Raw genomic sequence first — 57,671 nt, 5'->3', positions numbered from 1 at the left:
TCAAAACAACGCAGCAAGAGTTCCATCTCTGCTGTCTGTACTTGGAAGTCCTCGCTCTCCCGATACAGTTCGGCTATCTCGTCATCGTCAAACCAATAGCGGAATCCTGACCTTAACAGGGCTTTGGCTTCTGTATAGACTTTATCCATCGAAATAGCCTTTGCTCTTTCTATGTCAATGGAGAGTACCTCAAAAGGCAAAAAACGTCTGCTGCCTGTCGGGTCGGTAAGAAAGTCGTTGCCGTTCACCGATGCCACGAAACTTGCCAAATGAGGATGTTCCTCCACATATTTGTCATAGGGCATGCGATATTTAACCATCGGACAGGTAATGAGGTTCTTCAGTTCGTTTTCGTCCCGTTTGTTGAGGGCTTTAAGCTGGTCGTCAATGTTTACGATAAGATTCTGCCCGATATAGGTAAGTGTGTCCTTCTCCTGCGGATATATCTTGCCCGTATAACTGTAACCGTGCAATGCCGGTGGACAGAGCAAGTCAAGGAAGGTCGTCTTGAACTTGCCCTGCTCGCCTGTCAGCACAAGACAGGTATGGTTACGGCACTCGCGGTCGTCCATTGCATTGTCAACCACTGCCACAAGCCATTTGGTGAGATACGGCAGCCACTTGTCAGAGTTGCGCACGGCAACACAGCTTGCCAAATCGGGAATAGCCTTCAATGAAAAGGAAGAAGGCACAACACTACCATTGCAACTACCACCACAGCTACTGCCGTCGCCTATATCTATCATCGGCAATCCCTTGAAATACTCCTGTATGGGATTGATGCGTGGAGAGAAACTGCTCTCAATGATAGAGTATAGATTATCGGAAGAAGTAACAATACCGACATCGTTGTCAAGTTCCCTGCGGAGCGTATTGATTTCATAACGACCGACCTTTGAGAAGTGAGCATCGTTCTTGCCACGATATTCGGTTCTTCCCAACACTGTATTGTATCTGAACTCATAACAGGAGGATAGATAGGCTTCTATCTCTGCATTCTTGGACGAGCTACCCCTGCGATTGTGATTTTGCTTGTCGTTTATATTGCCTGCATCTGCTTCTCTTTTCATTATTTCCTTGAATTGGTTTCCAAGAGTGAAGTTAGGGTGAGAATGCGTAACTCCCAAGCATTCAGAGACTTCTTGCATAATGTTGCATCAGTCTGCTGCTAAATTCTTAGGGAAGCAAGTCAAAAAGAAGAGCATTTATTGCCTCATTAAGCAAAAATCGGATGGTAAGAAGAAAAGGTTGGCTGAAATATCGATGTCGTTGTTTGCTTTCAGATGCAGTCGTTTGCTTTGATTATCTTGTTAGCCTCATTTGAATGGTGACGAGAATATCAAACTGTCTCTTTTATCCTAATCGTAGCGCCACAAGCTGCCACTTGAATGAAAAGTGATGGAATAAGAAATGTCCTATCTTAATTTTGCAATGAAAGGAAGAAAACGGGGTAGGAAAACGCAAATGCAAGCCGATGGAACGGATTGCTCTTTTCCCTATTATTCCCGATACTTCCCTACTGTTCTCTGCTACTTTGAGAGGCATACATACGCTATTATCTTTGCAGGTGGAAACAGGAAAAAGCCTGAAACAACAAACAATAAAACAAGATAAGATTATGAACTATTACGTCATTACAGAAACCAATTGGGCAAAGCTGCGAGATGAAATCTTGAGCCTTGCCGAGAGCTGCCACAAGGCATTCGGGGAACAGAGCAGGTACACCTATCCATCGGACTGTAGATAAGTAACAAACAATTATAAATTCAATGCTTATGAAAATAAAATTACAACTCAACATAGTTATGCCTCTACCTTGAAAGCTAAAATCTCCAGAATAGAAGAACATAATGAACAATAAACTTGGTCAGTTACGAGAACTGATAAGGGCAAAAACGTCTTAGTTCATTCTGAACAATGGAGACAAGAGGGATTGGTAAGATTAGCGAGTAACGAAAATGAATTGAATTGTCATATCTTATATTTGAGAAATCATACTAAATCCTGCAATGATATTATCCTTTATCTAACAGGACGATTTACCGAGATTTTACTAAAATATTTCTGGGACAAGATTGGTTCATTTGAAATTGTAGATTAAATCTCAAAAGCCTCTTAAATAAAAAGGGTTGTAGTCTGTAGTTGTATGGTAGTAATGATAGAATTTACCAACCAAATACGGCGCAAACCTTTTTCTTTCACCGCGTTATCCTTTATTGTAGTTATGTAGTAAGATAATATCGGTGAAAGAAAAAGAAATGTTTCAGCTATCCGTCTTGCCGATTAAGAATATCGGTGTTATGATGTTTGCCGGGCGGCATATTTCCCTGCAAATGTACTTTATGAACAGATGGACCTCCGTGCTGTCCAACTGAAAGGACAGGGCAATGATGGTTGAGAGCGGATAAAGCGGCGCATAGCCTCTTAGTTGTCCGTTTACGAAAACTTCTTCCTCACCTGCATCCCTTTCTTCAAGGTGCAGGTGAGAGGTTTTGATGAGCTGTTGCAAGTGATAATTGAGTTTTCTCCATGTTACACCGAAGAAATCTACGAGTTCGCCTTCCGTCATAGCTATATCGCCATTTCCCTTGCGAACGATTTGCATCTTATCGCTCCATTCAAAATAGCTGCGGTCTCTTTTTGCTTGATGATGATTGACGTTCATATCGCTTCCTCCTTTGCTTTCTCCTTTTGATATTTCCTAATCAGTCTGTCCATATCCTCCGAAATCTTATTATCGGTTACCTGCGCATAGATTTGTGTGCTGGCGATAGATGCGTGTCCCATCATCTTGGCAATGCTCTCTATGGGAATGCCGGCACTCAAACTCATCGTGCCGAACGTATGCCTTGCCATGTGGTAGGACAGCCGCTCTTTGATGCCGCAAGCTCTTCCTACGATGCTTAGCTTGGCTGCCATCACACTTCGGCTGCAATCACGGGGAAAGACAAGGCTGTCTGTCCTTGTTTCAGTTTCACCTTTTTCTTTCACCGATTGCATTCCTCCATTTCTTTCCTGTTCAGCCTTGCAATGTTCGATGATGACTTCGGCTATCGGATGCAAAGGCACGACAAACTCCACCTTTGTCTTCTGCCGTTCCTTGCGGATGTACTTTTGTCCGTCCGCTGCCGTTTGGATATGCCCATATTGCAGGTGCTCCATGTCGGCAACAGCCAAGCCTGTAAAGCAAGCGAAGATGAACATCAGCCTTGCCTGTTCTGCTTCCTTGTCGTTTACTTTCAAAGCTATGAGTTTGGCCACATCGTTCTTTTGCAGAAAGCGTATCTTCTGTTCCGTTTTCTCGTACTTGTCATTCTCAAAGGGATTGTACCTGATAATCCTCTGGCTGACCGCACGGTACATCAACCTGCTTAGCCAGTAAAGATAGCGGTTGATGGTTGCAGCTGCCAGTCTCTGCTTTTTAAGATAAAAGCGGTATTCTTCAAACAAATCTTCCGTAATGACAGTAATGGGTATATCCTCGTTTCCTCTGTCCTTGACAAACTTCGTGAGCATCTTGTCAGAGTAATACAGGTTCTGATAAGTTCCCTCCGTCTTTGACTTCCCCACGCATTCTTTGACGGATTGCAGTTCTACCCTGCTCATGGCAAGCAGCGTTGTCGGATGGGTGGCAATGCCCTGCAAGCAGTTCTTGATTAGCTCCACGCTGACCACTCCGTCCCTCGTCAGTAAATCCCGATAAGTCTTTTCTACAAGCTCTCTGAACTCTGTTAACTTTTTGTTTTTTCTTTTGTCGGTAGTCTGTCCTTGTTTGGGGTTCCACTCTGCCGGCAGGCATTCCTCTCCTGTGGTTATGGCGGAACTCTTCCCATCTATGGTAATACGGCAGAGAATGGTAGTCCTTCCGTCTGACTTTGTCTTCTGTCTGTTGATATAGAACAGTATCTTGAATGTACTTCTCATTGTCTTGATGGTTTTGTATGTATATCTTTTATTGAAAATGATGTTGAATGAAAGCAATTGGTCAAATCACCAACTGCAAATCTTCTGTGAAAGAAAGGAAGCGAGCGAACTCCTCAAAGAGTTTTTGCGGTGTCACCTTTGCATAGCGTTCGGTCATACTTACGTTCGTATGTCCGAGCATCTTGCTCACCGTTTCGATGGGTACGCCCTGTTCCAAGGTGATAAGGGTGGCAAAAGTGTGCCTTGCTGTGTGCGTGGTAAAGGGAAAAGCGATACCTGCCCGCAGTCGTAAGGCTTTCAGGCAAGACTGATAAGCGGGATATTTAATGAATGGGAGCAATGTTTCCCTTTCATCGCTGTGCATTTTCTCGATTAGCTGGATAGCTTCGGGCAATAATTTGATGCGACAAAGCACACCCGTTTTCTGCCGATTGAACTTCAACCACAAACTGCCTGCATCATCATGGACAAGATGCTTCTTGCTTAGTTCCATCAAATCACAATAGGCTGCACCAGTATAACAGGCGAAGAGAAACACATCACGAGCTGTTTCCATTTCCTCTTCCAAGTCATCAAAGCGGAGAGCCTTTAACTTCTCCAAGGCTTCCCTGTCGAGTGCTTTCGGCGTTTTCTTGTCTCCACGTTCTATATGCGCTTTGTCAAACAGAAATGTATCTGCTATTCCCTCACGATAAGCAAGCCTACAGACAGTCTTCAAATCTGCTGCCACTCTGAAGAATGTGCTTTGCTGATGACCGAGTTCGCCAAGACAAAATGCTTGTAATTCGTAGATAAAGCTTTCTGTAAGCTGCGAGAATGCCAAGTCCGAAACATAATACTTCTTCTGTATAAACTCCTGCAATCGTTTTCGAGTGGAATAATAGGTGGACATAGACTCTTTCTTGATGTCTATACCGATATGACTTTCTTTCTCCTTGATGAGCATATCCAATCTTTCGATAAGCATACATCTTGCCTGCACGCTGCCTTGAAACTGCTCCTTTACATCGGTTGCATCAAATGGGCAACCTTTTGAAAACAAGGATTGATAAGCTGATTGAATGGAAAGCAGTAGGTTCTCCAACTTGCCGTTAATCTCCACCACCTCGCGGCTCTTGCCATTCATACGACTCTCACGTGGATTCCACAAATCGGGAGTACAAGATAGTTTACAACTAAATTGGGCAATGGAACGCCCTATGGTTATTCGTCCCATAATCGGAGCCTTGCCCGACTTGTCCAAACCACTCTTTTTAAGGTAGAGCAACACCTTCATTTTCTCTGTTTTCATACGCTTTAATATTTGTGGGTAAAGTTACCCGAATTAAAGCGTTCCTCATTTACGCAGAAAACTGCCGACCACAGCAACAGCCACACGAGTGAAAATAATTCAGTTACCGAATACTGCACCATCGTTACCTGCATCAAAACAAGGTAATGCTCTGGTAACTGAACTTCTGCCTAAATCTGCACTTTCCTGCCTTTTACGAATAGAAACGTATTGTGCAAATTAGAGCATTTCCTCCTCATTATCAGTTAGTTTACATCAATATCGATATTTCTTCATTTTCGTTGATTAGTTACATGCTGAAAAGTTTCTTCATGGGATTTAAAATAATAAAAAATGATTCATAAGATTGCCCGATTATAAAAGACAAAATACTCGTACACATATCGAAAAGTATATAGAAAAAATAACAGAATAGCATATTTGTGGCTGTAATCCTAATTAAAACATCAATAAAATAATTTTGTTATTATATCATATAATATATAAAAAGAGGAAATCAATAACTAACTTCCTCTCGGTGACTCCGCTGGGATTCAAACCCGGAACCTTCTGATCCGTAGTCAGATACTCTATTCAGTTGAGCTACGGAGCCTTCCTTTCTTATTGCTGATCTTATTGAGTGACTCCGCTGGGATTCAAACCCGGAACCTTCTGATCCGTAGTCAGATGCTCTATTCAGTTGAGCTACGGAGCCATTCTTGATTAGCGTCGGCAAAGGTAGTTACATTTTTCGTAACTGCCAAATGTTTTACGATGTTTTTACTTGATTAAATCGATGCTGCGCTTCAAGAAAGCATCAAGCGATGCACCTTTCAACATTCCGTTTTGAAGTAAGGCCAGATCTATAAGTTGGTGAACAACCTGATTGTTTTTAGCATATTCAGACAAAATCTTCGTCTTTTTCTCACGTTGTTCATCAAGACTCTTCTCCGTATTTTGAATATCGTCACGCTCTTCCTGTGTTATTTCTTCTTGTTTTTTCTTGCTCTGTGCTTGCCGCAGAGCAGCAAGGCGGGCTTGAAGTCCTTTCAATTCACTTTCAATCGGTTTCAATGCTTCTGTCGTTGAGGCATCTGTATCGGCAAGAATATTCCTCACCAATTCGTGATCACTATTCAAAACAAGTGTATAAGAATCTGGCATTTGTTGATAGAAGCCCATGCCGCTTTGGAACCTGCTCATATCTTTCATACGGCGCATATATTCGTTCTGCGTGATCAGGACTGGCTGGTTGTCCACTCCAAGACTTTGTACTTCGACATTGAAGTTTGCCTTATTAAGTTTAGGTATCTGTGTACGGAATACCTGTGACAGTTTGTCACGTTCTTCTTCCGAAAGCGTACTTTCAGTTGCATCCTTTTTTACAATGATACGTTCAATAATATCGCTATCCACGCGTACAAAGCGACTTTTTTCGAACTTCTCTTCCAATAACGAAATTGCAGGAACGTCGAGTTGTCCATCGAGAACTAAAACACTATAGTCCTTTTGCTTTGCTGCTTCTATATATGTATATTGATCTTCTACATTGGTAGCATAAAGGTAAATCAACTGTCCGTCCTTGTCCGTTTGATTATCTTTGATGTGATTTCTATATTCATCAAATGTAAAATATTTGCCTTCAGTGTCTTTCAACAATGCAAAGTCTTTCGCACGATCATAAAAAGTAGTCGTTTCTGAAAGCATACCGTAATTGATGAAAAGTTTCAGATTATCCCACTTCTCCTCATAGTCCTTTCGGTTTTCCTTGAAAAGGCTTTGTAAGCGGTCGGCTACCTTTTTGGTAATGTAAGTGGAAATCTTCTTGACATTGTTATCGCTTTGGAGGTATGAACGACTTACATTCAAAGGTATGTCTGGTGAATCGATAACACCGTGCAACAGTGTGAGGAACTCCGGTACGATACCTTCAACTTGATCGGTAACAAAAACTTGATTACAATAAAGTTGTATTTTATTTCTCTGCAGATCTAAATTGTTGGTGATGCGTGGAAAATAGAGTATTCCTGTCAGATTAAATGGATAGTCAACGTTCAAATGAATCCAAAACAACGGTTCATCTTGCATGGGGTAGAGCGTACGATAGAAGCTCTTATAATCTTCATCTTTAACACTACTTGGCGCTTTTGTCCAAAGAGGCTCCACATTATTAATAATATTATCCTCCTCAGTATCTACCTGTTTGCCATCTTTCCATTCTGTTTTCTTACCAAAAGCAATTGGAACGGGTAGAAATTTACAGTATTTATTCAACAGTGACTCAATACGCGGACGTTCAAGAAATTCCTTGCAGTCGTCATCTATATAAAGAATAACATCTGAACCATGATCATCACGTTCTGCTTCTTCTATTGTAAAAGAAGGACTTCCGTCACAACTCCACTTTACAGCCTTTGCTCCATCCCGATAACTCTTAGTAATAATCTCAACTTTCTTGCTTACCATAAAGCTCGAATAGAAACCAAGACCGAAATGTCCGATAATAGAATTGGCATTCTCTTTATATTTGTCAAGGAAATCATTTACACCAGAGAATGCTATTTGATTGATATACTTATCAATCTCTTCTTCTGTCATACCTATGCCATGGTCGCTGATTGTAAGCGTACCATTTTCCTTGTCAAGAGTTATATGTATGGTAAGATTGCCCAATTCTCCTTTAAAATCTCCTTGAGTTGCAAGTGTTTTCAGTTTCTGTGTTGCATCAACAGCGTTAGAAACCATTTCACGAAGGAAAATCTCATGATCTGAATAGAGAAACTTTTTAATGATAGGGAAGATATTCTCCGTTGTAACCCCTATATTGCCTTTTTGCATAATTATGATGTATTTTAATAATTTCAACATCATCTTATACAAATAGCGTGCCAAAACTATCTGTTTATAGCTATATCTTGTAATATCTCGCCTAATGTGGGATGCGTATGAATAATATCGGCAAAATGGGATAGAGTTATTTCACAATTCATTAGTGCAGCAATCTCCTGTACCATATCTGCAGCATGCGCTCCATAAATATGGCACCCGATGATCTTATCGTTTCGATTATCCGTTATAATTTTCACCATACCTTCCGAAACATCACTTGCCAAAGCCTTACCGTTAGTACGATAATACCCCTTGTATTCCTTACTGTCAATACCTTGTACTGCACATTGGTCAGCCGTCAGCCCCACGCAAGCAGCTTCCGGAGCTGTGAAAACGGCAGCAGGCATGATATCGAACCGAATACTGTCGTTTTTTCTTAAAATATGATTGACGGCACGAAAACCCTGAAATATCGCTGCATGAGCAAGCATCTGTCTACCATTTACATCACCAATAGCATAGATATGGGGGATGTTTGTTTGCATATTATCATTTACCGGAATACCTTTTCCGCTATATTCCACGCCGGCATTTTCAAGATTTAGCTCTTTCACATTGGGTACTCTTCCCGTTGCGACAAGAACTGTATTCGCTATAATCGTAGCTTTTTTTCCTTTTCTTTCAAAAACAACACTATCATCAGTAATAGCTTTAACAGAAGACTGGAGATAGAATTTTATGTTTCTTTTCTCCAAACATTTGCGTAACCGTTTGGCAATATCGCTGTCCATTGTAGGCAAACATTCATTCATAAACTCTACAAGAGTAACATTACTGCCAAACTTTTGAAATGCAGAAGCAAATTCCATTCCTATTACACCGGCACCTATAATACAAAGATTTTTCGGGATATGTTCAAAATCGAGTAATTCTGTGGAAGTAACAACGCACTTAGAGCCAATCCCGTCGATAGGAGGGAGTTTTGCGTGTGCACCTGTCGCAATGATTATATTATCGGCTGTAAATTCATCTTCACCTACTTTGATAGTCTTTGCATCTTTAAAAAAGCCTTTTCCCTGCTGCACGAATGTAATACCGGGTTGCATCATTAGTGTTTCAATACCGTTGCGCAACTGTTCGACAACATGTTTTTTGCGTTCAAAGATACGCCGGAAATCACTACAATCTCCAATTTCAGCATCATGTGCATAGCATTTCGTAGGAATACATCCAATGTTCAGACAGGTACCACCTGCATGTTTGTTTTCGATTATAGTTACGGTAAAACCATGCTTTACAGCATATTCGGCTGCGCGATATCCACCGGGACCACAACCTATGATTATAAGATCAGTCTTTGTCATTTATCAATTGTTTATAAGTAAGGATAGGATGTTTGGCGGCCAACACATCGTCTACACGAGATATTGGTGCTGTATGTGGCGCTTTTTTTACGATTTCCGGCATCTCAGATGCTTCTTGAGCTATCTTTCTCAAAGCTTCTATAAAGCCATCAATGGTATTCTTACTTTCATTCTCGGTAGGCTCGATCATCATAGATTCGTGGAAGAGCAACGGAAAATAGATGGTAGGAGCATGATAGCCGTAGTCGAGAAGACGCTTTGCCACATCCATCGTTGTTACCCCAGTACTTTTGTCTTTTAGTCCATTGAATACAAATTCGTGCTTACATAGGCCTTCTATCGGTAATTCGAAAACATCTTTAAGCGACTCTTTGATATAGTTTGCATTTAAAGTTGCAAGCGAACCGACTTTCTTCAAATTCTCTTTACCAAGTGTAAGGATATAGGCATAAGCACGAAGTTCTACAGAAAAATTACCATGATAGGGATTGACAATCGGGAAAAAGCGTTCCAAACCTTTGCGTACACCTACAGGCCCGCTCCCCGGACCACCTCCTCCATGAGGAGTAGAGAATGTTTTATGAAGGTTAAGATGTGTTACATCGAAGCCCATATCTCCCGGTCGACATTCGCCAAGCATAGGGTTAAGATTGGCACCATCATAATATAAGAGTGCTCCACAGGCATGAACGAGCTCTGCTATTTGGGGTATATCTTTTTCAAACAGCCCTAAAGTGTTGGGATTTGTCATCATCATAGCGGCGACAGTGTCATCCAATAGCTCACGAAGATCATCCATATCGATGATACCTTCGGGAGTACTCTTCACTTCCACGACATCAAGTCCGCAGACTGCAGCCGATGCAGGATTGGTACCATGGGCCGAATCGGGTACAATAACTTTGGTACGCTTACAGTCGTTCCTACTTTGGTGGTAAGAACGGATAATCATCAATCCCGTAAGCTCGCCATGAGCTCCTGCACAAGGATTGAGTGTGAAGCTGTTCATGCCCGTGATTTCCGAGAGAGCATGCTGTAAATTTTCGTATACTTCATATGCTCCTTCTACTGTATCTTGTGGTTGAAGCGGATGCAAATTGCAAAAAGCCGGATGATTGGCAATCTCTTCATTGATACAGGGATTGTACTTCATTGTACACGAACCGAGAGGGTAAAAGCCATTGGCTACACCAAAATTATTTTCACTATGATTAGTATAATGCCTTACAACCGTCAATTCATCACACTCAGGAAGTACTGCATCTTTAGTTCGGCACTGTTCTTTAGGCAATTCATAATGTCCAAAATGGTTTTTTGGTAGACTATAGCCACGCCGACCGGTATGAGATAACTCAAAAATCAGATTACTGTATAACTTATTATTCATGGCACAAATCTATTAAACGGTCTATTTCTTCTCTACTTCTTTTTTCGGTTACGGCAAACATGATTGTATCATTGGCAACTTTGATTCCCCCGAAAATCCCATGATCGATAAGATGTTTTTGCAGTTTATCCACATCTCCATCGTAGCGCATACAACATTCATTGAAAAAGGGCCTGTCGTAAGCCAAAACAAAATGGCCAGTCTTATTTAACTGTTCACATAGGTAATGCGCCCCGTCATATGACATTTGAGCCGCTTCTTTCAATCCCTGTTTACCCATAAGCGACATATAAATGGTAACCCATAGCGCCATAAGCGACTCATTGGAGCAGATGTTAGAAGTTGCTTTCTGTCTTCTGATATGCTGTTCGCGTGCCTGCAAAGTAAGTACAAAAGCACGCTGCCCGTTCCGATCCACCGTCTTGCCAACGATACGTCCCGGCATTTTACGCATTAGCTTTTCAGTACAGCACATGTAACCCACATATGCACCGCCCCAAGACATCGGTATTCCGAGTGATTGTCCATCGCCTACGGCAATATCTACGCCCCATTCGCCCGGTGTTTTCAGCAATGCAAGGTCGGCAGCTATACTGTTCATAATAAATAGAGCTTTCTGTTCGTGGCATAATTCGGCAAAACCGCTATAATCTTCTATAATTCCAAAATAATTGGGTTGTTGCACTACGACACCGGCAACGCCCCCCTTGCCGAGTCTTTCCTGCAAATCGTTTTTATCGGTTATACCGCCTGTTGCAGCTATCATTTCTATTTCAATCCCATGAAAGAATGCATAAGTCTTGACAACATTAAGAACTTTGGGATCAAGTGTACCACTGACAAGCACTTTATTCGCTTTTTTTCCCATATTTCCGGCCATCAACACCGCCTCGGCCGTAGCTGTAGAACCATCATACATCGAAGCATTCGACACATCCATGCCTGTAAGTTCCACCATCATCGACTGGTATTCGAAGATATAGTGCAAGGTGCCTTGTGATATTTCGGCTTGATAAGGAGTGTAACTCGTAAGAAATTCGGAACGCCCGACGATAGATGGAATTACCGCCGGAGTATAATGATCATACACACCGGCACCGGCAAAACAAATCAACTGCTTGTTTTTAGCCCCCAGCGTGTCGAAAAAACGGCGCACTTCTATCTCGCTCTTTTCTTCGGGAAGGTGATATTCGCGACGGAAACGTATGCATTCGGGCACCTCGGAATAAAGATCATCTAAAGATTTTATGCCGATCTTCTGCAACATCTGCTCTATATCTTCCTCCGTATGTGGGAAATATTTGTAGTTCATTGGTCGTAGTTCGTGTTTTGATACGGCAACTATACAGATACAGTCGGTATGGGTGCCGTATCTTTATCGTGAATTGTCTATTGGTTGCAAAAATCTTCGTAAGCCTTAGCATTCATTAGTTTATCGAGTTCTGCCTTATCGGAAAGCTCTACTTTGATAATCCAGTTACCGAAAGCATCTTTATTTAAAAGTTCCGGAGTATTTTCGAGTGCCTCGTTCACCTCAACGACAATGCCACTCACAGGAGAAATCAGGTCGCTTGCAGCCTTCACACTTTCCACAGCTCCAAAATCTTCATCAATCGTAACTTCATCGTCTATTTCGGGCATATCCACATATACGATATTTCCAAGTTCGTGCTGGGCATAATCTGTAATACCGATATAACCGAAATCCCCTTCAACCTTCACAAATTCATGTGACTCCGAATAATAGAGTCCTTCAATAATTTTTGCCATATTATTTCTATTTTTAATTGTTTAATCTTTCTTTTTATCAAAATGCTCCTACAGTCTGTCGAATTTAAGCAGCCATCTGTCGAACACAGGTAATGTATATGTATGGCATAGATCATCTATCTGTCAATAATAGAGAGTGCATATTACAGATACTGTTCGCAGACCTCGGCCCATACGATTTATTTCTTATAATGTTTATCGTAGAACTTCTTCTTGACTACAATGGCTGGGAAAAGTTTTTTGCGTATCTGTATGTCTACTTCGGTACCAATCTTCGTGTACTCCGTATCGATGAGGGCAAAGGCGAAACTATGGTCTACGCTGATACCACGGTAACCGGTTGTAATTATTCCGACTTGCTTACCATCTTTCATCACGGCATAGCCGTGGCGAGGTACAGCACGGTCTTCCAAAGCAAGACCTACGAGTTTTTTATCCACCCCGTGAGTCTTTTGTTTGATAAGGGCTTCTTTGCCGATAAATTCTTCTTTATCCAACTTGCAAAACATGCTTAATCCGGCCATAACAGGAGAAATTCCTTCCGATAATTCATTACCATAAAGAGGTAATCCGACTTCAAATCTGAGCGTGTCACGGCATCCAAGTCCGCATGGCTTACAGCGATTGCTTGCCATAAGTTTATCCCATTGGTTTCGGATAAAACTATGCGAACCGTATATTTCGAACCCGTCTTCGCCCGTGTAGCCCGTACGACTGATAATCACGGTTTCTCCCTCAAGCTCCAATGTTTTTGCTGTATAGAACACGAGTTCTTTGCATGGAATACTTAAAACTTCTTCAACAACGGCTTCTGCTTCCGGGCCTTGCACGGCTAACTGACCGTAGTAATCTGAACAGTGATCGATGGCGACGTCGAAGCCTTCAGCATTTTCGCGCATCCAATCTATATCTTTACCGATGTTGGCAGCATTGATAACGATAAAAAACTCATTTTCTGCCATCTTATAAACGAGCAGATCATCTACCGTTCCGCCATCTGCATAGAGCATCATTCCATAGAATACTTTCCCTATCGGGGCATTCGTAATATCATTGGTGAAGATGTGATTGACGTAGCGTTCGGCATCTATGCCTGTTACATATACTTCACCCATGTGGGAAACATCGAAGACTCCGCAGTGACAACGCACAGCATTGTGCTCTTCGATGATGGAGGAATATTGGATAGGCATATCAAAACCGCCGAAAGGCTGCATGAGTGCTCCGAGAGCAACATGCTTGTCGTGAAGACAGGTTTGCTTGGTTTCCATATTGTTTAGGTATTTTTAAATTAGTTCTTTTTTAAAGTAGGTCGACGAAATCTTGCTTTCGCAGGTGAAGTATTATATCATCTATGCGGTCGGGGAGAGCTTTCGAGATTGCTTCCTTATTATACGGTGTGTTTTGCAAAGGTTGCAGAATGCGGTTATCTATGTCGCCCGTCAGAAAGTAATCGCCCATGATATTGATATTTTTTATTATATTATTCTTCAATTCCATACGTATTTCCAGCTCACCAACATCGTTTATCCGCTGTTTCTTGATCATTGTGTAGCGCGGATTATTACCATAAATGAACTCATCCGCAAGATATTCCTTTTCTATCTCCTCTATGTTCCTGATATCTTCGGCCGTAAGTTTAAGCTCACGTTTACAAAGGTTACGCCTTACAAAATCTTTAAATTCGGATAACGTGAGCCGAGTGTAGTCTTTCAGCAATGCAATATGCTGGCGTACACTCTTCACCCCTTTACTCACAAGCTTATTGTCGGACGGCGTGATACTGGCCACCATATTTTGCATGTCTGTGTCATAAAGCATCGTTCCATGTACAATACTGCGCCCGGGGATATGATAGAATGCGTTTCCAGACACCTTTTTCCCATCAATCATGATATCGTTTCTACCGCTTGCTACGGCGTCTACTCCCATTTTCTGCAATACTTCTACAACAAGTTGAATATATTTGTTGAAAGTAAAACTCACGTTTTCATCTTTTGTAATATATGAAAACATCACATTGTTCATGTCGGCATATACGCATCCGCCACCGCTTTTTCGCCTGTACATACTTATATTGTTACTTCGGCAATATACTGTATTTACTTCGTTCTCAATGAGTTGGTTGCGTCCGAATATCACAGAGGGACGTACTTGCCACATGAAAAAGCAGTCGTCCTCATCCAAATGGCGTGCAATATATTCTTCCATTGCGAGATAGAAGCTTAAACGCCTGTCTTTTTCGGGTATGCTAATGTAAACCATCAGTACGTAGTTTTAAGTATCTTCGATTGCAAATATACATAATATTTATCGATATGACCAAGGAAAAGTAGAAAGAATATAGGTGAAAGACCTATACAAAAGCGATAACATTTTTTATTTATAACGGAGACGGAAAATAATGTGAGACAGCTTACACATTAAGCAGTAAAGATTTAAGTGCCTGAAAGTCCGCATTCATTGTCAGGCTTTGCTTTTTGCCTTCGATGAATGTAGCGAGGCGTTCAGGTATCTCGATATTGGTTTTCAGGATATCGTCTACTTTTTCTTTGAACTTTGCCGGATGGGCAGTCTCGAGGAATATGCCGACTTCATGCGGTTTTAATTTCTCGGTCAGCGCACGGTAAGCACATGCGCCATGTGGATCGAGAACATATCTTGTCTGTTCGTAGCATTTCTTGATGGCTTCCCTGATTTGATTGTCAGTATATGCAACTCCCGTGATATGTTTCCTGATGGTTTCCCATGAATGGTTGTAGAGATCGAGAATACGTGCGAAATTACTGGGATCACCAACGTCCATAGCATTAGCAATTGTCTGTTTGCTTGGTTTTGATTTATAGTCTCCCGTCTGTAGATATTGATAGAACACGTCGTTAGCGTTGTTGGCGGCGATGAAACTTTTTATGGGTAACCCCATCTGCTGTGCAAAGAGACCTGCCGTGATGTTTCCGAAATTTCCGCTCGGTACGCATACAACGAGATTATCGGCTTTTCGCATTCGTTTCATCTGGGCATAGGCATTGAAATAGTAGAATGCTTGTGGTAGGAAACGGGCCACGTTGATGGAGTTAGCAGATGTAAGGTTAAGCCTGCAGTTGAGTTCTTCGTCCATGAAAGCTGCCTTTACAAGCGCTTGACAGTCATCGAATGTACCGCTGACTTCGATGGCTGTAATGTTCTTTCCCAACGTTGTGAACTGGCTTTCCTGTATCTTACTGACTTTTCCAGCAGGATAAAGTACATAAACACGAATACCGTCTACACCTAAAAAGCCATTGGCAACGGCCGATCCTGTATCGCCGCTTGTTGCGACAAGCACTTTTATTTCTTCTTTTCTTTCTTGCCGGATGAAATGTTGTAGGAGTCTTGCCATAAATCTTGCCCCGACATCTTTGAACGCAAGGGTGGGGCCGTGAAAAAGTTCGAGCGAGTAGATATTATCGACAACTTCTACACAAGGAACGTCGAACGATAGTGTATTGTAAACGATTTGCCGTAGGGCAGTGGCTTCTACATCCTCACCGAAAAATGCTTGCGCTACAATATAGGCAATCTCTTGAAACGGTATGTCTTGTATATGTTCGAAGAAATCCGCCCCGAGAGGTTCGATCCATTCCGGCATATAGAGCCCACGGTCGGGAGCAAGTCCTCTTATTACCGCGTCACATAAGCCCGCTAATGGTGCATTCTTATTGGTCGAATAATATTTCATTATGGAATTGAAGCGTTTATAGTTAATTTTCGGAAAGTGTTTAAAACCTCATGAATATGTTCATGAATTGTTCGAGATGAAGAAGGCCATATGAACCATGTGCGCAACTTACTTCATCATACGTTTGTACATCATCGGGAATAATCCCCGGATACCATATTAGAAAAGGAACGGGCTCTTTTACATGCGTTCTTATCTCGACAGGGGTAGGGTGGTCGGGCAATACTGCGATGCAGACAGGCTCTGCCCATTCCTTCACCTTATTATATATCGGACCTACAATTCTGCAGTCAAGATATTCTATCGTCTTTAGTTTTAGTTCAAGATCACCGTCGTGCCCCGCCTCATCACTTGCCTCAATATGAAGAAAGACGAAATCGCCCGTTTTCAATGCCCGTATTGCCGCTTCGGCCTTTCCTTCGTAATTGGTATCGGCAAGACCAGTTATTCCTTCTACTTCAACACGATGCAATCCAGCATACTTTCCTATTCCTCTGATCAAATCAACTGCAGAGATAACAGAACCTTTCATCATCTGCGGGTATATCTCTCCCAAAGGTTTCATCGTAGGTCTGTAGCCGCCACTCCATGGCCAAATGCTGTTTGCCATATCCAACCCTCTTTTTGCACGTTTTTTGTTAAACGGATGTTCGGAAAGGAGTTGCTGCGACTGCAGGATTAAACTGTTAATAAGATCGGCGGTGGCTTGCCCTGTCATTCTTTCTCCATCAGCTTTATTTGCCCAGCCATCCTCCGATCGTACCAGTAAAGGCCTCCACGCCTCATTCGGGTGGTCATGCGGGGGAGTACATAAGATATGTTTGTTGCCGTTTTTTATAATTAATAGGTGACGATACTGAATACCCGTGATGAATTTGATCCGGTCGTTTCCAAGTTTATCATTCAGATATCGGATAAACATATCGCCTTCTTCTGTCTTCAGATGTCCGCCGTGATGATTTTTAATAATACCATTCTCAAGACAGATAATGTTACATCGCAAAGCGAGATCGTCACTATGCATATCGTAGCCGATAGAAGCAGCTTCGAGAGGTCCTCTACCTTCATACACTTTGTTAAGATCATACCCCAAAATAGAGGTATTCGCGACTTCAGAGCCCGGTAAAAATCCCTCAGGAATAGTCATAAGCCTCCCTGTACGTCCATTCTTTGCAAGCAAATTCATATAGGGAGTATTGGCATATTGCAGAAGTGTCTTGCCTCCCAAACGTTCTATCGGATGATCTGCCATTCCGTCGCCAAGTATAATAATATGTTTCATATATGTTTCGTAAAAACGATTCTTTAAATATTTGCTATCGACATGATATTTGCAAACACGCCCGCTGCGGTAACACTTGCCCCAGCACCGTAGCCTTGTATTTGCATGGGATATTCCTTATATCTCTCTGTCGTGAGAAGCACGATATTGTTGCTTCCTTCTAAATTATAGAAAGGGTGTGTGCTGTCTACTGTCTGCAGAGCAACATTCGTTTTACCGTGATCCATTGTCGCAACAAAGCGCCAATGCTTCTTCTGTTCTTCTAAAAGTTTACGTTTCTTTTCAAATTCTTCATCAAGAATAGGCAGCTTTTTCCAAAAATCTTCTACAGTTCCTCTAAAAAAATCATCGGGTACGAAGAGATGTTTTTCCACATCTTCCTGTTCTACTTTATATCCGGCTTCACGAGCCAGTATGACAAGTTTTCGAATAACATCGGTGCCGCTTAGATCAATACGTGGATCAGGTTCGCTGTATCCCTGCTCTTTGGCACGTTTTACCGTTTCCGAGAAAGGAACATCAGCTGCAATCTCATTGAATATAAAATTAAGAGTTCCGCTCAATACAGCCTCTATCTTTAGTATTTTATCTCCAGAATTACGTAAATCGTTAATTGTACCGATAATGGGAAGCCCAGCACCGACATTTGTTTCATATCTGAATTTCACACCGCGGGCCAAAGCAGTTTGCTTCAGTTTTATGTAATCGCTGTATTGAGATGATGCTGCAATCTTATTGGCAGCCACAACGCTGATATTATTCTCAACCAAAGTTTGGTATAAAGAAGCTATTTCCTTACTTGCTGTGCAGTCTACGAATACGGAATTGAATATATTCATTCCTACTACATTATCGCGGAGGCTTGTAACATTACTTGGTTCAGAATGTTTTAGAGCATCAAAATAAGTATCAAGGCTTATCCCATCACGGTTGAATACCGCATTCCTTGATGTGGCTATACCTACGACATTCAACTTCAAGCGGCTATGCTCTTTCAGCTCTTCATATTGTGAACGTATTTGTTCCAGCAGCTTTCCGCCAACAGTTCCGACACCACATATAAAAAGATTCAACACTTTGTATTCCGATAAGAAGAATGAGTCGTGTATGACATTGAGGGATTTTCTTAAAGACATGTTGTCCACAACGAACGAAATATTTGTTTCACTCGCTCCTTGCGCACAAGCTATCACACTGATGCCGCTTCTACCCAAGACACCAAAAAGTTTGCCTGCTATGCCCGGTGTGTGCTTCATATTTTCACCGACAATAGCGATTGTAGCAAGATTGCTCTCTGCATGCATAGGGAACATGGCACCCATTTCTATCTCTTTGGCAAACTCTCGGTTTAACACATCCACAGCTTGTTGAGCATCTATATCGCGCACACCGATAGAAGTTGAATTCTCTGAAGAGGCCTGAGAAACCATAAATACGGATATTCCACGTTCAGCCAATGCTGTAAAGATGCGTCGGTTCACGCCAATGACACCTACCATGGAGAGACCTGTAACAGTAATTAAAGTAGTTCCTTTTATACTCGAAATACCTTTGATCGGTTTACGATCATTGGCTATCCTATTCTTGATAATTGTTCCCCGACTATTCGAATTAAACGTATTTTTTACTCTAATAGGGATATTCTTGATGCACACTGGATATATTGTAGGAGGATATATCACCTTAGCCCCGAAATTACAAAGCTCCATGGCCTCAATATAACTCAATTCATTTATAGTATAGGCTGTTTTTATCACCTTGGGATCGGCTGTCATAAAGCCATCTACATCTGTCCATATCTCCAACATTTCAGCATCAAGTGCTGCAGCGATAATGGCAGCAGTATAGTCTGATCCGCCTCTTCCGAGGTTTGTTGTCTCCGAGGTGTTCTTATCACGACTGATAAATCCGGGAACAAGTGATATACGGGGCAGATCTACAAAGATTTCTCTAACGAATTTGTTAGTAAGTTCGCTATCTAAAGTGTGCTTTCCATGCTTACGTTCTGTTTTTATAAAATCTCGTGAGTCAAACCACTTAGCCCCTTTGATCAAGGTAGCTACAATTTTTGAACTCAGTCTTTCGCCATAACTAACAATCGTATCTTGAGTTTTCTCACTTAAGTCGTGTATCAAAAAGACGCCATAATATATTGATTTTAATTGTTCAAATAGCGAATCTACTGCGTTGAACAAGTCTTCTCTGCTCTTAGGCTCTGTGATAATTGTATCTATCATCTTATGATGACGGTCTACCATTGCGCTAAATTCATCTTTCCATGTATTATCACCTTGCAAAGCCAATTGCCCTGTAGATATTAATTTATCGGTAATCCCCCCGAGTGCACTCACTACAACGATTATAGGTTGCCGTTTTGCTTCTTTCTCTACAATGCGTTTTAAACTTAAAATACTCTTTACGGAACCAACAGATGTTCCACCAAATTTTAGTACTTTCATTTTTCTATCTATATTAATAATGTAAAACCCTCCCCAAAACAAATGGGGTAATGGAAAAACTTGGCAACAAAAATACTAATAAATATTAGGAATACCAATGTTTTTATTGGCAAATTGATTAATTTTGCGGGAGAAATAATATAAATAAGATATTTATGATGGAGGAATATCAATTACGCGTATTGCCTCAACAAGCTTTCTCTGAACAAGCCATTATAGATTTTTTGGCAAAAGATAAAGGTATAGATGCACGAACGATAACACATGTAAGAATACTAAAACGAAGTATAGACGCGCGGCAGCGTACCGTTTTTGTAAACCTAAAAGTACGAGTTTATATCAACGAACCGCCGCAAGACGATGAATATATACGCACTGTATATCCTTATGTGGGCGACAAACCGCAAGTAATTGTGGTAGGAGAAGGTCCTGCCGGACTGTTTGCATCGCTCAAACTGATAGAACTTGGATTTCGTCCTGTGGTACTAGAGCGTGGGAAAGACGTGCATGAACGTAAAAAAGACCTATCACTCATTACCAAAATACAGAAAGCCGACGGCGAAAGTAATTATTGTTTTGGCGAAGGTGGGGCAGGGGCTTTCTCCGATGGAAAGCTTTATACCCGAAGTAAGAAGCGGGGACCTACAGACAAGATATTGAATGTATTTTGCCAGCATGGAGCTTCTACGAGTATTCTTGCGGATGCTCATCCCCATATAGGTACCGACAAACTGCCGCGGGTAATCGAGAATATGCGAAATACGATATTGAACAGTGGGGGAGAGGTACATTTTCAAACGAAAATGGTATCACTGGTTATCAGGGAAAAACGTGTAACAGGCGTTGAAGCCATCGACCTGCAAAACAATTCAAATAAAATTTTTCACGGACCGGTAATCCTTGCTACAGGACATAGTGCCCGTGATATATATCGGTATTTGGCAGATGCAGAAATTGAAATCGAATCGAAAGGAATTGCCGTAGGTGTACGCTTGGAGCATCCTTCAGAGCTGATAGACCAAATTCAATATCATAATAAAAATGGTCGCGGCAAGTATTTGCCGGCAGCAGAATATTCTTTTGTAAACCAAATTGATGGACGTGGCGTGTATAGCTTCTGTATGTGTCCCGGCGGCTTTGTCATTCCGGCAGCCACAGGGCCACAGCAAATCGTTGTTAACGGCATGTCTCCGAGTAATCGCGGCACGCGTTGGTCTAATTCCGGAATGGTGGTGGAGGTACGTCCTGACGATATCTATGCCTTGCAAAATACCAAAAAATATTCTATAGAAGGGAAGAATAAAAATGATGTTCTCTCTATTATGCGCTTCCAAGAAGAACTGGAACGCAATTGTTGGTTACAGGGTAATATGCGACAAACGGCACCGGCACAACGAATGGGCGACTTTGTCAATAACCGTCTATCGTATGATCTCCCAAAAAGTTCTTATACTCCCGGCCTCATTTCCAGTCCGCTCCATTTCTGGATGCCGAAGTTTATAGTAGAACGTCTGCAACAAGGTTTCCGAAATTTCGGTAAGATGAGTCATGGGTTTCTGACCAATGAAGCTGTGATGATTGCTGTAGAAACCCGCACAAGTAGTCCCGTGCGTATCTTACGCGACAAGGAAACACTTCAACACATACGCCTTCATGGTCTCTTTCCTTGTGGCGAAGGTGCCGGATATGCAGGAGGAATAGTTTCGGCAGGAGTCGATGGCGAAAGATGTGCAACGATGTGTGCAGAATATATGACTGCCATCGGAATGTAACCCCAGCTATTTTTATGGTAGTAAAAAACAATAAAAACAGTAGATAAAAATAAGAAATAAGTATAATTATCAGAATTATTTTGTACTTTTGTAGCCCTATATTTAGGTAATTATATGACAATTTTAACACTATAAACGTGCTAATTTTGAATAACAAAAACTACGCATTAACGTTTTTAAACATTGTACAAATCGATTATGGAAAGGTTAGTTATTAATTCATACAATGAATTTGCAGTACATTTAGGCAAAGAGTTAGGACATTCTGATTGGGTTTTAATAGACCAAGGCCGTATCAATATGTTTGCAGATGCCACATTGGATCATCAGTGGATACATGTAGATGTAGAACGTGCTAAGGCGGAAAGTCCATATAAAAGTACCATCGCACACGGATACCTCACATTATCGTTGCTGCCATACCTGTGGAATCAAATTGTAGAGGTCAACAATATAAAGATGTTGGTAAATTATGGTATGGATAAAATGAAGTTCGGAAAACCGGTGTTAACAGGTAGTCGAGTAAGATTAGTTACCACATTGCATAAAATTGAAAACCTGAGAGGTATATGTAAAACGGAGATTGCATTTAAGATAGAAATAGAAAACGAACATAAACCTGCACTGGAAGGTATAGCAACATTCTTATATTATTTTAATTAAAGTTTTTCCATAGGATTTAATTAACCTGCTACTTTAAGGCAGTTAAGTTGTAGATCTAAGGAGCATGGAACGACTAAGTAAAAAATCTAAAATACCCGTTTAATCAGCATATATGTATTTTCCATATAATATGTATTATGATAAATAAAAAGCAATATAGCAATGAAAAGACTCCTATTAACTTACATTGCAGCATTTTGTTTAACCTTTAATGCAATGTCTGCAGAAAGAACTGTAAATTTAAGAATTATTCAGACCAGTGATGTCCATGGTTGCTTTTTTCCATACGATTTTATTAATCGCACCCCCAAAAGCGGTTCTTTGGCACGTGTTATTACTTATGTAGATTCTTTACGAAAGGTCTATGGCAGTAATCTTATTCTTTTAGATAACGGAGACATTCTCCAAGGACAGCCTACCTGTTATTATAGCAATTATATAAAGCCATCAGTGCCCAATGTAGCCGCATCTGTCGTCAACTATATGAAATATGATGCAGAAACCATAGGAAATCATGATATCGAGACAGGCCACGCTGTTTATGATAAATGGATCAAAGAGGTAAAATGCCCTATGCTTGGAGCGAATGTTATTGATACGAAGACAGGAAAGCCGTATCTACATCCTTATACGATCTTACAACGAGACGGTTTGAAAATTGCAGTTATCGGTATGCTTACGCCGGCAATACCCAATTGGCTGAACGAATCTCTATGGAAAGGGCTTAGGTTCGATGAAATGGTGTCTTCTTCAAGGTATTGGATGGAATATATCAAAATGCATGAGAAACCTGATGTGGTAATAGGCCTGTTTCATTCAGGAAAGGAAGGCGGTATTGAAACAGCCCAATATCAAGAGGATGCATCGCTGAAAGTTGCAAAGGAAGTCCCCGGCTTCGACCTTATTTTATTTGGACACGACCACACCAAATTCAAAGGGATAGTGAAAAATATAGAAGGAAAGGATGTCGTATGTTTGGATCCTTCTTGCAATGCATATATGATTAGTGATGCTCGAATATCCATAACATTCGATAGACAGCATAACAACACCAATAAAATATTAAAGAAAAACATCGAAGGAGATGTTATAAATATTGAAGATCAGGAAGTTAATAAAGAATTTATATCAAGGTTTCGACCGGAAATAGACTCTGTTATGCAATTTGCTAATCGAAAAATTGGTAACTTTACCCATTCAATTTTTACCCGTGATTGCTATTTTGGAAGCGCTGCATTTACCGATTTTATACACGATTTACAACTCAAAATAACCGGAGCAGATATTTCTTTCAACGCCCCACTTTCTTTTGATACGAGCATATCGGCAGGAGATATACATGTTAGTGATATGTTTAATCTTTATAGATACGAAAATCAAATCTACGTATTGAAGATGACAGGGGAAGAAATTCGTAAACATTTAGAAATGAGTTATGATTTATGGGTTAATACTATGACTAAACCGGATGATCATATCATGCTTCTGAATGATGATGCCAAGAATGATCAGCAGCGATTTGGGTTTAAGAATTTAGCATTTAACTTCGACAGTGCTGCCGGTATAGATTATGAAGTAGATGTAACAAAGCCCAATGGAAAAAAGGTAAAAATATTGCATTTGACTGATGGCCGGCCTTTTAATGAACACCAATGGTATAAGGTAGCGATGAATAGTTATCGCGGTAATGGTGGCGGAGAGCTTTTAACAAAGGGTGCAGGTATTCCCCGAGAGGAACTGAAGAAACGTATTGTTTACGAAAGCGAGAAAGATCAGCGGTATTATTTAATGAAAGAAATAGAAAAAGCGGGAACTCTGAATCCGCAAGCGCATAATAATTGGAGGTTTGTTCCTGAGGCATGGACAAAGCAAGCCCTATTACGAGATAAACAACTAATATTCGGAAAATAGAAAACGAATGCGAAATGTCAAAAGCATATTGGTTCATATTTTGTAAAGGAGACCTCCTCCTTCAAAAGAATACGGATGGAACATATACAATTCCGCTTGGCATAAAGCCTCCCATAGCAATTAAAGCGTGGACACATATTATGCATGTAACATCAATGGATGACGGAACAGAGGTTCGAGTATTTTCTATTGATGCCCCCATTACAAACCGAATAGAGTATGAAATGTGCGGATTGCGTGCCTCGTACTATAAACTCTCGAGAGACTTGTACCTAAAAGCTGGCAAATGTCAGGAGTTAATTTATTGGGATAACAACACACGTTATTGTGGCGTTTGTGGTACACCGATGGAAATGCACACAGAGATTTCGAAGCGATGTCCTAACTGCGGAAAGGAGATATGGCCTCAATTAGCGACTGCAGTTATTGTATTAGTGCATAAAGGGGATGAGGTCTTGCTTGTACATGCTCGTAACTTTAAGAGTGACTTTTATGGACTTATCGCAGGTTTTGTAGAAACAGGAGAAACTTTAGAAGAAGCCGTGCATCGGGAAGTTAGAGAAGAAACGGGAATTACAATAACAAATTTGAAATACTTCGGTTCACAACCGTGGCCCTATCCTTGTGGCTTAATGGTTGGCTTTAATGCCGATTATATTGATGGGGATATTCACTTACAGCGTTCAGAACTTTCAAGAGGAGCTTGGTTTCATAAGGAAAATCTTCCAACTATCCCAGAAAAACTTTCTATAGCACGAATGATATTGGACAATTGGCTTAATACTTTTAATCATTAATACTTACTTATGGAATTTTTATCAAAAGCACTTGGCTTCGATGCCAAAAACATGAAATTCAAAACAGAATTGGTTGCAGGAGCAACAACCTTTCTCACTATGAGCTATATTCTTGCCGTAAATCCTTCTATTCTTTCAAGTACAGGTATGGATAAAGGGGCCTTGTTTACCGGTACTGCCATTGCTGCAGCCATAGCAACCCTACTACTTGCTTTCATGGCTAAGCTCCCTTTTGCCCAAGCTCCCAGTATGGGATTGAATGCATTTTTCGCCTATACGCTCTGTCAAGCCATGGGATATACTTGGCAGCAATCATTAGCAATTATGCTGATAGAGGGTATAATATTTATTCTCATTACATTCTTTAATATACGCGAACTAATTCTTGACAGCATTCCCAAGAATTTAAGATATGCTATTTCTGCAGGTATCGGCATGTTTATCGCATTTATAGGACTGAAGAATGCCCATATTATTGTTGCCAAAGAGGGGACTTTCATAGGTTTAGGTAGCTTTTCTTCTGAATGTATTTTAGGTATTATCGCCATTCTTTTAAGTGGAATTTTAATAGCACGCAATATAAAAGGAGCTCTATTTTATGGTATCATAGCGACCACTCTTGTAGGTATACCGTTAGGAGTTACCGTTATTCCTGCAAATTGGTTCCCTATTTCTGCTCCACAGTCAATATCTCCAATATTTTGTCAGTTTGACTTTAATGGCTTTTTCAATATACAAACCCTTCTCGTTGTTTTCTCTCTTCTTATCGTGAATATATTTGATACGATCGGTACTTTGGTCGGATTGTCGGAAAAAACAGGTATTGTACGGCCGGATGGTTCCATTCCTCATGTAAAAGAAGCTATGATGAGTGATGCTATAGGCACCACATGTGGCGCAATGCTCGGTTCATCTACACTTACTACATATATTGAAAGTGCATCGGGTATTGCAGAAGGTGGACGTAGTGGACTTACCTCTTTCTTCGTGGGGATACTCTTTCTTGTATCATTACTACTCTCCCCTATCTTTATGTTAATTCCCAGTGCAGCAACAAGCGGAGCACTGGTATTGGTCGGAGTATTGATGCTCGACTCAGTAAAGAAGATAGATTTGAGTGACGTTTCTGAAGCATTTCCAGCATTTATTACTATGATTACTATGGTGTTATGTTATTCTATTGCGGACGGTATATGCTTAGGAATCTTGAGTTACGTTATAGTTAAAGTATGCACAGCCCAATGGAAAGCATTGAATATAACAATTGTAATACTTTCCATACTGTTCATAATAAACTTTATTTTCAGTTGATATATGAAACTGATAAGTTGGGGATTCATTGGATGCGGTGAAGTAACGGAAAAGAAATCCGGACCGGCTTTCAATGAAATAGACGGTTCTCATGTAGAAGCTGTTATGAGTAGAAGTGAAGAAAAGGCACGCTCGTATGCCGAACGACACCATATTCATAAATGGTATACTGACGCCCAAGCATTGATAGACGATCCGGATGTAAATGCCATTTACATTGCTACACCTCCTTCAAGTCATGCCACATTCGCCATAATGGCTATGAAAGCAGGCAAACCTGTTTATGTAGAAAAACCATTAGCAGCAAGTTATGAGGACTGTGCACGTATCAATCGTGTCAGCGAACAGACGGGAATGCCATGCTTTGTAGCCTATTATCGCAGGTATCTACCCTATTTCAAGCGGGTTAAAAGTATCATAGATAATGGTATTATTGGTAAAATCCTTAACGTTCAGGTGAGGTTTTCCGTACCTCCGAGAGATTTAGATTTCAAAGGAAGCCAAAATCTACCATGGAGACTGCAGCCAGATATTGCCGGTGGAGGTTATTTCTATGATTTAGCCCCTCACCAATTAGACTTGTTACAAGAGTTTTTCGGCGTTATAACGCGTGCTCATGGCTACTGTGCCAATAGGGCACAACTTTACGGTGCAGAAGATACGATCAGTTCGTGCTTTCTTTTTGAGAGCGGTCTTGTGGGAAGCGGCTCATGGTGTTTTGTGGGACATCAAAGCTCAAAAGAAGATTGTATCGAAGTTATTGGCGATAAGGGGATGCTCTCTTTCTCTGTTTACAATTACGATCCCATAAAAGTTGTTACAAGTGAAGGTGCAACAAGCATAACCGTACCTAATCCGTCTTATGTTCAATTGCCCATAATAAAATCCGTAATAGAAGATCTTCAAGGCTTTGGAGTTTGCAACTGTACAAGCGTTAGTGCCACTCCAGTGAACTGGGTTATGGATCGTATTCTCGGAAAGCTATGACAAAATGAAAAAGATATATTTGTTCTTCTTTCTTATCCATAGCATGGTGATGTTTGCTACCGCGGCAGATAGTATATCATCACATAAACCTTTTTTAAAAAAGATGGTCGGCAATATATCTACAGCCCTTAGAAATTTTACGAGTATAGATACAAACTACATTGAGCCCCAGCACTATAATTTTACCGTAATGCTACAAAATACGAACACTTATGAACAATATAGAATAAATAATAAGAAAGGACAATCCATCCGTTTTTCTCCGGAACCGTCTGTAAAACTCGGACCATATTTAGGATGGCGATGGATATTTTTAGGTTACACCTTAGATATTAATCACTTGAGGGGTAACAATAAAAAAGAATACGACTTCAGTATCTACAGTTCGCAGATAGGAATAGACATCTTCTATCGTATAGGAAAAGACTATAGAATTAAAAGTATGTACTTAGGTAAGGGCATCAATACCGACCGGATAAGAAATGTTCCTTACAATGGTTTCAGTTCAAGTGTAAAAGGTTTTAATTTGTATTACATCTTTAACCATCATCGATTTTCCTATCCGGCAGCTTTCAGCCAGAGTACAATACAGAAAATCAGTTGTGGTTCCCCTTTAGTAGGAATTGGTTATACCAAACATACCATTGATATTGATTGGCAACAGTTGGATAATGTGCTTAAAGAAAGATTGGGGAACACGTATGAGAAGATGCCTATAGATAGCAGTCTCCGTTTCGGAAATGTTAAATATACAGATATAGCTGTATCGGGGGGCTATGCATACAACTGGGTATTTGCTCATCACTGGCTATTCGCATCTTCTTTATCTTTAGGTATTGCGTATAAAAAAACAGTTAGCGATTTGCAACATGAAAAGCAAAGTATGCGCGACTTTTCTATTAAGAATATGAATATCGATGGTATCGGACGGTTCGGTATTGTATGGAATAATATGAAATGGTATGCCGGTGCAAGTGCTATAGTGCACACCTATAATTATAATAAAGATCAGTTTTCCACAAATTCTATTTTTGGAAATATCAATATTTATATAGGTTTTAATTTCAATAAGAAAAAACAATATAAATGAAAACAATTGTCTTCTCACTTTTTCTATCTCTGATATGCACCAGTCACAATGCTTCTGCACAGATACAATATACAAAAAAAGACAGTATGATTGTCATGAACATGCTACATAAGGCTGTTTCAAGCAAACAGAAAGAAAATTTGTTTCTGTTCTTTGCAAGAGAATTTAAAGGTACACCTTATGTAGCACAAACTTTGGAGCGTAATGAAAAGGAGAAATTGATAGTTAATTTAAGGGAAGTAGATTGTACCACATACATCGAATATGTATTGGCATTGGCATTATGCTATCAAAATAAGAAAAATACATTTATAGACTTCTACAATTATCTGCAACATGTAAGATACATAGATGGGCATATATCTTACCTTAAACGTCAGCACTATTTTACAATATGGATAGAAGACAATTGCAAAAGTGGTTTTGTAAAGGAAATCCAGACACCCGATCCTCCGTTTACAAAGTCACAGACTATTTCCATTAACTATATGACAACTCACCCCGATAAATATCCAATGCTGGTAAAACATAAAGAGTGGATAGACGGTATCGCTAAACTTGAAGAAAATTATAATGGGAAGAAATACCGATATATCCCCAAAACAGCGATTGTTAACACGCGACTTTTTCGTAATACGATTCATGACGGAGACATACTTGCCCTTGTAACAAGTAAGAAAGGCTTAGATACAACACATATCGGCATTGCCGTATGGCATAAAGATGGCTTGCATCTGTTACACGCGTCTTCCATCAGAAAAAAGGTTGTAGAAGAAATAACGGCTCTCAAGACTTATATGCAAAAGCATCCTTCTCAAATTGGTATCAGAGTTATCAGAGTATTACCTTAAGAATGCCCTACCCTATTTTCACCACTTTTAGGTATACGAACCGCTCTTATATACTATTAAGAGATGCAGTAAATAGGTAAATACCTATTTCTATCTATTGCATATTCCGAGTTTTTTTTGTTACTTTGCAGCGAAGTAGCTAACAACAATTAGGTATCAGATGAAAAATCAAAAAATGTATGAACCGGATGATAAGATGATTTCTATCATCGGAGATAACTACAGTATTCTCCAAAGTCTCGGCTCGTTTGGTATCAACCTCGGATTTGGAGATAAAACTGTACAGGAGGTATGTGAAGACCAACATGTAGATACATATACTTTCCTTGCTATCATAAACTTTACAATTAATGGATATAGAGAATATGATGATGCGGAACGCCTTTCGATACCGACATTAATGCAGTACCTGAAAGCGAGTCACGATTATTATTTAGGTTTCGAATTGCCCTACATCCGTAAAGGGCTTGTTGGTGCCCTTGACGAAAATGATAATTTGGCAAGACTCATCTTGAAGTTATATGATGAATACGCACGCTCTATAAGAAACCACATGCAATATGAGGAAAAAACTGTTTTTCCTTACGTGGAAGACCTAATAAATAATAAGGTAACCACTAATTATGATATAGAAACTTACTCCAAGCATCACGGACAAACCGACCAGAAGCTGCGCGAACTTAAAAACATTATTATAAAATATCTGCCATCGGATGGTTTGCGGAATAACCAACTTTCGGCAACCCTCTATGATATTTATAATTGTGAAGAGTGGCTTTCGCAACATGCTTCTGTTGAAGAAGAGATATTTATACCTGTTATTAGAAGTCTTGAGAAACGATCAAAACAGAATGATGTCTCGTTTAAGATATCTAATATGCTTAATCAAAATCCGGAAAATCAGGAAACATTGAGCGACCGAGAGAAAGATGTGATTGTAAGTTTGGTACAAGGAATGACAAATAAAGAAATCGCAAATCACCTTTGTATTTCCACAAATACAGTCATTACTCATCGAAGGAACATAGCAAGGAAATTACAGATACATTCACCTGCAGGTCTTACAATATATGCTATTGTGAATAATCTTATTGATATTTCTTCTGTGAAATTATAAAAAAGTACAATTCTTCTTAGCACCGGTTATTTTAATAATCGGTGCTTTTTTATTTTATTAACCTAATGGTTATCAATACATCTATATTATAATTACAAATTATACTTTAATTATTATGTCATTTTTTAGTCACTAAAAAAATATAAAAGCAAGAATTAATAATGTATTTTGAATTTATATTATTTTCTTTTTATTATCTTTGTACACATAAAATAATTACTAAAAATGACAATTTTAAAATTATATTATAAATAAAAATTACCCAAAACGGAAAACTTTTTATTAAATATAAATAGAAAAGTTTTCCAAAAAGTATAAAGACAATGGAAATTAGAGATTTCGTTATTACCAAAAGAGACGGAAGTAAAGACCGTTTTTCGCTTGACAAAATTATGAATGCCATTATTAAGGCATTCAATTCTGTGAACGAACCAATCAATTTAGGAAGTATTTCTAAACTTTTAAGTCATCTTGCCATACATGACGATATTAAAGTAGAAGATATACAAAACCAAGTAGAAGAAGCTCTGATGCGAGAAGGCTATTACAATGTAGCCAAATCGTTTATGCTTTATCGCCAAGCACACACGGAAGACAGAGAGACATTGGAGAAGCTGAAATTTCTTTCGGAGTACTGTGATGCATCTAATGCGGCAACAGGTTCTAAATACGATGCTAATGCCAATGTTGAACATAAGAATATTGCAACCCTTATCGGCGAACTTCCCAAAGCAAGTTTTATTCGTCTGAACCGCAGACTGCTTACCGACAGAATAAAAAAAATGTATGGAAAAGAGCTTGCCGACGAATATATTAATAAGCTTACACATCATTATATATATAAGAATGATGAGACGAGCCTTGCAAATTATTGTGCATCCATCACGATGTATCCTTGGTTAATAGGAGGAACGGCTTCTATTGGTGGAAATTCTACTGCACCGACAAACTTGAAGAGTTTCTGCGGAGGATTTGTAAATATGGTCTTCATGGTATCAAGTATGCTAAGTGGAGCCTGTGCCACTCCGGAATTTCTAATGTACTTGAATTATTTTATCGGGTTGGAATATGGAAAGGACTATTTCAAAGAGCCGGATAAGGTTGTTGATTTGTCTATCAAACGAAGAACTATTGATAAGATGATAACCGACTGTTTCGAGCAGATTGTATATACCTTAAATCAACCAACTGGTGCAAGAAACTATCAGGCCGTATTCTGGAATATCTCCTATTATGACAAGTTCTATTTCGAGAGTCTCTTCGGTAATTTCTATTTCCCCGATGGAAGCCAACCCGACTGGGAAGGGGTGTCATGGCTTCAGAAACGTTTTATGAAGTGGTTCAACAAAGAACGTACTAAAACGGTGTTGACTTTCCCCGTAGAAACAATGGCATTATTAACAAAAGATGGGGACTGTATGGATAAAGAATGGGGAGACTTTGCTGCAGAAATGTATTCGGAAGGGCATTCTTTCTTTACTTATATGAGTGACAATGCAGATTCGTTAAGTTCATGCTGTCGGTTGCGTAACGAGATACAAGACAACGGTTTTAGCTACACTCTCGGTGCAGGAGGAGTATCGACAGGAAGCAAGAGCGTGCTGACTATCAATCTTAACCGCTGCATCCAACATGCGGTAAACAACAAGATAGATTATAAAGAATATCTATCAGAAGTGATTGATTTGTGCCACAAAGTGCAATTGGCATATAATGAGAATTTGAAAGAACTACAGAAACATGGTATGTTGCCACTCTTTGATGCCGGTTACATCAATATTTCAAGGCAATATTTAACAATCGGTATCAATGGTCTTGTAGAAGCGGCAGAGTTCATGGGGTTACAAATTACCGATAATCCCAATTATCTGAAATTCGTACAAGAGGTTCTTGGACTAATTGAAAAGTATAATAAGCAATATCGTTCAAACGATGTTCTTTTTAATTGCGAAATGATTCCTGCCGAAAATGTTGGCGTAAAACATGCCAAATGGGATCGCGAAGACGGTTATTTTGTACCACGTAATTGTTATAATAGTTATTTCTATATCGTGGAAGATTCTTCGCAGACAATTCTCGATAAGTTCAAGTTACACGGAGCTCCATATATACAACATCTTACAGGAGGTTCGGCTCTACACATGAATCTTGAGGAACATCTTTCCAAAGCGCAGTATCGCAAACTCCTTAAAGTGGCCGCTAAAGAAGGCTGTAACTATTTTACGTTCAACATTCCCAACACACTCTGTAATGATTGTGGACATATTGATAAACGTTATCTGCAGGAGTGTCCTAAATGTCATAGTAAGAATGTGGATTATATGACACGCATCATCGGTTACTTGAAACGGGTAAGTAATTTCTCGTTACCGCGTCAGGAGGAAGCTCACAGACGTTACTATGCAGACAAGCAGAAATATACAGTTTCGGTAAAAGACTATGAAATAGTAAAATAATCAGCCATTTGGCAATATAAAAGGTGTTGAAGTTTGTAAATACAGGAATTGTATTCCAAGAAATCCCGGATGAAGTGACATTGGCAATCAATATTTCAAATTGTCCGTGTCGTTGTCCGGGCTGTCATAGCCAATACCTGTGGCAAAATATTGGAGAACCACTAACGCCAATAGCTATTAGCTCTATGATAGAACGTTTTGGAAATAGCATTACTTGTATATGCCTGATGGGAGGAGACGCAGAACCGTCTTCTATCAATATGCTTGCCCGTTATATACACAAAATGCACAAAGGATATAAGGTGGCATGGTATAGTGGCCGGCAATTAATACCTTCAACTATTAGGAAAAGCGATTTCGATTATATTAAACTTGGCCCGTATATCGAACATTTAGGATGTTTGAAAGAAAGAACAACAAATCAAAGACTTTATAAACATATTGTTGGAGAAGATTTTATTGATATAACCGAAACGTTTTGGAAATAATGGAATTGCTATCAGCTATATAACTTTTATTATAGCGTTTTATAACACAATATCGTCAAGGAGTAAATGGTTATAAAAATAAGCGGATAAGGAAAAAACTTATCCGCTTAAACTTATAAAAAACAACTATGATATTATTTCTTTGCAGTTGCTGCTTTTGTCTCAGCTGCAGGTTTATATGCTTTATTTAATCCGGCTATTACATCATTCGTAATATCAAGTGCCTTATCTGCATAGAGGAGATTATCTCCAGCCTTGCTCAATATCAATGTGTATTTTTTGTCTTTATTATACGAAGCCAAGAAATGCTGAATACTGTCGCGAAGTGCCTTGTTATATTTATCTGTTTCTGCCTGAAATTCTGTACTTAAGCGCTGATTTAGTGCTTGTAAATCATTATTCTGACGCTGCAATCCTGCTTGTATGGCTTCTGCCTGTTCACGAGTATAGGCATTCTGTTGTACTTTCTGTTGGAAATTTGCCGCCGCATTTTGTAATTGTTGCTGCTTTCCGGCAAGAGTATTTTGTATATTTTGTCCTTTTTTCTGCAATATCAAAGAATAATCTTTACAGAACTTATACTGTGACATGATACTATCTACCTCCACATAAGCAATTTTTATTGTCGATGGAACATCTCCCTTCCCAGAGCCGGTTTTTGTATCCATCTGAGGTTGCGACTGATTGCACGAAGTAATAGCAAAGGCTGCAAGCGAAGCAACCGTCATTGTTAAAATGTCTTTTTTCATTTTCTTATCTTTTTATTATTAATATGCACAGTTCGATTTTCTTGCCTCTAAATCTTGATCTATAACGCAGTGTATGCCTTTTTCTCGCAATCCAGCATTATCATGGATATGTGGAGAGACAAATTTTCCATTTTTCTTAAAGATCAACTTCACGGATAATAATGCAATAGCTATAGCAATTATTAACACGCTTAAGAGTAACATTTCTACCATATTTTATTATATTTGCAGAGCTTATAATACACTATAATTGTGTCGCAAAGATAGTGTAATTTAAGTGAAACACAAAATAAAAAGCCTGATATTGCAGGTAATTTAAGAATAAAAAACAATGGTATTATAATTAAATGAATAACTCAATGGAAAAGAAAAACCTCAAACCTACCCGTGTGTTCGAACAATTTGCAAGAATTAATCAAATTCCACGCCCATCCAAGCACGAGGAAAAGATGATAGAATACTTACGAGAGTTCGGTAAAAGCCACGGATTGGAAACAAAAGTAGACAAAACCGGAAACGTTTTGATACGAAAGCCCGCAACAAAAGGATATGAAAACCGTAAGACTGTAATCCTACAAAGCCACATGGATATGGTATGTGACAAACTTGTTGATATAGAATTTGATTTCTATAAAGATGCTATTCAGACTTATATCGATGGAGAATGGCTACATGCTAAAGGTACTACGCTCGGAGCAGATGATGGTATAGGAGACGCCATAGAACTTGCCATTCTCGATTCTGATGATATCGAACATGGTCCTTTGGAATGTGTATTTACTCGAGATGAGGAAACACAGCTTACCGGTGCTTTAGGAATGGAAGACGATTTTATGAATGGAGATTATTTAATCAATCTTGATTCTGAAGACGAGGGACAGATTTTTGTATCGTGTGCAGGTGGAAGGAGCACAATTGCTACGTTCAAATTCCAACGTGAACAAGCTCCCAAAGGATATTTCTTCATGCAGGCATCTTTGAAAGGACTTATCGGTGGGCACTCCGGAGACGATATCAACAAAAAACGCGCCAATGCCATAAAGGTGTTAACACGCTTTCTCTATAATGAACAATCTAAGTGCGATTTGCGCTTGGCAAGTTTTAATTCAGGCAAGTTACATAATGCAATACCACGCGACGGTCGTGTTATCTTCGCAGTACCTGATGAAGTAAAAGAGCAGGTAAAAGCAGATTGGAACGTATTTCAGGCTTCTGTTGAAGACGAATTCCATGTAACAGACACTTCTATGGTATTTACATTGGAGAGTACCGAACCTTCAGAGGTTTTACCAAAGGATACCGGTCGCAAATTTATCATGGCCCTACAGGCTGTAGACAATGGTATTTTCGCGATGTGCCAAGACGAAGCACTTGCTTCTATGGTTGAAACATCAAGTAATGTGGCAGCGGTTATTACAAGAGAGAATGAGATTGAGGTGCTGTCTTCCCAACGTTCCAATGTGATGAGCAATCTCGACAACATGTGTAATTCCGTAAGAGCGGCCTATGAACTGGGAGGAGCAGAAGTTATTGCAACAGACGGCTATCCGGCTTGGAAAATGAATCCGAATAGCGAATTGGTTAAAATTACTGTAAATGCTTATAAGAAACTTTTCCACAAAGAACCGAAAGTACTGGGCATTCACGCAGGATTAGAATGCGGTTTATTCTCCGAACGATACCCCGATCTCGATATGGTTTCATTCGGTCCAACCCTTCGTTATGTGCATACTCCTGATGAATGTCTCCATATACCCACCGTACAGATGGTATGGGATCATTTATTGGAAGTTTTGAAAAACATTCCTGAAAAATAATATACTTAAACATACAACAGAGACAACGTTTGTGCCTGTCTCTGTTGTAATAAAATCATAACATGAAAAAAAGCAAATTCTTCTCCTCCGTTTTCTTATCATTGTTGTTAATAAGTTGTGGTCAGAAACATGATGCGGAGAAACTAATCTCCAATTTTCTTGATGATAATCTTGTTGATAACGATATACGCGAAAAAACATTTTCGGATATTGATTCCACATTCTACATAAATGACAGCATCGTAAATGCAATGCGGTCGAATGCTCGTACCAACAGGCTTGTCAGAAAAGAAGCCCAATATGGAACCGAAAAGGTTTCGGGAAAATTACTTTTTATGAGTGTGAAATATAGGAAGAACGACGGATCAATGCAAAAGCTTACTTTCTATATGGATCCCAAACTTGAAGAGATAGTTGCTTTTAAACAAGATGCAATCTAATTGTTTGGTTTTAGATTACATCATGAACCACGGAGGTTGACATCATGAACCACGGAGGTTGACATTGTGAACCACGGAGGTTGACATCGTGAACCACGGAGGTTGACATCATGAACCACGGAGGTTGACATTGTGAACCACGGAGGTTGACATCGTGAACCACGGAGGTTGACATCGTGAACCACGGAAGTTGACATCATGAACCACGGAAGTTGACATCATGAACCACGGAGGTTGACTCACTTATCCCACTATTTTTGCACAGATACTTGAATATTTCTCACTCTTTTCCCCCACTTATCAGAGCCTCCTTTATAAGGAGAAAGTATCACAGTTACCGTTAAAATCAAGTGTTATTGAATAATCAAGTCGGGCTACACATAGAATTATAAACAAATAAGAAAATAAAATAATTTATATATTATATGTAATAAAATCTCCGCCAACTCGTTTTATAAACAAATAGAAGACATAAGAAACTCGTTGCCTATGAAGTATTTTACACACGAAGAAATAACACCGTCAGAAAAGACACTTAAGTTCATCCGGCAATTTGCATACACGTATCGGGCCATAAAACTGAGCGGTAAAACAGAAATCTACTGCCTGAACTAATCATGCCACTGACAAATGAAGACATTAATCTCTCCTTCTTTATTATCTGCCGACTTTACAAACCTTAAAGCCGATATAGAGATGATTAACCGTAGCGAGGCTGATTGGCTGCACATGGATGTGATGGATGGCGTATTTGTGCCAAACATATCATTCGGTTTTCCTGTAATCAACGCTGTTTCCAAAATATGCAAGAAGCCTCTCGATGTGCATCTGATGATAGTACAACCGGAAAGATATATTGAACAAACCGCGAAATGCGGTGCAATGATGATGTGCGTACACTACGAAGCATGTACGCATCTGCACCGTACGGTACAGGAAATACATGCCAAAGGTATGAAAGCAGGTGTAGCATTAAATCCCTCTACGCCGATTTGTTTACTCGAAGATATTATTCAGGATGTAGACATGGTGCTGCTAATGAGCGTTAATCCCGGGTTCGGCGGGCAGAAATTCATCGAAAACGTATTGCAGAAAGTCGCGCGTCTTCACCACATGATTGAACTGTCGGGCAGCAAAGCCTTAATCGAAGTAGATGGCGGAGTACAGAATGAAACCGCACCAAAACTCATTAATGCCGGTGCCGACGTCTTAGTAAGCGGCAGTTATATCTTCAGATCGGCAAATCCTATACAAACTATTCACGAACTGAAAAATCTATAAACCGACGTAGAATTTCAGGCAAGTTGTAAAGCTACTTCACTCTCACGCGCCATTCTTCTTAAATTCAGAATGGCATAACGCATACGTCCTAAAGCAGTATTGATGCTTACATTTGTCGTTTCAGCAATTTCCTTAAACGACATCTGCTGATAATAGCGCATAAACACCACCTCTCTTTGGGATGCAGGAAGCAAATTCATCATTTTCTTTACATCGCAAAGTACCTGCTCATTAACGAACTGGCTTTCTATATTGCCATCGAGCACATCGCTGCCGCCGATATTAGAGAGATCGTTATTTTCTGTTGGTTCGATGACTCGCTCCGACCTTTGGTCACGATACCAATCCATAATTACATTATGAGCGATGCGCATAACCCATGCCGAGAACTTGCCGGTGGGCACATATTTCCCTTCCTGCAACTTGGTTATCACCTTTACAAAGGTTTCTTGAAAAACATCGTCTGCCGTATCATGATCCCTTACAACAAAATAAATATAAGAAAACAATTTAGTTTGATTTCTCGACAACAGCAAATCGAAAGCTCTATTGCTCCCATGAATATAAGATATAGCCAACTCTTCGTCGCTCATCTCCTTAAAATTCTTCATTTTCTTAAATCTTATTTCTTTAAGTAAATGTGTTCCCGATAGGCTTTTTATGTTTTAGATGTTTTACAAAAAATATGTTTATTCTTTGCAAAGATAAAAAGTTTATTTTAGTTTGCCAAATTTTTTATTGCATAAATAAATTAGTATTAACATTTACGGGTTATATGTTTACTAAAACTTCATATATAAAATATTTTAAACAGCAGCGATGCACAATAAAGGCAAAGGAAATGGGTTACCTGAATATAAATTTATTATTATTTATATATCATGGAAGATAAAAGGCATATTGAGGTAATCATTAAGAATACATACGAAGTAATTAAACAAGTATATACCAAGCAACAGGAAAGGAATGGAAATAAACATAAAGAAAACGCAGGAAGCAGAATTATCTTTCCTTCATATAATGATGACAAGAAACGTACTCGTGTGAGTGAACAAGAATTACGTTTTATTTTTGTCGAGCAATTTAATTTATATTGCCAAAAGGAAGGATGGGACGCTTTCTATTCTGTTGAAACTCCAACAAAATTAAAAAAATATCGATTCGAGAAAGGAAAGGATCCTAAACTAAGAGACGATGGAAGGTCTGCTTCCCACGATTTAGTTATTCACAATAAGGAATTCAAACGCATTGCATTGATAGAATTTAAGGCAAATAACCCAAATGAAAGGGCATACCGTAAGGATTTATTTAAATTGGAGAAAGAACCAGAAAAGATGTCTAACCATATTCTTTGTTACTTCTTGCAAATCGTAGAAACTTCGGATGAGAACACAAAGAAAAGTATAGAGAAAAAGTGTGAAGGCTGGAAAGATAAGAAAACAATACAGCTATGTTATGATCTTTCAAAAGGAAAATATATTATCAACGATTTGAATTTATAAAATTAATATTGCCTCCTATTACCGTATAAATAAAATAGATACCATATCTATGTTGCTTGAATATATGATTTGTTACCCATAGAAATATGATACATATATTATGAAAATACGGTTTAAATTTTGCGAAAAGAGCATATTGCATTTTCATACATATTATTCGGCAGGAACAAAAGAGGTTGGCGCAGGATGCAACCAACCTCGAAAGCGATTTCGAAAACCTCGAAATCATAATAAGTTTGACAAATATATGTTATAACATTGACAACTGCAAATATTTAACATTAAATATTTATATTTTAACATACATCTATCAAGGATCATTTCTTTGTAACTCTAATAAAAACAGCAGGGCTATCTTCTGTTAGAAAATAGCCCTGCTGTTAATAAACATATATAGTAACAAACAACGAAGATGGCGTCGCTTTATTCTTTCTTTGCTTCTGTTTCAGCCTTTTTAACCTCTGTCTTTTTTGTCGTTACGGTCTTTTTTGTTTGGCTTCCAGACTTTTCTATCTTAATTCTAAGTTTATCGTTTGCCACTTCGATCTTCTCTATTTTTGTCTGTAAGCGTACAATTTCCTTATCTTTCATAGAGATTTCTTCATCTTGATTACGTATGGTTGTCAGAAGAGAATTTAGCTCATCGTTATCGATATCTTCGGGGTACAAGCTATTCACACGGTTGATAAAGTCGCCGAGAATATTCATATAATTCGTAAAGGCATCGAAAGGACTGCTATATATCCCCCTATCTATAGCCATAACCGAAGGTTTAGTCGTCATGAAACGGAAATTATTAGAAGCCTGAAGATAGTCCCAATCCTGATTGATGCGCGGATCACTTGCAATTCTTACCCTATCGGCAACGCTATAAAGCTTGTTGAAAGCCTCTCGTTGCATCGGATTTCCGAGCCAACTGCTTACATCACGCTCCTCATCTACCCAACTTAATGTATCTGGAACGTCTAAATTTCCGACACTTTTTGTCGAGGCGCATATCTCTGATGGCGTAGAGAATGTTATTTCTTTGGCTTTTGCACAAACTGGCAACGCTTTCATAAATTCGAGGATATTACTTGACAATGGTTGCGCAATACCCAAAGCAGACAATTCCATAAAGATATTAATTATCTTTTCTTCATCGGGAAAGCGGGAAATTCTATCGATATAATGGTCTGCAAACAGAGGATATCCCTCCCATTCACTATTATTGAAACGAAGCGATATGTCATCACTTAAAGTCACATCACGTAACAGTAACTTCAGATTAGGCGCCAATGCACAATTATAAACATAATGGGGCGATTTCCATCCCAATACGTGTTTGGCCCCTTCGGTCAGCATTCCGTTGAACCCTAACTGCGACACTTGCAAACCTATATCATCGCTATATATCAATGAAGAATTTCGCAGAATTGTAGGTGTCTGACCGAATAGCTCTTTTATCTTGTTGCATTGACGCTTCACTTCCGCCGCGAAACTCTCTTCGTTTATCAGAGAAGCAAGGCCATGAGAGTATGGTTCTGCAAGAAATTCCACGCAACCGGTTTCATTGAGTTTCTGCAATTTTTCAATTACTTGCGGAGCATGTAGTTCGAGTTGCTCAAGCCCTACGCCGGAAAGAGAAAAAGCTACTTTAAAATAACCATCGTTCTTTTTGATCATTTCCGACAGAGCATTTAAAGCGGGTACATATGAATATTCCGCTATATTGGCAATAGTCCGTTCGTTCTCATAATCATCATAATAATAATGATCTGTGCCTATATCAAAAAAACGATAACGTTTCAGATGAATAATCTGATGTATTTCGAAATATAAACAAATTGTTTTCATTTTATATCGTATTAATTATGTTTTACAGATTTATTAAATAGTTAGCGCAACCCTAAGGTGCGTTCGTAGAGTTCGCGTATCCAACGCCCTACTTTCTCCCAAGTTATTTGGTCAACTTCTTTTTTTCCTTCTGATTGCAAGTACTCGAACAAGCTTTCGTTGTGGCATATACTGTAAATAGCATCCGCTAAAGCGTGTATATCCCAATAGTCTACCTTGATACAATTGGTAAGAATTTCTGCACAGCCGCTCTGTTTAGAAATAATAGTCGGCGTACCGCATTGCATTGCTTCCAAAGGAGAAATGCCGAAAGGCTCGCTCACAGAAGGCATCACATATACATCTGAGTCTTTCAAACATTCATATACTTGCTTTCCACGCATAAAACCGGGGAAATGAAAACGGTCTGCAATACCTCTTTCTGCAGCAAGATATATCATCTGATCCATCATATCGCCATTACCGGCCATACAAAAACGCACGTTACGAGTACGATGAAGTACCATATTGGCAGCCTCGACAAAATACTCAGGCCCTTTCTGCATAGTCAATCTACCGAGGAATGTAACGATTTTCTCTTTCCCTACATGGCAAGGACGTTCAATATCTTCCAACTCTCGACGAAGTGGATAAACTGCATTATGTACGGTAAAACATTTACGAGAGTCCTGATGGTATTGGTGAATTACGGTCTGACGAGTCAGCTCTGACACACACATAATACAATCGGCATTATCCATTCCGTCCTTTTCAATGGAATAAACGGTCGGATTTACATGTCCTCTACTTCTATCGAAATCTGTAGCATGCACATGAATACACAAAGGTTTGCCACTAACTTGCTTGGCATGTATCCCTGCCGGATATGTTAGCCAATCGTGTGCATGAATAATATCATATTCCTTGGTTCGAGCAACGACTCCCGCCACAATAGAATAATTGTTGATTTCATCATGCAAATTATCGGGATATCTTCCCGAAAATTCTATGCATCCGAGATCATTTAAATTCATATAATTGAAGTCGGCATATATATGATCCCGTAGGCTATAATACTCTTCCGGTTGCATTACGTTGCCAATTCTCCCCTTTACATACTCGTAATTTACATCACGCCATGCTATAGGAACGGCATTCATCGCAACGATATGTGCAGCGTCTTTATCTTCATCTCCCCATGGCTTCGGCAGACAAAAAGTAATGTCCATGTCGCCTTGGGCATGCAATCCCTCGGTTATTCCATAGCTTGCGGTACCGAGCCCACCAAGAATATGAGGAGGATATTCCCATCCAAACATTAATACTTTCATTGTAATGTCCTCCCAGATTATTTAAAGTTAAACTTTTCAAGCAATTCCAATGTTCGCAATATTTCTGCTACATTGATGGCAAATGAGATAGCTCCTCTCCCCTTAAAGGGCGGATTTCCGTCAAATAGTTCGGGAATTGTACCTAAACAGAGATTAAACATCTCATCTTCATACCCCACCATTTGGCGTTCCACGAAACTAAGACTCGTACGTTTATATATCTTCAAACACGCCTCCATATAAAAACCTCCTAACCAAGGCCATGCTGTACCTTGGTGATAAGCATAGTCTCTTTGTGTTTGCGGACCGACATACATCGGGTTGTATCCACTACTTTTGGGAGATAATGAACGGAGTCCCTTTGGTGAAAGCAACTCTTTCGTACATATATCAAGAACATCTTTCCGTTGTGTTTGGCTTAAAGGAGAATAGTCGAGTGCCACTGCAAAAATCATATTTGGCCTAACGCTCCAATCTGTTGTTCCACTTTCATCCACATAATCGAACAAATATCCATATTCATTAACAAAAGTCGAGACAAAAGACGCTCCACATTTTTCTGCTAAGGTTTCAAGGTGTTCTGACATTTCTGCCTTGTCGTCCTCTGCAGCGATACTTGCAATAAACTTCAAGGCATTGTACCAAAGGGCATTGAACTCCACTATATAGCCTGAACGCGGAACAACCGGTCTGCCATTTGCGGTAGAATTCATCCATGTAACGGCCCGATCTCTGCCATCGGTCTTTAATAATCCATTATCTTCAAGCGATAAATTCGGGTGTTTTCTTTCCTCTATAAATTTAACAATATCGTACAATAGCTTCGAATACATCGCTATACATTTCTCTTGTCCTACCTCCTTAGCATACTGTTGTATAGCCCATACCGCCCATAGAGGTACGTCCGGCTGCTCCATTTCATAAATCTTTACACTCAAAGGTTTACCTTCCATAAACTCACGCAAGCCCTTTTCTGCCGTTTTCATTACAAGTTCGAAATAGTCTTGCTCCTCAATAGAAAGCGTTAATCCCGGTAAAGCAATGAACGTATCACGTGCACGACTCTTGAACCAAGGGTATCCCGCCAGAATATATCTCTCATCTCTTTTCGTTCTATTATGGAACTGATGAGCTGCATTAATAAGACAATGCAAGAAATTATCGCGTGGACTACGCTCCTCCACCTCTTTGTCAAAGAGCTTTTTTAACCCTCCCGTCTTACTTTCCGAAGTAGATGCAGCAAATACAATACTCTCTCCTTTCTTAATATTCATTTCAAAGAAGCCGGGGACATACAAATCTTCATTCGAAGCATATCCGCGTTCTTGTTCTTTCGGATACTCCACTCCTCGATACCAATCGGGATGAAAAACGAACTCATTGCTCTTACTGAACTGCATATATAGATCGGGATACCCGACATACATGCAAGTACGAATGCCATTGTCTACAAGAGAATAATCTCTACTTGCCGTTGAATTTTCATGTGTAAACTGCCTTACGCTCCTGAAAGCTAAGAATGGACGAAACCTAAGTATTGTTGCAGAATGTGCATCAACTAACGTGTACCGAATTAAAATACGGTCTTCATAATGTTGGAAAACAACTTCTTTCTTTAATACAACCCCTCCTACCCGATAAAGCGTAGTAGGAACTTTGTCACAATCAAATTCTCTTATGTATTTGTGACCTTTAGGACTATAATTATTGCCCTGATACTTGTGAAGACCAAGATTAAACTCTGCTCCATGTTGTACCACTGTAGCATCAAGCGAAGAAAGTAAGACATGATTCTCATCATCCAATTCTGGCACAGGAACAACGAGCAGTCCATGATACTTTCTGGTATTGCAATCTACAATTGTGGAGCATGAATAAGCACCCGACCGGTTCGTACGAAGCAATTCCCTCGGCAACGATTCTTCTAAATTAGTCATCAATGCCTTTTCAAATCGTAGATAACTCATAGGTCAATTAAGGTTTAAAATTTATATTCAATTCATGTTAAAACAGTCTTCGATAACTGCATTCAACATCTCAAAGATACATTTATTTGATTAAGTTACAAAATAAAACCGGCTTTATTTTAAATAAAAGCCCGTATTTTATATTTTATAAAACATTTTTCAAATTCTCTATAACGTTTTTAAATAAATATTATTAATTTTGCACATAATATAATTATGTATATGTCTACAGATAAGGAATTGACGAAAGATGCGATTGTAGATGCGATTGCTCGGTTATGGGATCCTCTTACAACAAGTCAACGACAGGCTTTGAAAGAGAATATATCTGTCAAATATTTGAAGAAAAAAGACCTTATCTACAAGAAATTAGAACCCCCCACCGATTTAATTTGTCTGCTTCAGGGAAAAGTTAAAGTGTATAAAGAAGCATTAAATGGAAGAAACCAGATCGTAAGAATAATAAAACCCATAGGTTTTTTCGGTTATAGAGCCTATTTTGCCAATGAATATTACAAGACTTCAGCCCAAGCATTCGAATCCTCTACCGTTGCTTTTATTCCTATGCGTTTCGTTATTCAACTGATTAAAGAGAACTTTCATATAGGATTTTTCATTATTAACCGTTTATCAAAAGAATTAGGAACATCCGATGAACGCATCATAAACCTTACCCAAAAGCACATTAGAGGCCGGTTAGCCGAGACTCTGATCTATCTAAGAGATAACTATGGAGCCGAACCTGACGGTGCAACCCTAAGTATCCGTTTACGACGTGAAGATATTGCCGACCTATCGAATATGACAACAAGTAATGTCATTCGCACGCTTTCCACTTTTTCTAAGGAACGTCTAATAGAAACAAAAGGCCGTAGTATTAAGATAATTAACGAGAACGCTCTTTCTAAAATATCGAAAATCGGTTAGCACCTTTCTTTTTCAATCGGGAATAAGGAAGTTGATAACTTCCTGTTCTACCGTTAATGTAAACGCTCCCACGGGCGTATTCATCAGTCGTCCGTCTATACAAACGGGCGCACGATGCGAGTCTTCAACCATTACTTTATATGTGCGATAAGGGTACACTCCCTTATGATTTAAAATTTTCCCCTGTAAAAAGAGATAGATACCTCCGAACAGCTGCATCATCTCAGAATGGTACACCACAGAAACATCAAGTAAACCGTTATAAGGAACGGCATTTGGCGTCTGTCCATAGCCTAAAGCATTGCCCACACACATAGTCATAACACTACGATGTATCGAGTCTGTATTGATTTTAATGCGCATTTTATACTCCATACGCTGAAAAATAAGCAGTATAAAAGAGAATAGAAACGATAATGTTCGTGAACCGAAAATACGTTTCGTCTGCCTGCGAAGGTTCATTATCGAGGCAACCAATCCAACATTTACACAATTCAAAAAATAACGATGACAAGCCTCGTCATGCTTATTCTTATATCTTATGCAGCCCAAATCTATTCTGCGCACACGATGTTTCTTCAATTGGGCAATGGCAATATCTTCCTCTCCTTCCTTTAAATTCCAGAAATGGGCAAAATCATTCATTACCCCACAAGGGATAACACCTAACGAGATACTCTCTCTAACGGCTCTTTCTTCGCGCATTAAGCAGTTTGCAGCATCATTCAAGGCAGAGTCTCCCCCTGCTATCACAATAGTCTTGTAGCCGTTATTGATCATCATAGTGACGAGTCTTTCCACACTTTCCGAGCTTTCACTATACACATAATCGTATTGTATATCCTGCTCATCAAGACATTTCTCTATCCTATTCCATCTTTTCCGTGCATTTCGCGCCGTTGATTTAGGACAATAAATCACTCCCCACCGTAAACTGTTCCCTGCCATAGTCGTTCTATCTGTTTTATTTTTTCGTCCAAAGGCAACAAGGCATCAATCCAATGTATCGTAAAACCACGCCTTTCCATGCCTCTAAACCATGTCATCTGCCGTTTGGCAAACTGATGAATGGCAATCTCAAGCTCTCTGAACATCTCTTCATACGTGATTGTGCCAATCAGATATTCTGTTACGAACTTATATTCCAATCCGTAGTAAATTAAATCTTCGGCATCTACGCCGCTATCGAGCAATGCCTTGATCTCGTTTACCATACCTTCTTCGTCGAGACGTTGCCTCAATCGGGCCGTTATTCTTTCTCTACGTTGCTCCCGCCCGATACTTACACCGACAATTAAAGAGTCTATCGGCGGCATCACCCGCTCTTGCGTAGGGTGTTCCAAGTTATAAGTTTCTATCTCGATAGCTCTTATCGCACGCTGTACAGTGTCTACATCCGACCGGTTATGCATATTTGAACCGGTCTTACATTTCAATTCTTCGAGCATAGATGTAAGTTCAAGCAACGATTTTCCAGCCAACTGTTCGCGCAACACCGTATTCTGCGGAACGGGAGAAAGTGCATATCCTTTCAACACGGCCTCGATATACAAGCCGGTACCGCCACATAAAACGGGCGTAACACCTTGTTTTGTCAAATCATCATACACCGTCTTAAAGTCTTGCTGGTATCTGAAAAGGTTATACTTCGTACCGGGTTCCGCTATATCTATAAGGTGATAAGGCACTTTTACCCCACCCACAGTATAATCGTCCAAATCTTTTCCCGTGCCTACATCCATACGCTTGTACACCTGCCTACTGTCTGCACTGATAATTTCTGCACCGATTTTAGCCGACAGAGCGGCAGCAAGTGCCGTCTTTCCGCTTGCTGTAGGCCCGAGTATGGTTATCATTTTCATGGTTACAAACTTACTGAAAAAAACTCATAGTGCCATCGTTTTGTATAAAAAAGAATTAAATACGGTAAACGTATCGTGTTCTTATGTCAGAAACATATCCTATATATGTTCCCTTTATCCGTATCAAATTCTACGTAATCGGCCGTTTTCTTTCTCAATTTCGGCATCCTGCCATTCTTATCTGTAATTTTTGCATATCCCATTCCCCGATAATATAATCTACATCTCATACCGCCGAGCGATTTAACCGTTACCTCTGTGAGCTGCATATCCGCCCATGTTTCACTTATCTCGAACCGATTGACGGCACATAACCCTCTCACAGTTCCTTCAGGCCATATTTTCGGCAGTGCCGGAAGCAGGTGTATCGTGTCCGTACAGCTTTGCAACAACATTTCAGCCATACCTGCAGCTACACCGAAATTACCGTCTATCTGAAACGGGGAATGGGCATCCAGCATGTTATAATATATTCCACCTGCCTCGGGCGACATGTTAAGCGTGTAATATTTGGAATGCTGAAAGGCCATTTTGAATATCTTAGCACAAACATCTCCATCGAATGCTCGTGCCCAAAGGTTGATTTTCCACCCCATAGACCATCCCTGAGACTGGATACCCCGTAGGCGCAAGGAATTTACAGCCGGCAGGAAATAAGGACTCTTCGGCGAGATACCATCGAGCGGATATAGCTCCATCAGGTGTGAAAGGTGCCTGTGATCGCGTTCTTTCCCATTACCGTCGGCATAGTCAGTATATTTCCACTCGCGAAGAATACTGTCTCCCGCCGTTACACCGTTATACACGTTGCCCCATTCCCCCGTATACACCTCATTATGCAAACCTGTATCCAAACCAAGAAGCCTTTCTTTCAGTGCCTTTACAAACATTCTATCTACACAGGCTGCCTTGTTACCGACGATACTGATAGCTTTCAGCGTAGCAGAAAAGAGATTTTTTACAAGTTGTTGGGCATGAGCCGTGGCATTTTCGGGCTTAATGGCATACACACCCGGGGCACTTTCCGTTCCCGGACCGTGCTCCGGCGAATACTCATCGGGACATTCATAAGTTCCGTCGGTGGCTTTTACGAGCCTTTCCAACCAGAGCTCGCACTGGCTGACCATCACCGGAAGAGCCTTATGTAGCAGAAATTCACGGTCGAGCGTGTAGCGGTAATGCTGCCAAAGGTGCGCACAGAGCCACGCACCTGCCGCGCAATAGTTGTTTTGCCACGCGGTGCAATGCCCGAAGATATTATTTTCAGTAAAACAAGCCCACCCGTTTTGTTGCCTTAAACGCACACGGGCATACGATTTCCATTGCGGTTGTACGAGTGCCATATTATAGATGTAGTTCAATAACTTCTCGTTCATCTCGGAAAGGTTCGTACTGTTAGCAAGCCAATAATTCATCTGTACATTGATATCTGCGTGCATATCGCACTGCCAAGCAGGCTCGTTACTGTTGTTCCAAATGCCTTGCAGATTATTCGGAAGGTCTATGCCGCGCGACGATGAGATAAGCAGATAGCGCCCATACTGAAAGTAAAGTTGCTCTATCAATCGGTAACGATTGTCGTGTTCGTAGTTTTCGGCATAGCCATCTATCAGTTTATCCGTCGGTATCGTATTGGTTACGCCGCCCAATTGCAAGTCTGTACGGTCGTAAAATGCCTTGTAATCTTCCACATGCCGGCTATACAACGCCTGCCATCCCATAGAAACAGCACTGTCAACCGTATTCTTTATTCGCGACGGCAATAATGTCGTGTGGCTTATATAGCTCGGTGCAACGGCGTTATAATCGGTACCGGCAGCAAGTACTACCATCACTTCGTCGGCATGTTTTACCACGATACCATCATTTGTTGTTGTCACCGTTCCACCTACAGCTGCCACTTTCATCCGGGCACAGTAACTTACAGTCGTCAACTTTCCGGCAAACATACCTTCTTTACCTTGATAATAAGTTTCCCGCCCGTGTACATCGTTCAGATAAAAGCGGTTGTTTATCGCTCTCGGGACAGATGCTTTTATGTGGATAACCACACACTGTGCAGGATTACTTGCTATATATTCTCGGGTATAAACGGTATCGCCGTCGGCAGTAGACCACGATGCAACGGCCGTGGCATTGCTAAGATCGAGGTTGCGGTAATAATTATACACGCCACGCCTATCGTAAGAACCGCCGATATGTTCTATCACCAGCGCACCGAAGTTTTGATAAGAGCCCCGTTCTTCGGCACTTCCGGTCCAAAGAGTTTTCTCGTTGAACTGAACTATATCTTGTCGTATTCCGCCATAGATCATTGCTCCCAGCTGTCCGTTTCCTATCGGCAAGGCATATTCTTGCCACGGATCGTCCACCTGCATAGCTGTAACAGGCGCCGTATACCATAGAGTCATCGGGTGAGAAGGCGCATAATAAGTAGCCGGATAGCAGGTGTATTCGGACAACACGACCGGCATTGCGGCGCCATCATCCATGCTTGCAACTTGTACAGGATGGCAAAAAAGCATACAGACACAACATAAAAAGATTTTGTTCATATCGATGGTTATATTTAATCAATAGGTACGCCTTTCGTACATCGGCGGTTCATTCTCTACAAAGTTCATTAAAAATTACGATATACACAAGTGTTTTACGAATAGTTTTTACAAATGAAACGACATAAAGGATGAGGGAGGAAGGAATAGGGATGAGAGATCGCAAAACATAACACGTCATCTATCTTCGATACTTCATATATTTATTCCGCACAGACCATGCATCTAACCGACACACATATACCGCTTAATAAAACAAGACGTAACGGGTGTCTTTGCAATAATGATAAAACAGAGGCGAAACACAAAAGGTCTGTCTGTAACACCTTTTATGTCTCGTCTCTGCAATAGAACAAACAAGATGCGGAAGACAGCCTGTTTGTCTTTTAATAAAAGCTCGAATATCGTTAATCCATATACCTAAGTCTCAAGCTGTTAAGTATTACACTCACACTGCTGAATGCCATTAAGGCGCTCGCCCAAGTAGGTGTAATCTGGAAATCGATACCGAACAGATAGAGCAGACCTGCCGCCAACGGAATACAAACAAGGTTGTAGACAAACGCCCAGAATAGGTTTTCGTAAATCATCCGCACGGTCTTTTTGCTCAATCGTATAGCATCGGAAACATTACGTAGGTCATCTCCCATCAACGTAACCTGTGCCACATCCATCGCAACATCGGTTCCACGCCCCATAGCTATACTTACATCGGCCGTTGCCAATGCCTGCGTGTCGTTAATTCCATCACCCATCATGGCCACAGTCTTACCTTCTTGCTGCAGTTTACGCACCAGATTTTCCTTGTCTTTGGCCGCTACATTACTCCGATAATGCCTTATTCCCGCCTTTTCAGCCCAGTATTTGGCGGCTTCTTCCTTATCTCCGCTCATCATATACACGTCTACTCCTTGCTTTCCGAGCATTTCTATGGCCTCACGTGCATGGGGTTTAAGCGTTTCGCGTTCCTCGGGTTTCATGTCGTTTGCCTTGGTAAAGTCAACATTCAGATTGGGTATCGTAAGCGTACCCGTCTTGTCTACCACCATCGCGTTTACATTACGGAGCGCTTCCAAGGCCGTAGCGTCTTTGATCAGGATATTCCTATGCGCCGCCTTCCCTATGCCTACCATCAATGCAGTGGGCGTTGCGAGCCCCATTGCGCACGGACAAGCAATGACAAGCACACTCACTGCCGAAACTATAGCCTGCGGCATGTGAGACCATCCGGCAATGATAAGCCACAAAGCAAATGTGAGTAACGCTATTCCCGCTACTATGGGAACGAACACCATCGCTACTTTGTCTACCGTACGCTGTACGGGTGCTTTAGAACTTTGTGCCTCCTGCACCATACGTATGATATGTGCCAGCGCCGTATTCTCGCCGATTTGCCGGGCTCGGAAGCGGAATGTACCCTGTTGGAGGATAGTTCCGGCGAGCACGTTGTCGCCTTTTTGCTTCAATACAGGTGTAGGTTCGCCCGTGATCATGGCCTCATCAATGTACACACCTGTGGCACACATGAAGCTATTAGCCTCTGTCACCTCACCGTCTACAGGCACTTTTTCACCTGCATACACCTCAATAATATCACCTACTTTAATGGTCGAAAGCGGTACATTCGTCACTCCGTCGGCCGTAACACTATGTACCGTTTTCGGAGCAAGGCCCATCAACTCCCGAATACTCGATGCTGTACTGTTCTTGGCACGCTCTTCAAGCATCCTTCCTGTAAGCACAAATGTGATTATCATTACCGATGCATCGAAATAGGTATGCCACTCAATACCGCGAGAGGTCCACACTGCATCGCCGAAGAAGGTGTTGAACGTGCTGAAAAGGAATGCTATAGCGGTGCTCAATGCTACCAATACGTCCATATTTGCCGTGCCGTGGCGCAGCTGTTTCCATGATGTAACATAGAATTGTCGCCCGCAATAAACCATGTTCAGCAGTGCTATAATCATGGCAAACTGATTGATAACGTCGCGCGAACCTACATGCCACCACCCCATAGATATCGACATAACTGCCACAGCAAATATCCACGACAGAATTACTTTATGGCGTAAAAGCACGTATTCGCGGCGAAGTATTTCCGTAACACTGCGGTCTTCTTCGATTACCAAGTCGTATCCGATGCCGTTGATCTCGTCTTTCATCTTTTGAAGAGATATGGTTTTCGGATCGTACTCCACTAAGGCAGACCGTCCGGGAAGGCTTACCGAAGCTGATGTTACGCCCTCCAAAGAGTTTAACTTGCGCTCCACGTTGGCGGAACACGATGCACATGCCATCCCGATAACGGGTATCGTTCTCTTTTCCATCATATTATTATCCTTTCTGAAAACGTTATTTTACCGGTCAAAGAAGCATCTCCAAAGATTCAAAGCTGCAGGTCGTAGCCTATTTCGTCTACGGCTTTCTTCATGTATTCGGGTTTTGTAAGCTCGTCATCGTAAGTTACCGTAACGCTTTTATCGCTCAAATTAGCCTCTGCTTTCTCTATTCCAACGAGGCAAGAAAGTCTTTTTTCCACCTTTGTCCTGCAATGATCGCAGGCCATTCCGTTTACTTTAAATGTTTTAGTTTTCATATTTCTCCATATTATATGTTTGCAATAGCAAAGATACAACAAAGAGAGGACACCTGTGTTACAGTATTATGGAAAAGAATTGTAATATTCCTGTAAAGTCCGTTTCGTATCTATCGGTTCTGCATACGTACCATTTCTTCCCGCAACAATCGGCATACGGTTGTGCTAATGTTGCGCTTTGCCGTCTTCGGATGCATGGCCTCGGACAGAGAGATATTGGGAGGATTGATGCTCTCTGCACGATCGAAACCTGCTGCGAGCAATCTTTCACGATCCGATATACTGCCCGCGATAAGCCAAATCGGCACTTCTGCTGCTTTTGCATGATGCAAAATCACGCTCGGGAGCTTACCCATTAAGGTCTGACAATCGGCATTTCCCTCGCCTGTTATTACATAATCGGCAGTTTGCAGAATGGTGTCGAAACCGGTAAGTCGTAGCAACAGTTCCGCTCCTGACTGCATTTTCGCCCCCAAATACTGCATGAAAGCGTAGCCAAGTCCGCCGGCCGCGCCTGCACCTTGTGCCATGGAAAGGTCTCGTCCCAATAATTTTGCAGACTCGGAAGCAAATTGCCGTGCCTTCATGTCTAACCTTTCGACCTGTTCCGCAGTAGCCCCTTTCTGCATGGCATATACGAATGCCGCGCCATTCTTACCGTAAAGCGGGTTTTTGACATCGGATGCAAGAACAATATCCAACGGTTCCGACTCCATACTTATTGCCGTATCGAGTGCCGAAAGCATCCCCATACCACAGTCAGACGTGGCACTCCCGCCCAATCCAACGATGAAACGACGGCACCCTCTGTACCACGCAGCATTGATGAGTTCACCGACTCCAAACGATGTAGCATGTTCCGCATCGCGTTCTTCAGGTGATATAAGAGCGATACCGCATGCCTGCGCCGCTTCTATGATTGCCGTTTCGTCCGACGTAACGGCATATTTAGCACGCACAGATCGCATCAGTGCATCGTGCACATCGACTTCTACGAGCTTTGCATGCAGCGCATGAGCAAAGACTTCGAGCATCCCGTCGCCACCATCCGACATGGGCACAGCCGTAACATTTGCTTCCTTTACCGCCTGCTTCGCCCCTTCTGCTGCAGCAATTTCAGCCTCTACCGTCGTTAAACAGCCTTTGAAAGAGTCTATAGCAAGAACGATATTCATGCGATTTCTACAGTCTGTGTACGTAAGTCCCTACAAACGTCCTTGATCGCCGAGATAACTGTCTTTGAAACCAAGGAAATATAACACGCCATCCAAGCCCATAGTATTGAGCGATTGCTGTGCATTAGCCACAACACGTGGCTTGGCATGGAAAGCTATACCTAATCCCGCTTCGGATATCATGGGCAGGTCGTTGGCACCATCTCCCACGGCTATAGTCTGCGCAAGGTTCACTTTCTCCACCTGAGCAATAAGTTTCAGCAACTCGGCCTTACGCTGTCCGTCCACAATCTCGCCTACATAGCGCCCCGTAAGCTTACCGTTTTCGTCGATTTCCAGTTCGTTTACATACACATAGTCAATACCATAACGCCGTTGCAGGAACTCTCCGAAATAGGTAAAACCACCGCTCAAAATGGCAATCTTATACCCGCAGCGCTTCAATACAGACATTAATCTGTCGACACCTTCCGTAACCGGCATGCTTTCTGCTATCTCCTTCATGACACTCACATCAAGTCCTTTCAGTAAAGCCACACGCTCTTTGAAGCTTTCCTTAAAGTCTATCTCGCCTCGCATGGCACGTTCGGTGATGGCTCTTACCTGCTCTCCCACCCCTGCACGTGCCGCCAATTCGTCGATGCACTCTGTTTGGATGAGTGTAGAGTCCATATCGAAGCATATCAAACGGCGCATACGCCGGTACATATCATCCTTTTGAAAAGAGAAATCCATCCCCATCTCCGACGACAGGTTCATCAAATCTTTCTGCAACAAGGCACGGTTATCGGGAGTACCGCGCAGTGAAAACTCTATACATGCACGCACATTACGGCTCGGATTCTTAATACTTACGCGTCCACTTAGGCGCAGAATGGAGTCGATATTCAGCCCTTGACCGGCGATAACCTTTGTGGTTGCCGCAATTTGGCGTGCCGACAAACGGCGCCCGATGATAGTAAGAATGTAGCGATTCTTACCCTGTTGGCTTACCCAATCCTCGTATTTACCGTCTGATATGGGCTCGAAACCGATGTTTACTCCAAGTTCCGAAGCCTTGAAAAGCAACTCCTTCATTACCTGTCCGGAATGTATGTCGTCGATGCGGATAAGAATTCCGAGCGACAGAGTACTATGGATATCGGCCTGACCGATATCCAGAACCTGCGCACCCTGCCCTGCCAATATCTCCATAACCGATGCCGTAAGGCCCGGTCTGTCCTGTCCAGTAATACGAACAAGTATCTGTTCTTCTTTTATTGATGTATCTTCCATCTTTTATATAACCGATTGATGATGATTAATTTTTCCTGATATAATCGAATTTATCGAAACTTAAGTAGCCCATATCGCGCAATTCATGCTCGCTTTTGTTACGAAAAGCGTCGTCGTTATGGTCGGGTATCAGCGGAATACGTACCGTTACGCGGTCTGCCATGCCCTGTGCAACGAGCCAACGCAGGTTATCTTTCACCCGTATATTGCTTAAAGTAGTGTACGATTTATACACTTCAGCATCCATATCCTTAATGTCTACGATATAGTTTCCTATGAAAGGAGCCACCTCCTGCAAATGCTTGAGGGGCACATTCAGACTTGTTTCCAACGTTATGTGCCACGTTTTGGGCATTAAGATACAAAACTCTTTGATGAAATGGCTACGCAATAAGGGCTCACCGCCGCCGAATGTAATACCCCCACCCGTGGCAAGAAAGTACATATTATCTACCATCACGGCCTCGAGAAGCTGCTTGGTAGTATAATATTCCCATATTCCTTCGGGCGCAAGACACTGTTCATTAAGGCAGAATTTGCATCGCAACGGACAGCCATGAAAGGCAACCAGCGTGGTTACTCCTATGCCGTCGGTAGTCAACCTGTGCCGGTCGATACCGATCAATGATGCCATTTCGTATGTTCGCACGGTATTGTTTTGCCCGTCCATATACCTTTTAAAACATTTGTTCCGTAAATATTTACCGCCACAAATATAGTGTTTATTGTAGAATTACGCAAACCTTCAAATGGTTATTTTATAGAATAAAAGCAAAAGACGGCCTACCTCTCCCCGCTCCCTCCAAAGAAAAACAAAGAAGATACTGCCATATTAATATGGCATTCGATGTGTCAGAATATAATACAGTAGAATTATTAATCCTTTTATTATCAATAATATAACGCGATAACATTGTGTCAACAGCAGACAATCTGTTGACATAAAACCGCTTTTTGCTTATCTTTGTAACCGAAAAATGATATGCCTATCATCTTTAGAGCATATTGATAAGACCGTTATTCATTATATGTAAGAATTTTACACATTACATTTAAATTAAACATTATGGCAAAAGGAAGAAGCATTTGCAACGTATTGAAACAGATACGTAAACAGATTGCCGATGCCAACGGTATAGGATATGCCCCTACGCCCTGCCGTTTCAAGGGCGAATGCCGAGGCACCTGTCCGGCGTGTGAGGCCGAAGTAAGGTTTATAGAGCGCGAACTGGACATGCGACGTATGGCAGGTAAAGCCGTTACATTGCTCGGACTGTCTGTAGGAATGGCATCGCTGACGGCCTGTCACGAAAGGCCTAAGGCATCTAAAGCAAAGAATAAGACGGAAACTGTGGTAGAAAGAACCCGGATAGCAACGGGGGATATCGATGGTAATATTGCATCTCCATCCGGCAATCCCATCAGGACAATGGTAAGGTTTACACCTCCTGAAATCGCTGTCAATCATAAGCAGAAAAGAAATAGGCATGGAAAAACAGAGTTTTTCCCACCGGAGAATATACTAACTGGCGACATTGAAATAAAACCTAATACAACCATAACCGACACAACCAATGCATGTAACGCGGCAGAGACAGCCGAATACAAAGGCGTTCCCTCTTATATAATCACGGGAGAAATACAGGCTCCGGCCGCTATTCGAAATAAAAAGGGCGACGATCCGACCAATCCGGTGTACTTATATGTGGAAAACAGCCCTCAATTTCAAGGAGGATTACAGGCTTTGACGAAATATATTACCGACAATCTTCGTTATCCTAATGGCGATAGCGATATACACGGACGCGTTGTTGTGAACTTTATTGTGGAACGAGACGGATCGCTTAGCGATGTTAAAATATTACGATCGGTCGATCCGTTGCTCGACAAAGAGGCCTTACGCATCGTCAACAGCATGCCTAAATGGCTGCCCGGCACTCACGATGGCAAAGTAGTAAGGGTAGAACACAACGTATCGGTGGAGTTTTAAGATGTAAAATAAAAGAAGAGGGAGGAGAGATTAGTGGCGTTAATCTCTCCTCCCTCTTCTTTCATCCTTTATCTTCTTCCTCGCTATTCCTCGGAGAAAAGGCAACGATTACTCCCATTCGATAGTCGAAGGCGGTTTCGACGAGATGTCGTAACACACACGATTGACGCCTTTCACTTTATTGATAATCTCGTTAGAAACTTTCGCCATGAAGTCAAAAGGTAGGTGTGCCCAGTCCGCAGTCATAGCATCTTGACTCGTAACCGCACGCAATGCCACTGGATGTTCGTATGTCCGTTCGTCACCCATGACACCTACGCTGCGGATAGTCGACAACAATACGGTACCTGCCTGCCACACTTTGTCGTACAAACTTGTGCCGTCGTCGCAAATATAGTCATGCATCGCCTTGATATAAATATCGTCTGCATCCTGCAAAATGCGGACTTTTTCGGGCGTAATATCACCAAGTATGCGCACTGCTAAGCCCGGTCCGGGGAACGGATGGCGCTTGATAAGCCGCTCGGGCATACCCAATTCGCGTCCCACACGCCGCACTTCGTCCTTAAAGAGCCACTGTAAAGGTTCGCAAAGTTGCAATTTCATCTCCTTAGGCAGGCCTCCTACGTTATGATGACTCTTAATAGTCATGCCCGTGATGCTAAGACTTTCGATCCTATCCGGATAGATCGTTCCTTGTGCAAGCCACTTGGCATCGGTTATTTTCTTAGCTTCAGCATTGAAAACCTCTACAAAATCGTGCCCTATAATCTTGCGTTTTTGCTCCGGATCGGTAACTCCAGCGAGGTCGTCAAAGAACTTTTTGCTTACATCTATGCCTATCACGTGGAGTCCCAAGCCCTGATAAGCGTCCATAACCTTACGGAACTCGTTTTTTCGAAGCATACCGTGATCCACGAATATACACGTAAGATTACTG

The 57,671-nt window shown here is 40.9% G+C and carries 46 protein-coding genes, 2 tRNA genes and 1 pseudogene (2 of these 49 cut by a window edge); 18 read left to right on the top strand and 31 right to left on the bottom strand.

The features are described from left to right. Nucleotides 1–1,148: the 5' portion of a virulence-associated E family protein gene (locus tag BN3912_RS06635; RefSeq protein WP_023983098.1), read on the bottom strand. Its footprint begins 232 nt before the window's first position; only the first 1,148 of its 1,380 coding nucleotides appear in the window; its start codon is at nt 1,146–1,148; its stop codon lies beyond the left edge, outside the window. Nucleotides 1,149–1,615: 467 nt separating this feature from the next. Here BN3912_RS06635 and BN3912_RS12180 point away from each other — a divergent pair. Continuing rightward, nucleotides 1,616–1,726, top strand: a pseudogene (locus tag BN3912_RS12180) (helix-turn-helix domain-containing protein); the annotation flags it as partial. A gap of 537 nt (nt 1,727–2,263) precedes the next feature. On the opposite strand, the gene BN3912_RS06625 reads toward BN3912_RS12180, so the two are convergent. The 15 genes from BN3912_RS06625 to thrA all read right to left on the bottom strand — a co-directional run bounded on the left by BN3912_RS06625 (nt 2,264) and on the right by thrA (nt 20,003). Next, a complete protein-coding gene (locus BN3912_RS06625; protein ID WP_023983100.1) occupies nt 2,264–2,665 on the bottom strand; it encodes a hypothetical protein in 402 nt (133 codons plus the stop codon). Continuing rightward, a complete protein-coding gene (locus BN3912_RS06620) occupies nt 2,662–3,924 on the bottom strand; it encodes a site-specific integrase (protein ID WP_023983101.1) in 1,263 nt (420 codons plus the stop codon). Before BN3912_RS06620 ends, BN3912_RS06625 begins: the two co-directional genes overlap by 4 nt. A gap of 61 nt (nt 3,925–3,985) precedes the next feature. Then, complete coding sequence (locus tag BN3912_RS06615; RefSeq protein ID WP_023983102.1) at nt 3,986–5,215, bottom strand: site-specific integrase; 1,230 nt, start codon at nt 5,213–5,215, stop codon at nt 3,986–3,988. A gap of 518 nt (nt 5,216–5,733) precedes the next feature. Further along, nucleotides 5,734–5,807: transfer RNA gene (locus tag BN3912_RS06610), tRNA-Arg, on the bottom strand. Between the two features lie 28 nt (nt 5,808–5,835). Beyond that, nucleotides 5,836–5,909: transfer RNA gene (locus BN3912_RS06605), tRNA-Arg, on the bottom strand. 65 nt (nt 5,910–5,974) lie between these two features. Beyond that, nucleotides 5,975–8,032 (bottom strand): molecular chaperone HtpG, encoded by a 2,058-nt coding sequence (gene htpG, locus BN3912_RS06600; RefSeq protein ID WP_023983103.1) that lies wholly within the window; start codon nt 8,030–8,032, stop codon nt 5,975–5,977. Between the two features lie 56 nt (nt 8,033–8,088). Then, nucleotides 8,089–9,387: a dihydrolipoyl dehydrogenase gene (gene lpdA, locus BN3912_RS06595; RefSeq protein ID WP_023983104.1), complete on the bottom strand. Its 1,299-nt coding sequence runs from the start codon at nt 9,385–9,387 to the stop codon at nt 8,089–8,091. After that, nucleotides 9,374–10,774: an aminomethyl-transferring glycine dehydrogenase subunit GcvPB gene (gcvPB, locus tag BN3912_RS06590; protein WP_023983105.1), complete on the bottom strand. Its 1,401-nt coding sequence runs from the start codon at nt 10,772–10,774 to the stop codon at nt 9,374–9,376. The genes lpdA and gcvPB overlap by 14 nt, the downstream gene beginning before the upstream one ends. Beyond that, nucleotides 10,767–12,086 carry an aminomethyl-transferring glycine dehydrogenase subunit GcvPA gene (gene gcvPA, locus BN3912_RS06585; protein ID WP_023983106.1) on the bottom strand — a complete coding sequence of 440 codons (1,320 nt, stop codon included), beginning with the start codon at nt 12,084–12,086 and terminating at the stop codon, nt 10,767–10,769. The genes gcvPB and gcvPA overlap by 8 nt, the downstream gene beginning before the upstream one ends. A gap of 77 nt (nt 12,087–12,163) precedes the next feature. After that, complete coding sequence (gene gcvH / locus BN3912_RS06580) at nt 12,164–12,544, bottom strand: glycine cleavage system protein GcvH (protein WP_004370567.1); 381 nt, start codon at nt 12,542–12,544, stop codon at nt 12,164–12,166. A gap of 179 nt (nt 12,545–12,723) precedes the next feature. Continuing rightward, nucleotides 12,724–13,815 carry a glycine cleavage system aminomethyltransferase GcvT gene (gcvT, locus tag BN3912_RS06575; protein ID WP_023983107.1) on the bottom strand — a complete coding sequence of 364 codons (1,092 nt, stop codon included), beginning with the start codon at nt 13,813–13,815 and terminating at the stop codon, nt 12,724–12,726. Nucleotides 13,816–13,846: 31 nt separating this feature from the next. Further along, a complete protein-coding gene (locus BN3912_RS06570) occupies nt 13,847–14,809 on the bottom strand; it encodes a lipoate--protein ligase (protein WP_023983108.1) in 963 nt (320 codons plus the stop codon). Between the two features lie 151 nt (nt 14,810–14,960). After that, nucleotides 14,961–16,262: a threonine synthase gene (gene thrC / locus BN3912_RS06565; protein ID WP_023983109.1), complete on the bottom strand. Its 1,302-nt coding sequence runs from the start codon at nt 16,260–16,262 to the stop codon at nt 14,961–14,963. A 40-nt stretch (nt 16,263–16,302) separates the two neighbouring features. Then, nucleotides 16,303–17,544 carry a cofactor-independent phosphoglycerate mutase gene (locus BN3912_RS06560; protein ID WP_023983110.1) on the bottom strand — a complete coding sequence of 414 codons (1,242 nt, stop codon included), beginning with the start codon at nt 17,542–17,544 and terminating at the stop codon, nt 16,303–16,305. A gap of 23 nt (nt 17,545–17,567) precedes the next feature. Further along, nucleotides 17,568–20,003, bottom strand: coding sequence for a bifunctional aspartate kinase/homoserine dehydrogenase I (gene thrA / locus BN3912_RS06555; RefSeq protein WP_023983111.1), 2,436 nt, complete (start codon nt 20,001–20,003; stop codon nt 17,568–17,570). A gap of 155 nt (nt 20,004–20,158) precedes the next feature. Here thrA and BN3912_RS06550 point away from each other — a divergent pair, with 155 nt between their 5' ends. The 11 genes from BN3912_RS06550 (at nt 20,159) to nrdG (ending at nt 33,446) form a co-directional block, all read left to right on the top strand. Then, nucleotides 20,159–21,775 (top strand): NAD(P)/FAD-dependent oxidoreductase, encoded by a 1,617-nt coding sequence (locus tag BN3912_RS06550; protein WP_023983112.1) that lies wholly within the window; start codon nt 20,159–20,161, stop codon nt 21,773–21,775. 198 nt (nt 21,776–21,973) lie between these two features. Next, nucleotides 21,974–22,438 carry a MaoC family dehydratase gene (locus tag BN3912_RS06545; protein WP_004370574.1) on the top strand — a complete coding sequence of 155 codons (465 nt, stop codon included), beginning with the start codon at nt 21,974–21,976 and terminating at the stop codon, nt 22,436–22,438. Between the two features lie 162 nt (nt 22,439–22,600). Beyond that, nucleotides 22,601–24,349: a bifunctional metallophosphatase/5'-nucleotidase gene (locus BN3912_RS06540; protein WP_023983113.1), complete on the top strand. Its 1,749-nt coding sequence runs from the start codon at nt 22,601–22,603 to the stop codon at nt 24,347–24,349. Between the two features lie 14 nt (nt 24,350–24,363). Next, nucleotides 24,364–25,146, top strand: a complete 783-nt coding sequence (gene nudC / locus BN3912_RS06535) for an NAD(+) diphosphatase (protein ID WP_023983114.1) — start codon at nt 24,364–24,366, stop codon at nt 25,144–25,146. Between the two features lie 9 nt (nt 25,147–25,155). Continuing rightward, nucleotides 25,156–26,457 carry an NCS2 family permease gene (locus tag BN3912_RS06530; RefSeq protein ID WP_023983115.1) on the top strand — a complete coding sequence of 434 codons (1,302 nt, stop codon included), beginning with the start codon at nt 25,156–25,158 and terminating at the stop codon, nt 26,455–26,457. A 3-nt stretch (nt 26,458–26,460) separates the two neighbouring features. Then, nucleotides 26,461–27,444, top strand: a complete 984-nt coding sequence (locus BN3912_RS06525) for a Gfo/Idh/MocA family protein (protein ID WP_064972278.1) — start codon at nt 26,461–26,463, stop codon at nt 27,442–27,444. A 4-nt stretch (nt 27,445–27,448) separates the two neighbouring features. Continuing rightward, nucleotides 27,449–28,534 carry a DUF4421 domain-containing protein gene (locus BN3912_RS06520; RefSeq protein WP_036858903.1) on the top strand — a complete coding sequence of 362 codons (1,086 nt, stop codon included), beginning with the start codon at nt 27,449–27,451 and terminating at the stop codon, nt 28,532–28,534. Then, a complete protein-coding gene (locus tag BN3912_RS06515) occupies nt 28,531–29,385 on the top strand; it encodes an N-acetylmuramoyl-L-alanine amidase-like domain-containing protein (RefSeq protein ID WP_023983118.1) in 855 nt (284 codons plus the stop codon). Before BN3912_RS06520 ends, BN3912_RS06515 begins: the two co-directional genes overlap by 4 nt. 160 nt (nt 29,386–29,545) lie before the next feature. Further along, complete coding sequence (locus BN3912_RS06510; RefSeq protein ID WP_023983119.1) at nt 29,546–30,502, top strand: LuxR C-terminal-related transcriptional regulator; 957 nt, start codon at nt 29,546–29,548, stop codon at nt 30,500–30,502. 323 nt (nt 30,503–30,825) lie between these two features. After that, nucleotides 30,826–32,958, top strand: a complete 2,133-nt coding sequence (nrdD, locus tag BN3912_RS06505) for an anaerobic ribonucleoside-triphosphate reductase (RefSeq protein WP_023983120.1) — start codon at nt 30,826–30,828, stop codon at nt 32,956–32,958. A gap of 23 nt (nt 32,959–32,981) precedes the next feature. Continuing rightward, nucleotides 32,982–33,446, top strand: coding sequence for an anaerobic ribonucleoside-triphosphate reductase activating protein (gene nrdG, locus BN3912_RS06500; protein WP_036858906.1), 465 nt, complete (start codon nt 32,982–32,984; stop codon nt 33,444–33,446). Nucleotides 33,447–33,580: 134 nt separating this feature from the next. On the opposite strand, the gene BN3912_RS06495 is transcribed toward nrdG, so the two are convergent. Both BN3912_RS06495 and BN3912_RS12510 read right to left on the bottom strand, forming a co-directional pair. After that, on the bottom strand, nt 33,581–34,195 hold the full coding sequence (locus BN3912_RS06495; protein WP_023983121.1) for an OmpH/Skp family outer membrane protein: 615 nt from the start codon (nt 34,193–34,195) through the stop codon (nt 33,581–33,583). An 18-nt stretch (nt 34,196–34,213) separates the two neighbouring features. Further along, complete coding sequence (locus BN3912_RS12510; protein ID WP_036858909.1) at nt 34,214–34,408, bottom strand: hypothetical protein; 195 nt, start codon at nt 34,406–34,408, stop codon at nt 34,214–34,216. A gap of 146 nt (nt 34,409–34,554) precedes the next feature. Between BN3912_RS12510 and BN3912_RS06485 the strand changes: the two genes are divergently transcribed. The 3 genes from BN3912_RS06485 (at nt 34,555) to rpe (ending at nt 37,733) form a co-directional block, all read left to right on the top strand. Beyond that, nucleotides 34,555–36,012 carry an aminoacyl-histidine dipeptidase gene (locus BN3912_RS06485; RefSeq protein ID WP_023983123.1) on the top strand — a complete coding sequence of 486 codons (1,458 nt, stop codon included), beginning with the start codon at nt 34,555–34,557 and terminating at the stop codon, nt 36,010–36,012. Nucleotides 36,013–36,074: 62 nt separating this feature from the next. Beyond that, nucleotides 36,075–36,452 (top strand): hypothetical protein, encoded by a 378-nt coding sequence (locus BN3912_RS06480; RefSeq protein ID WP_023983124.1) that lies wholly within the window; start codon nt 36,075–36,077, stop codon nt 36,450–36,452. Nucleotides 36,453–37,082: 630 nt separating this feature from the next. Further along, nucleotides 37,083–37,733: a ribulose-phosphate 3-epimerase gene (gene rpe, locus BN3912_RS06475; RefSeq protein ID WP_023983126.1), complete on the top strand. Its 651-nt coding sequence runs from the start codon at nt 37,083–37,085 to the stop codon at nt 37,731–37,733. A 14-nt stretch (nt 37,734–37,747) separates the two neighbouring features. On the opposite strand, the gene BN3912_RS06470 is transcribed toward rpe, so the two are convergent. Further along, on the bottom strand, nt 37,748–38,344 hold the full coding sequence (locus BN3912_RS06470; protein ID WP_004370380.1) for an RNA polymerase sigma factor: 597 nt from the start codon (nt 38,342–38,344) through the stop codon (nt 37,748–37,750). A 270-nt stretch (nt 38,345–38,614) separates the two neighbouring features. Between BN3912_RS06470 and BN3912_RS06460 the strand changes: the two genes are divergently transcribed. Next, nucleotides 38,615–39,235, top strand: coding sequence for a hypothetical protein (locus tag BN3912_RS06460; RefSeq protein ID WP_023983128.1), 621 nt, complete (start codon nt 38,615–38,617; stop codon nt 39,233–39,235). A 423-nt stretch (nt 39,236–39,658) separates the two neighbouring features. On the opposite strand, the gene BN3912_RS06450 is transcribed toward BN3912_RS06460, so the two are convergent. Genes BN3912_RS06450 through BN3912_RS06440 form a run of 3 tightly spaced genes read right to left on the bottom strand, consistent with a single transcriptional unit; the run spans nt 39,659 to nt 44,348 of the window. Further along, nucleotides 39,659–41,071, bottom strand: a complete 1,413-nt coding sequence (locus BN3912_RS06450) for a glycoside hydrolase family 57 protein (protein WP_023983129.1) — start codon at nt 41,069–41,071, stop codon at nt 39,659–39,661. A gap of 41 nt (nt 41,072–41,112) precedes the next feature. Then, complete coding sequence (locus BN3912_RS06445; RefSeq protein WP_036858911.1) at nt 41,113–42,381, bottom strand: glycosyltransferase family 4 protein; 1,269 nt, start codon at nt 42,379–42,381, stop codon at nt 41,113–41,115. Between the two features lie 17 nt (nt 42,382–42,398). Next, a complete protein-coding gene (locus tag BN3912_RS06440) occupies nt 42,399–44,348 on the bottom strand; it encodes a glycogen debranching enzyme N-terminal domain-containing protein (protein ID WP_023983131.1) in 1,950 nt (649 codons plus the stop codon). Nucleotides 44,349–44,570: 222 nt separating this feature from the next. Here BN3912_RS06440 and BN3912_RS06435 point away from each other — a divergent pair, with 222 nt between their 5' ends. Then, nucleotides 44,571–45,275, top strand: a complete 705-nt coding sequence (locus tag BN3912_RS06435; RefSeq protein ID WP_023983132.1) for a Crp/Fnr family transcriptional regulator — start codon at nt 44,571–44,573, stop codon at nt 45,273–45,275. A gap of 12 nt (nt 45,276–45,287) precedes the next feature. Here BN3912_RS06435 and BN3912_RS06430 read toward each other — a convergent pair whose 3' ends face one another. The 8 genes from BN3912_RS06430 to BN3912_RS06395 all read right to left on the bottom strand — a co-directional run bounded on the left by BN3912_RS06430 (nt 45,288) and on the right by BN3912_RS06395 (nt 55,411). Continuing rightward, on the bottom strand, nt 45,288–46,223 hold the full coding sequence (locus BN3912_RS06430; RefSeq protein WP_023983133.1) for a diacylglycerol/lipid kinase family protein: 936 nt from the start codon (nt 46,221–46,223) through the stop codon (nt 45,288–45,290). Then, nucleotides 46,193–47,137 (bottom strand): tRNA (adenosine(37)-N6)-dimethylallyltransferase MiaA, encoded by a 945-nt coding sequence (gene miaA / locus BN3912_RS06425; RefSeq protein WP_023983134.1) that lies wholly within the window; start codon nt 47,135–47,137, stop codon nt 46,193–46,195. Before miaA ends, BN3912_RS06430 begins: the two co-directional genes overlap by 31 nt. A gap of 86 nt (nt 47,138–47,223) precedes the next feature. Continuing rightward, nucleotides 47,224–49,629, bottom strand: a complete 2,406-nt coding sequence (locus BN3912_RS06420) for a glycoside hydrolase family 95 protein (protein WP_036858914.1) — start codon at nt 49,627–49,629, stop codon at nt 47,224–47,226. 470 nt (nt 49,630–50,099) lie between these two features. Continuing rightward, nucleotides 50,100–52,022 carry a heavy metal translocating P-type ATPase gene (locus BN3912_RS06415; RefSeq protein ID WP_023983136.1) on the bottom strand — a complete coding sequence of 641 codons (1,923 nt, stop codon included), beginning with the start codon at nt 52,020–52,022 and terminating at the stop codon, nt 50,100–50,102. 59 nt (nt 52,023–52,081) lie between these two features. Next, the gene (locus BN3912_RS06410) at nt 52,082–52,291 is read right to left on the bottom strand and encodes a heavy-metal-associated domain-containing protein (RefSeq protein WP_023983137.1); all 210 of its coding nucleotides are present in this window, start codon (nt 52,289–52,291) and stop codon (nt 52,082–52,084) included. Nucleotides 52,292–52,401: 110 nt separating this feature from the next. Then, nucleotides 52,402–53,466 (bottom strand): glycerate kinase family protein, encoded by a 1,065-nt coding sequence (locus BN3912_RS06405; protein WP_023983138.1) that lies wholly within the window; start codon nt 53,464–53,466, stop codon nt 52,402–52,404. A 30-nt stretch (nt 53,467–53,496) separates the two neighbouring features. Then, nucleotides 53,497–54,741, bottom strand: a complete 1,245-nt coding sequence (serB, locus tag BN3912_RS06400) for a phosphoserine phosphatase SerB (RefSeq protein WP_064972277.1) — start codon at nt 54,739–54,741, stop codon at nt 53,497–53,499. Between the two features lie 25 nt (nt 54,742–54,766). Further along, complete coding sequence (locus tag BN3912_RS06395) at nt 54,767–55,411, bottom strand: radical SAM protein (RefSeq protein ID WP_023983139.1); 645 nt, start codon at nt 55,409–55,411, stop codon at nt 54,767–54,769. A gap of 396 nt (nt 55,412–55,807) precedes the next feature. On the opposite strand from BN3912_RS06395, the gene BN3912_RS06390 reads away from it, so the two are divergent. Then, a complete protein-coding gene (locus tag BN3912_RS06390) occupies nt 55,808–56,731 on the top strand; it encodes an energy transducer TonB (protein WP_023983140.1) in 924 nt (307 codons plus the stop codon). Between the two features lie 108 nt (nt 56,732–56,839). Here the strand turns inward: BN3912_RS06390 and guaA are convergent, their stop codons facing one another. Next, nucleotides 56,840–57,671, bottom strand: the 3' portion of a protein-coding gene (gene guaA, locus BN3912_RS06385) for a glutamine-hydrolyzing GMP synthase (protein WP_023983141.1). 713 nt of this gene lie beyond the right edge of the window; only the last 832 of its 1,545 coding nucleotides appear in the window; its start codon lies off the right edge, out of view; it ends in the stop codon at nt 56,840–56,842.

Origin of the sequence: Prevotella phocaeensis, assembly GCF_900065875.1 — a bacterium.
Classification (GTDB): domain Bacteria; phylum Bacteroidota; class Bacteroidia; order Bacteroidales; family Bacteroidaceae; genus Prevotella; species Prevotella phocaeensis.
This window is presented reverse-complemented; position numbering and strand designations above follow the sequence as displayed.

Coding starts and splice junctions, on each gene's coding strand:
- BN3912_RS06625 (WP_023983100.1), bottom strand. CDS start 2,665: ATGAACGTCAATCATCATCAAGCAAAAAGAGACCGCAGCTATTTTGAA.
- BN3912_RS06620 (WP_023983101.1), bottom strand. CDS start 3,924: ATGAGAAGTACATTCAAGATACTGTTCTATATCAACAGACAGAAGACA.
- BN3912_RS06615 (WP_023983102.1), bottom strand. CDS start 5,215: ATGAAAACAGAGAAAATGAAGGTGTTGCTCTACCTTAAAAAGAGTGGT.
- htpG (WP_023983103.1), bottom strand. CDS start 8,032: ATGCAAAAAGGCAATATAGGGGTTACAACGGAGAATATCTTCCCTATC.
- lpdA (WP_023983104.1), bottom strand. CDS start 9,387: ATGACAAAGACTGATCTTATAATCATAGGTTGTGGTCCCGGTGGATAT.
- gcvPB (WP_023983105.1), bottom strand. CDS start 10,774: ATGAATAATAAGTTATACAGTAATCTGATTTTTGAGTTATCTCATACC.
- gcvPA (WP_023983106.1), bottom strand. CDS start 12,086: ATGAACTACAAATATTTCCCACATACGGAGGAAGATATAGAGCAGATG.
- gcvH (WP_004370567.1), bottom strand. CDS start 12,544: ATGGCAAAAATTATTGAAGGACTCTATTATTCGGAGTCACATGAATTT.
- gcvT (WP_023983107.1), bottom strand. CDS start 13,815: ATGGAAACCAAGCAAACCTGTCTTCACGACAAGCATGTTGCTCTCGGA.
- BN3912_RS06570 (WP_023983108.1), bottom strand. CDS start 14,809: ATGGTTTACATTAGCATACCCGAAAAAGACAGGCGTTTAAGCTTCTAT.
- thrC (WP_023983109.1), bottom strand. CDS start 16,262: ATGAAATATTATTCGACCAATAAGAATGCACCATTAGCGGGCTTATGT.
- BN3912_RS06560 (WP_023983110.1), bottom strand. CDS start 17,544: ATGAAACATATTATTATACTTGGCGACGGAATGGCAGATCATCCGATA.
- thrA (WP_023983111.1), bottom strand. CDS start 20,003: ATGAAAGTACTAAAATTTGGTGGAACATCTGTTGGTTCCGTAAAGAGT.
- BN3912_RS06550 (WP_023983112.1), top strand. CDS start 20,159: ATGATGGAGGAATATCAATTACGCGTATTGCCTCAACAAGCTTTCTCT.
- BN3912_RS06545 (WP_004370574.1), top strand. CDS start 21,974: ATGGAAAGGTTAGTTATTAATTCATACAATGAATTTGCAGTACATTTA.
- BN3912_RS06540 (WP_023983113.1), top strand. CDS start 22,601: ATGAAAAGACTCCTATTAACTTACATTGCAGCATTTTGTTTAACCTTT.
- nudC (WP_023983114.1), top strand. CDS start 24,364: ATGTCAAAAGCATATTGGTTCATATTTTGTAAAGGAGACCTCCTCCTT.
- BN3912_RS06530 (WP_023983115.1), top strand. CDS start 25,156: ATGGAATTTTTATCAAAAGCACTTGGCTTCGATGCCAAAAACATGAAA.
- BN3912_RS06525 (WP_064972278.1), top strand. CDS start 26,461: ATGAAACTGATAAGTTGGGGATTCATTGGATGCGGTGAAGTAACGGAA.
- BN3912_RS06520 (WP_036858903.1), top strand. CDS start 27,449: ATGAAAAAGATATATTTGTTCTTCTTTCTTATCCATAGCATGGTGATG.
- BN3912_RS06515 (WP_023983118.1), top strand. CDS start 28,531: ATGAAAACAATTGTCTTCTCACTTTTTCTATCTCTGATATGCACCAGT.
- BN3912_RS06510 (WP_023983119.1), top strand. CDS start 29,546: ATGAAAAATCAAAAAATGTATGAACCGGATGATAAGATGATTTCTATC.
- nrdD (WP_023983120.1), top strand. CDS start 30,826: ATGGAAATTAGAGATTTCGTTATTACCAAAAGAGACGGAAGTAAAGAC.
- BN3912_RS06495 (WP_023983121.1), bottom strand. CDS start 34,195: ATGAAAAAAGACATTTTAACAATGACGGTTGCTTCGCTTGCAGCCTTT.
- BN3912_RS12510 (WP_036858909.1), bottom strand. CDS start 34,408: ATGGTAGAAATGTTACTCTTAAGCGTGTTAATAATTGCTATAGCTATT.
- BN3912_RS06485 (WP_023983123.1), top strand. CDS start 34,555: ATGGAAAAGAAAAACCTCAAACCTACCCGTGTGTTCGAACAATTTGCA.
- BN3912_RS06480 (WP_023983124.1), top strand. CDS start 36,075: ATGAAAAAAAGCAAATTCTTCTCCTCCGTTTTCTTATCATTGTTGTTA.
- rpe (WP_023983126.1), top strand. CDS start 37,083: ATGAAGACATTAATCTCTCCTTCTTTATTATCTGCCGACTTTACAAAC.
- BN3912_RS06470 (WP_004370380.1), bottom strand. CDS start 38,344: ATGAAGAATTTTAAGGAGATGAGCGACGAAGAGTTGGCTATATCTTAT.
- BN3912_RS06460 (WP_023983128.1), top strand. CDS start 38,615: ATGGAAGATAAAAGGCATATTGAGGTAATCATTAAGAATACATACGAA.
- BN3912_RS06450 (WP_023983129.1), bottom strand. CDS start 41,071: ATGAAAACAATTTGTTTATATTTCGAAATACATCAGATTATTCATCTG.
- BN3912_RS06445 (WP_036858911.1), bottom strand. CDS start 42,381: ATGAAAGTATTAATGTTTGGATGGGAATATCCTCCTCATATTCTTGGT.
- BN3912_RS06440 (WP_023983131.1), bottom strand. CDS start 44,348: ATGAGTTATCTACGATTTGAAAAGGCATTGATGACTAATTTAGAAGAA.
- BN3912_RS06435 (WP_023983132.1), top strand. CDS start 44,571: ATGTCTACAGATAAGGAATTGACGAAAGATGCGATTGTAGATGCGATT.
- BN3912_RS06430 (WP_023983133.1), bottom strand. CDS start 46,223: ATGGCAGGGAACAGTTTACGGTGGGGAGTGATTTATTGTCCTAAATCA.
- miaA (WP_023983134.1), bottom strand. CDS start 47,137: ATGAAAATGATAACCATACTCGGGCCTACAGCAAGCGGAAAGACGGCA.
- BN3912_RS06420 (WP_036858914.1), bottom strand. CDS start 49,629: ATGGATGATGGCGCCGCAATGCCGGTCGTGTTGTCCGAATACACCTGC.
- BN3912_RS06415 (WP_023983136.1), bottom strand. CDS start 52,022: ATGGAAAAGAGAACGATACCCGTTATCGGGATGGCATGTGCATCGTGT.
- BN3912_RS06410 (WP_023983137.1), bottom strand. CDS start 52,291: ATGAAAACTAAAACATTTAAAGTAAACGGAATGGCCTGCGATCATTGC.
- BN3912_RS06405 (WP_023983138.1), bottom strand. CDS start 53,466: ATGAATATCGTTCTTGCTATAGACTCTTTCAAAGGCTGTTTAACGACG.
- serB (WP_064972277.1), bottom strand. CDS start 54,741: ATGGAAGATACATCAATAAAAGAAGAACAGATACTTGTTCGTATTACT.
- BN3912_RS06395 (WP_023983139.1), bottom strand. CDS start 55,411: ATGGACGGGCAAAACAATACCGTGCGAACATACGAAATGGCATCATTG.
- BN3912_RS06390 (WP_023983140.1), top strand. CDS start 55,808: ATGGCAAAAGGAAGAAGCATTTGCAACGTATTGAAACAGATACGTAAA.